41 protein-coding genes and 1 pseudogene (2 of these 42 cut by a window edge) are annotated in these 57,671 nt (G+C 72.7%); 34 read left to right on the top strand and 8 right to left on the bottom strand.

Going from position 1 to position 57,671, the window contains the following annotated elements; genetic code table 11:
- Positions 1 to 876: the 3' portion of a cytochrome P450 gene (locus AB0O67_RS00840; RefSeq protein WP_365443903.1), read on the top strand. It extends 309 nt beyond the left edge of the window; the window shows 876 of its 1,185 coding nt (coding positions 310-1,185); its start codon lies off the left edge, out of view; it ends in the stop codon at positions 874 to 876.
- Between the two features lie 24 nt (positions 877 to 900).
- Here AB0O67_RS00840 and AB0O67_RS00845 read toward each other — a convergent pair whose 3' ends face one another.
- Positions 901 to 1,923, bottom strand: a complete 1,023-nt coding sequence (locus tag AB0O67_RS00845) for a Gfo/Idh/MocA family oxidoreductase (RefSeq protein WP_365443906.1) — start codon at positions 1,921 to 1,923, stop codon at positions 901 to 903.
- A 130-nt stretch (positions 1,924 to 2,053) separates the two neighbouring features.
- Here AB0O67_RS00845 and AB0O67_RS00850 point away from each other — a divergent pair, with 130 nt between their 5' ends.
- From AB0O67_RS00850 to AB0O67_RS00930, 17 genes are all read left to right on the top strand, one after another.
- Positions 2,054 to 2,791: a GntR family transcriptional regulator gene (locus tag AB0O67_RS00850; RefSeq protein ID WP_365444078.1), complete on the top strand. Its 738-nt coding sequence runs from the start codon at positions 2,054 to 2,056 to the stop codon at positions 2,789 to 2,791.
- A gap of 213 nt (positions 2,792 to 3,004) precedes the next feature.
- Complete coding sequence (locus AB0O67_RS00855) at positions 3,005 to 3,976, top strand: sugar ABC transporter substrate-binding protein (RefSeq protein WP_365443909.1); 972 nt, start codon at positions 3,005 to 3,007, stop codon at positions 3,974 to 3,976.
- On the top strand, positions 3,973 to 5,001 hold the full coding sequence (locus AB0O67_RS00860; protein WP_365443912.1) for an ABC transporter permease: 1,029 nt from the start codon (positions 3,973 to 3,975) through the stop codon (positions 4,999 to 5,001). Before AB0O67_RS00855 ends, AB0O67_RS00860 begins: the two co-directional genes overlap by 4 nt.
- A complete protein-coding gene (locus AB0O67_RS00865) occupies positions 4,998 to 5,789 on the top strand; it encodes an ATP-binding cassette domain-containing protein (protein ID WP_365443915.1) in 792 nt (263 codons plus the stop codon). The genes AB0O67_RS00860 and AB0O67_RS00865 overlap by 4 nt, the downstream gene beginning before the upstream one ends.
- A 113-nt stretch (positions 5,790 to 5,902) precedes the next feature.
- Positions 5,903 to 7,087, top strand: a complete 1,185-nt coding sequence (locus tag AB0O67_RS00870; RefSeq protein ID WP_365443918.1) for an ROK family glucokinase — start codon at positions 5,903 to 5,905, stop codon at positions 7,085 to 7,087.
- Positions 7,084 to 7,677: a sugar kinase gene (locus AB0O67_RS00875; RefSeq protein WP_365443922.1), complete on the top strand. Its 594-nt coding sequence runs from the start codon at positions 7,084 to 7,086 to the stop codon at positions 7,675 to 7,677. The genes AB0O67_RS00870 and AB0O67_RS00875 overlap by 4 nt, the downstream gene beginning before the upstream one ends.
- Positions 7,678 to 7,830: 153 nt before the next feature.
- Positions 7,831 to 10,650 carry an SNF2-related protein gene (locus AB0O67_RS00880; RefSeq protein ID WP_365443925.1) on the top strand — a complete coding sequence of 940 codons (2,820 nt, stop codon included), beginning with the start codon at positions 7,831 to 7,833 and terminating at the stop codon, positions 10,648 to 10,650.
- Between the two features lie 149 nt (positions 10,651 to 10,799).
- Entirely contained in the window at positions 10,800 to 12,998 is a 2,199-nt protein-coding gene (locus AB0O67_RS00885) for an SWIM zinc finger family protein (protein ID WP_365444080.1), read from the top strand.
- A 425-nt stretch (positions 12,999 to 13,423) separates the two neighbouring features.
- Positions 13,424 to 14,902 (top strand): glucose-6-phosphate dehydrogenase, encoded by a 1,479-nt coding sequence (gene zwf / locus AB0O67_RS00890; RefSeq protein ID WP_365443928.1) that lies wholly within the window; start codon positions 13,424 to 13,426, stop codon positions 14,900 to 14,902.
- A gap of 3 nt (positions 14,903 to 14,905) precedes the next feature.
- A complete protein-coding gene (locus tag AB0O67_RS00895; protein WP_365443931.1) occupies positions 14,906 to 15,652 on the top strand; it encodes a beta-phosphoglucomutase family hydrolase in 747 nt (248 codons plus the stop codon).
- Positions 15,649 to 18,042, top strand: coding sequence for a glycosyl hydrolase family 65 protein (locus tag AB0O67_RS00900; protein ID WP_365443934.1), 2,394 nt, complete (start codon positions 15,649 to 15,651; stop codon positions 18,040 to 18,042). The genes AB0O67_RS00895 and AB0O67_RS00900 overlap by 4 nt, the downstream gene beginning before the upstream one ends.
- Positions 18,043 to 18,161: 119 nt before the next feature.
- The gene (locus AB0O67_RS00905; RefSeq protein ID WP_365443937.1) at positions 18,162 to 19,019 is read left to right on the top strand and encodes a hypothetical protein; all 858 of its coding nucleotides are present in this window, start codon (positions 18,162 to 18,164) and stop codon (positions 19,017 to 19,019) included.
- The gene (locus AB0O67_RS00910) at positions 19,016 to 21,226 is read left to right on the top strand and encodes a bifunctional serine/threonine-protein kinase/ABC transporter substrate-binding protein (protein ID WP_365443940.1); all 2,211 of its coding nucleotides are present in this window, start codon (positions 19,016 to 19,018) and stop codon (positions 21,224 to 21,226) included. Before AB0O67_RS00905 ends, AB0O67_RS00910 begins: the two co-directional genes overlap by 4 nt.
- A gap of 44 nt (positions 21,227 to 21,270) precedes the next feature.
- Positions 21,271 to 23,376 carry a bifunctional serine/threonine-protein kinase/ABC transporter substrate-binding protein gene (locus AB0O67_RS00915; RefSeq protein WP_365443943.1) on the top strand — a complete coding sequence of 702 codons (2,106 nt, stop codon included), beginning with the start codon at positions 21,271 to 21,273 and terminating at the stop codon, positions 23,374 to 23,376.
- A 126-nt stretch (positions 23,377 to 23,502) separates the two neighbouring features.
- Entirely contained in the window at positions 23,503 to 24,801 is a 1,299-nt protein-coding gene (gene pcaC / locus AB0O67_RS00920) for a 4-carboxymuconolactone decarboxylase (RefSeq protein WP_365443946.1), read from the top strand.
- Positions 24,802 to 24,878: 77 nt separating this feature from the next.
- Positions 24,879 to 25,511 (top strand): MBL fold metallo-hydrolase, encoded by a 633-nt coding sequence (locus AB0O67_RS00925; protein ID WP_365443949.1) that lies wholly within the window; start codon positions 24,879 to 24,881, stop codon positions 25,509 to 25,511.
- Positions 25,512 to 25,561: 50 nt separating this feature from the next.
- Positions 25,562 to 26,341 (top strand): exodeoxyribonuclease III, encoded by a 780-nt coding sequence (locus AB0O67_RS00930; protein ID WP_365443952.1) that lies wholly within the window; start codon positions 25,562 to 25,564, stop codon positions 26,339 to 26,341.
- A 28-nt stretch (positions 26,342 to 26,369) separates the two neighbouring features.
- Here the strand turns inward: AB0O67_RS00930 and AB0O67_RS00935 are convergent, their stop codons facing one another.
- Positions 26,370 to 28,136 (bottom strand): SGNH/GDSL hydrolase family protein, encoded by a 1,767-nt coding sequence (locus AB0O67_RS00935; protein ID WP_365443955.1) that lies wholly within the window; start codon positions 28,134 to 28,136, stop codon positions 26,370 to 26,372.
- A gap of 181 nt (positions 28,137 to 28,317) precedes the next feature.
- On the opposite strand from AB0O67_RS00935, the gene AB0O67_RS00940 reads away from it, so the two are divergent.
- Positions 28,318 to 28,725, top strand: coding sequence for a DUF6278 family protein (locus AB0O67_RS00940; RefSeq protein WP_365443958.1), 408 nt, complete (start codon positions 28,318 to 28,320; stop codon positions 28,723 to 28,725).
- A gap of 418 nt (positions 28,726 to 29,143) precedes the next feature.
- Here AB0O67_RS00940 and AB0O67_RS00945 read toward each other — a convergent pair.
- A pseudogene (locus AB0O67_RS00945) lies at positions 29,144 to 30,711 on the bottom strand (CocE/NonD family hydrolase).
- A 115-nt stretch (positions 30,712 to 30,826) separates the two neighbouring features.
- Positions 30,827 to 31,585: a hypothetical protein gene (locus AB0O67_RS00950; protein WP_365443961.1), complete on the bottom strand. Its 759-nt coding sequence runs from the start codon at positions 31,583 to 31,585 to the stop codon at positions 30,827 to 30,829.
- Positions 31,586 to 31,712: 127 nt separating this feature from the next.
- Here AB0O67_RS00950 and ggt point away from each other — a divergent pair, with 127 nt between their 5' ends.
- Positions 31,713 to 33,518, top strand: coding sequence for a gamma-glutamyltransferase (ggt, locus tag AB0O67_RS00955; RefSeq protein WP_365443964.1), 1,806 nt, complete (start codon positions 31,713 to 31,715; stop codon positions 33,516 to 33,518).
- Positions 33,519 to 33,522: 4 nt separating this feature from the next.
- Here ggt and AB0O67_RS00960 read toward each other — a convergent pair whose 3' ends face one another.
- Positions 33,523 to 36,057: an ATP-dependent Clp protease ATP-binding subunit gene (locus AB0O67_RS00960; protein WP_365443967.1), complete on the bottom strand. Its 2,535-nt coding sequence runs from the start codon at positions 36,055 to 36,057 to the stop codon at positions 33,523 to 33,525.
- A gap of 196 nt (positions 36,058 to 36,253) precedes the next feature.
- Positions 36,254 to 37,030: a type I methionyl aminopeptidase gene (gene map, locus AB0O67_RS00965; RefSeq protein WP_365443970.1), complete on the bottom strand. Its 777-nt coding sequence runs from the start codon at positions 37,028 to 37,030 to the stop codon at positions 36,254 to 36,256.
- Positions 37,031 to 37,062: 32 nt separating this feature from the next.
- Here map and AB0O67_RS00970 point away from each other — a divergent pair, with 32 nt between their 5' ends.
- The 9 genes from AB0O67_RS00970 to AB0O67_RS01010 all read left to right on the top strand — a co-directional run bounded on the left by AB0O67_RS00970 (position 37,063) and on the right by AB0O67_RS01010 (position 47,924).
- Positions 37,063 to 37,314, top strand: coding sequence for a helix-turn-helix transcriptional regulator (locus tag AB0O67_RS00970; RefSeq protein WP_365443973.1), 252 nt, complete (start codon positions 37,063 to 37,065; stop codon positions 37,312 to 37,314).
- A 127-nt stretch (positions 37,315 to 37,441) separates the two neighbouring features.
- On the top strand, positions 37,442 to 38,785 hold the full coding sequence (locus AB0O67_RS00975; RefSeq protein ID WP_365443976.1) for a hypothetical protein: 1,344 nt from the start codon (positions 37,442 to 37,444) through the stop codon (positions 38,783 to 38,785).
- A gap of 158 nt (positions 38,786 to 38,943) precedes the next feature.
- On the top strand, positions 38,944 to 39,786 hold the full coding sequence (locus tag AB0O67_RS00980; RefSeq protein WP_365443979.1) for a nitrilase-related carbon-nitrogen hydrolase: 843 nt from the start codon (positions 38,944 to 38,946) through the stop codon (positions 39,784 to 39,786).
- Positions 39,783 to 41,069: an aspartate aminotransferase family protein gene (locus AB0O67_RS00985; protein WP_365443982.1), complete on the top strand. Its 1,287-nt coding sequence runs from the start codon at positions 39,783 to 39,785 to the stop codon at positions 41,067 to 41,069. Before AB0O67_RS00980 ends, AB0O67_RS00985 begins: the two co-directional genes overlap by 4 nt.
- 27 nt (positions 41,070 to 41,096) lie before the next feature.
- On the top strand, positions 41,097 to 42,668 hold the full coding sequence (locus AB0O67_RS00990; RefSeq protein ID WP_365443985.1) for a PucR family transcriptional regulator: 1,572 nt from the start codon (positions 41,097 to 41,099) through the stop codon (positions 42,666 to 42,668).
- A gap of 164 nt (positions 42,669 to 42,832) precedes the next feature.
- Complete coding sequence (locus AB0O67_RS00995) at positions 42,833 to 43,675, top strand: nitrilase-related carbon-nitrogen hydrolase (protein ID WP_365443988.1); 843 nt, start codon at positions 42,833 to 42,835, stop codon at positions 43,673 to 43,675.
- A 106-nt stretch (positions 43,676 to 43,781) separates the two neighbouring features.
- Entirely contained in the window at positions 43,782 to 45,224 is a 1,443-nt protein-coding gene (gene hydA, locus AB0O67_RS01000; RefSeq protein WP_365443992.1) for a dihydropyrimidinase, read from the top strand.
- Between the two features lie 11 nt (positions 45,225 to 45,235).
- Complete coding sequence (locus AB0O67_RS01005; RefSeq protein WP_365443995.1) at positions 45,236 to 46,255, top strand: TIGR03842 family LLM class F420-dependent oxidoreductase; 1,020 nt, start codon at positions 45,236 to 45,238, stop codon at positions 46,253 to 46,255.
- 118 nt (positions 46,256 to 46,373) lie between these two features.
- Entirely contained in the window at positions 46,374 to 47,924 is a 1,551-nt protein-coding gene (locus AB0O67_RS01010; RefSeq protein WP_365443998.1) for an NCS1 family nucleobase:cation symporter-1, read from the top strand.
- A 4-nt stretch (positions 47,925 to 47,928) separates the two neighbouring features.
- Here AB0O67_RS01010 and AB0O67_RS01015 read toward each other — a convergent pair whose 3' ends face one another.
- Together AB0O67_RS01015 and AB0O67_RS01020 are read right to left on the bottom strand one after the other, a co-directional pair.
- Positions 47,929 to 48,612: a hypothetical protein gene (locus AB0O67_RS01015; protein WP_365444001.1), complete on the bottom strand. Its 684-nt coding sequence runs from the start codon at positions 48,610 to 48,612 to the stop codon at positions 47,929 to 47,931.
- 359 nt (positions 48,613 to 48,971) lie between these two features.
- Entirely contained in the window at positions 48,972 to 50,867 is a 1,896-nt protein-coding gene (locus AB0O67_RS01020) for a Na+/H+ antiporter NhaA (protein ID WP_365444004.1), read from the bottom strand.
- Between the two features lie 339 nt (positions 50,868 to 51,206).
- Between AB0O67_RS01020 and AB0O67_RS01025 the strand changes: the two genes are divergently transcribed.
- From AB0O67_RS01025 to AB0O67_RS01045, 5 genes are all read left to right on the top strand, one after another.
- The gene (locus AB0O67_RS01025; RefSeq protein ID WP_365444007.1) at positions 51,207 to 53,033 is read left to right on the top strand and encodes a gamma-glutamyltransferase; all 1,827 of its coding nucleotides are present in this window, start codon (positions 51,207 to 51,209) and stop codon (positions 53,031 to 53,033) included.
- Positions 53,034 to 53,158: 125 nt separating this feature from the next.
- Positions 53,159 to 54,004 carry an inositol monophosphatase family protein gene (locus tag AB0O67_RS01030; RefSeq protein WP_365444010.1) on the top strand — a complete coding sequence of 282 codons (846 nt, stop codon included), beginning with the start codon at positions 53,159 to 53,161 and terminating at the stop codon, positions 54,002 to 54,004.
- A 108-nt stretch (positions 54,005 to 54,112) separates the two neighbouring features.
- On the top strand, positions 54,113 to 55,522 hold the full coding sequence (locus AB0O67_RS01035; RefSeq protein WP_365444013.1) for an NAD(P)/FAD-dependent oxidoreductase: 1,410 nt from the start codon (positions 54,113 to 54,115) through the stop codon (positions 55,520 to 55,522).
- Positions 55,519 to 56,031: an O-acetyl-ADP-ribose deacetylase gene (locus AB0O67_RS01040; protein ID WP_365444015.1), complete on the top strand. Its 513-nt coding sequence runs from the start codon at positions 55,519 to 55,521 to the stop codon at positions 56,029 to 56,031. The genes AB0O67_RS01035 and AB0O67_RS01040 overlap by 4 nt, the downstream gene beginning before the upstream one ends.
- Positions 56,032 to 56,246: 215 nt before the next feature.
- A protein-coding gene (locus AB0O67_RS01045) for a glycoside hydrolase family 2 TIM barrel-domain containing protein (RefSeq protein ID WP_365444018.1) crosses the window boundary here: on the top strand, positions 56,247 to 57,671 show its start. The gene runs 2,460 nt beyond the window's last position; 1,425 of the gene's 3,885 nt are visible here — the first part of the coding sequence; the start codon lies at positions 56,247 to 56,249; its stop codon lies beyond the right edge, outside the window.

Consider the following 57,671-nt stretch of genomic DNA (forward strand, 5'->3'; position numbering starts at 1 on the left):
ACCGCCCGCCGGGTGGAGGCGCTGCGGCCCAGGATCCAGCAGATCGCCGACGACCTGCTGGACGCGATGCTCCCGCACGGCCGCGCCGACCTGGTGGACGCGTTCGCGTACCCGCTGCCGATCACGGTCATCTGCGAGCTGCTGGGCGTGCCCGAGCTGGACCGGGCCGCGTTCCGGGCGATGTCGACGGAGGTGGTCGCCCCCACCGACGGCGACCGCGAGTACGAGGCCGTACGGCGCCTCGGGGAGTACCTCACCGAGCTGATCGAGGACAAGCGCTGCGCCGGACCCGCCGACGACCTGCTCAGCGACCTGATCCGCACCACCGCCGAGGACGGCGACCGGCTCTCCCCGACGGAGCTGCGCGGCATGGCGTACATCCTGCTCGTCGCCGGCCACGAGACGACCGTCAACCTCCTGACCAACGGCGTGTACGCCCTGCTCACCCACCCCGGCCAGCTCGCCGCCCTGCGTGCCGACATGGGCCTGCTCGACGGCGCGATCGAGGAGATGCTGCGCTACGAGGGGCCGGTGGAGACGGCGACGTACCGGTTCGCCGCCGAGCCGATGGAGATCGCGGGTACGACCGTCGGGAAGGGCGAGGCGGTGCTGATCGGCCTCACCGCGGCCGGCCACGACGACGCCCGGTTTCCGGACCCGCACCGCTTCGACATACACCGAGACCCCCGCACCCACCTCGCCTTCGGCCACGGCATCCACTACTGCCTGGGCGCACCCCTCGCCCGCCTGGAAGCCCGCACGGCACTGCGCGCCCTCCTGGAGCGCGCCCCCGGCCTCGCGCTGGACGGCCCGCCCGGCCCTTACCTGCCGGGGATGCTGATGCGCGGGGTGCGAAGCCTGCCCGTGCGCTGGTGACGCCGGGCCCCGTGCGCCCCGCTCCTAGCGCAGCACCGGCTCCCGCCCCCCTGGCACCTCGCCGAGCCGGACGGGTCTGTGCTCCCTGCGGGACATTTCGCAGGCCTCGGCGATGCGCAGCGCCTGCAACGCCTCGCGGCCGTCGCACGGGTTGGCGCGCTCGCCCCGGACCACCTCGATGAAGGCGTTCAGCTCGGCCTCGTAGGCGGGCCCGAAGCGCTCCAGGAAGGTGGTCCACGGCTTGCTCGCGGCCGGCGGCCCGGTCGGCTCGGTGGACGCGATCGGCGTACGGTCGTCCAGCCCCACCACGATCTGGTCCAGCTCCCCGGCCAGCTCCATGCGCACGTCGTAGCCGGCGCCGTTCAGCCGCGTCGCGGTCGCCGTCGCCAGGGTGGCGTCGTCGAGGACGAGGACCACCGCCGCGGTGTCGACGTCCCCGGCCTCGCGGAACATCGTGGGACCGGCGTCCGACCCGGCGGCGTACACCTCCGTCACCTCGTGCCCGGTCACCCAGCGCAGGACGTCGAAGTCGTGGATGAGGGTGTCCCGGTACAGCCCACCGGACAGCGGCAGATACGCGGCCGACGGCGGCGCCTGGTCGGAGGTGGTCGCGCGCACGGTGTGCAGCCGGCCGAGCCGACCGGAGCGCACGGCCTCACGGGCGCCGCTGTAGCCCGCGTCGAAGCGGCGCTGGAAGCCCATCTGCAGGATGGTTCCGGCCGTCTCGACCTCGGCGATCGCGTGCAGCGAGCCGGGCAGGTCGAGCGCGATCGGCTTCTCGCAGAAGACCGGCAGCCCCGAGCGCGCGGCCCGGCCGATCAGATCGGCGTGGGCCGCGGTCGCCGTCGTGATCACCACCGCGTCCACGCCCCACCGGAAGATCTCGTCCATACCGGGCGCGGCGGTTTCCCCGAGCCGGTGCGCCAGCTCCTGCGCCCGCGTGGGATCCGCGTCCGTGAGGATCAGGGAGCCCACGTCACGGTGGCGGCTGAGCGTGTTCGCATGGATGGTGCCGATGCGGCCCGTCCCGATGACCCCGATGCGCATGAAGACAAAGTGGAGCCGGACCCACCGCACTGTCAATGTTTATGTCCGGACAATCGGACTACACAACTTCCCGTCAAAACGTCACGGAGCTACGCTCAGGCCCGTGCCGAAACCAGACGTGGACCCGAACGTGCAGCTCGATCTGAGTGTGGACCGCAGCTCGCCCGTGCCGTTGTACTTCCAGCTGTCCCAGCAGCTGGAGGCCGCGATCGAGAAGGGCGCGCTCACTCCCGGCAGCCTGCTGGGCAACGAGATCGAGCTCGCCGCGCGCCTCGGGCTGTCCCGGCCCACGGTCCGCCAGGCCATCCAGTCCCTGGTCGACAAGGGCCTGCTGGTGCGCCGCCGGGGCGTCGGCACGCAGGTGGTGCACAGCCAGGTCAAGCGCCCGCTGGAGCTGAGCAGTCTCTACGACGACCTGGAGGCGGCCGGGCAGCGTCCGGCCACGAAGGTCCTGGTCAACACCGTCGTCCCGGCGTCCGCCGAGGTGGCGGCCGCACTCGGCGTCGCGGAGGGCACCGATGTGCACCGCGTTGAGCGGCTGCGGCTGGCGCACGGGGAGCCGATGGCGTACCTGTGCAACTACCTGCCCAGCGGCCTGATCGAACCGGACACCGGGCAGCTGGAGGCGACCGGCCTCTACCGGCTGATGCGGTCCGCCGGGATCACGCTGCACAGCGCCCGCCAGTCCATCGGCGCCCGGGCCGCCACCGCCACCGAGGCGGAGCGGCTCCGCGAGAGCGAGGGCGCCCCGCTGCTGACCATGCAGCGCACGACGTTCGACGACACCGGCCGGGCGGTCGAGTACGGCACGCACACCTACCGCCCGAGCCGCTACTCCTTCGAGTTCCAGCTGCTCGTACGGCCCTGAGAGGCGCGCCCTCGAGGGCGTGATTCGTCGCAATGTCCGGACAATGCGACGGAGTCGCGCTCCCCGGCCGCGGGCCGCATCATCCCTGTGTTCGATACTGGGGCGTTTGGGGTCGGTGGGATGACCGGCCCTGGCTACCGAAGAACACAGCAAGAAGGGCACGGCCTCGTGGCACGGTTTCGGACCGGGTTTCGCACCTGGGTAGGCATCGCGGTGGCAGGAGCGCTCTGCGCGTCCCTCGCGGGATGCAGCAGCACGGGCGGCAAGCGCGCCGAGGACGCCCGCAAGGCCGCGGCCGCGCAGGGGAAGGCCGCGGTGAACACGCCCCGATGGACCTTCGCCATGATCACCCACTCGGGCGACGGCGACACCTTCTGGGACATCGTCCAAAGCGGCGCCGAGCAGGCCGCCGTCAAGGACAACATCAAGTTCCTGTACTCCCACGACGACGAGGCCCAGCAGCAGGCGCAGCTGGTGGACGCGGCCGTCGACAAGAAGGTCGACGGCATCATCGTCACCCTCGCCAAGCCGGACGCGATGAAGGCCGCCGTCGCCCGCGCGGTCAAGGCGGGCATTCCCGTGGTCACCGTGAACTCGGGCTCGGCGGAGTCGAAGGAGTTCGGCGCGCTCACACACATCGGCCAGGACGAGACCATCGCCGGCCAGGCGGTCGGCGAGGAGCTGAACGAGCGTGGCCGTGAGAAGGCGCTCTGCATCCTGCACGAACAGGGCAACGTCGGTCACGAGCAGCGCTGCGCCGGTCTGAGGGAGACCTTCGACGGTACCGTGCAGAACCTCTACGTCACCGGCACCAGCATGCCCGACGTGCAGTCCGCCATCGAGGCCAAGCTCCAGTCCGACAGCTCGGTCGACGCCGTCGTGACCCTGGGAGCCCCGTACGCCGACACCGCCGTGAAGGCCAAGCAGGGCGCGGGCAGCGACGCCGAGATCGACACCTTCGACCTGAACGCCAAGGTCGCCGCCGGTCTGAAGGACGGCACCCTCGGCTTCGCCGTCGACCAGCAGCCCTACCTCCAGGGCTACGAGGCCGTCGACCTGCTGTGGCTGTACAGGTACAACGCCGACGTCCTCGGCGGCGGCAAGCCGGTGCTCACCGGCCCGCAGATCATCACCAAGGACCAGGCGGGCGCCCTCGCCGAGTACACCGAGCGGGGCACCCGATGACGGCGCTCGCTGACGAAAGGATTCTGCACAGCTCGCCGCTGCGGAAGCTGCTCGGCCGTCCGGAACTGGGCTCCGTCGTCGGGGCCGCCGCCGTCTTCCTCTTCTTCGCCCTGGCCGCCGACAGCTTCCTGAAGGCGTCGAGCCTGAGCACGGTCCTCTACGCCTCCTCGACGATCGGCATCATGGCGGTCCCGGTCGCGCTGCTGATGATCGGCGGCGAGTTCGACCTGTCCGCGGGCGTCATGGTGACCTCGTCCGCCCTGGTCTCCTCGATGTTCAGCTTCCAGATGACGGCGAACGTCTGGGTCGGCGTCGGCGTCTCCCTGTTCGTCACCCTCGCCATCGGCGCCTTCAACGGCTTCATGCTCACCCGCACCAAACTGCCGAGCTTCATCATCACGCTGGGCACCTTCCTGATGCTGACCGGCATGAACCTCGGCTTCACCAAGCTGATCTCCGGCACGGTCTCCACCAAGACCATCGCCGACATGGAGGGCTTCCCCAGCGCGCACGACGTCTTCGCCTCCACGCTCACCGTCGGCGGGGTCAACTTCAAGATCACGATTCTGTGGTGGTTCGCGCTGGTCGCCCTCGCCAGCTGGATCCTGCTGCGCACCCGCGCCGGCAACTGGATCTTCGCGGTCGGCGGGAACCAGGACGCGGCCCGCGCGGTCGGCGTCCCGGTGGCCCGGACCAAGATCGGCCTCTACATGGGGGTGGCGCTCGGCGCCTGGATCTCCGGCCAGCACCTGCTCTTCTCGTACGACGTCGTCCAGTCCGGCGAGGGCGTCGGCAACGAGCTGATCTACATCATCGCCGCCGTCATCGGCGGCTGCCTGATCACCGGTGGCTACGGCAGCGCGGTCGGCTCGGCGGTCGGCGCGTTCATCTTCGGCATGACCAGCAAGGGCATCGTCTTCGCCGAGTGGAACCCCGACTGGTTCAAGTTCTTCCTCGGAGCGATGCTGCTCCTCGCGACCCTGCTCAACGCCTGGGTCCGCAAGCGCGCGGAGGCGACCAAGTGACGCAAGCGGCGGAACGCAGGGCACTCGTGGAGCTGTCCGGCGTCAGCAAGCACTACGGCAACGTCCGCGCCCTCGAAGGTGTCTCCCTGGAGGTGCACGCCGGGGAGATCACCTGCGTGCTGGGCGACAACGGCGCCGGCAAGTCCACCCTCATCAAGATCATCGCCGGACTGCACCAGCACGACGGCGGCACCCTGCGCATCGACGGCGAGGAGACCCGTCTCGGCTCCCCGCGCGACGCACTGGACCGTGGGATCGCGACCGTCTACCAGGACCTGGCCGTCGTCCCGCTGATGCCGGTCTGGCGCAACTTCTTCCTCGGCTCCGAGCCCCGCAAGGGCGCCGGTCCCCTCAAGCGCATGGACGTCGACCTCATGCGCCGCACCACCCACTCCGAACTCCTGCGCATGGGCATCGACCTGCGCGACGTCGACCAGCCCATCGGCACCCTCTCCGGCGGCGAGCGCCAGTGCGTGGCGATCGCACGGGCCGTCCACTTCGGCGCCAAGGTGCTCGTCCTGGACGAGCCCACGGCGGCGCTCGGCGTGAAGCAGTCCGGGGTCGTTCTGAAGTATGTGGCGGCGGCACGGGATCAGGGTCTGGGTGTTGTTTTGATCACCCACAATCCGCATCACGCGTACCTGGTCGGCGACCGTTTCGTGCTGCTGAAGCGCGGCACCATGGCGGGCAGCCACACCAGTGACTCGATCACGCTCGACGAGCTGACACGGCAGATGGCAGGCGGAAACGAGCTCGACGATCTCCGCCACGAGCTCCGGCGCGGCTAGCGGCACGAGGGCTGCGGGAAGGGTGACGACGAGCCGCACCCGGCGGGCGACCCGGGGCTCCCGGCCCATCCCCTTACCGCACCCAGAGTCACGGTGAGGCAGAATCGGGCCCGATGAGCACCTACCGCGACCTCGCCTTCCCCAAGGCCCTGAGCAACGCCCGGGTGACCGGCGGCGCCCCCATCGGCTCACGGCGCGCGACTGCGCTGCGCACCGTGGGCACCCGGGAGCGCCGTTCCCACCTGACCGCACCCCGCGTGCCCACCGTCGGCATCGACATCGGCGGCACCAAGGTGATGGCGGGTGTCGTGGACGCCGACGGCAACATCCTCGAGAAGCTCCGCACGGAGACCCCGGACAAGTCCAAGAGCCCCCGGGTCGTCGAGGACACCATCGTCGAGCTGGTCCTGGACCTGTCCGACCGCCACGACGTGCACGCGGTCGGCATCGGCGCGGCCGGCTGGGTCGACGCCGAGCGCAACCGCGTCCTGTTCGCCCCGCACCTGTCCTGGCGCAACGAGCCGCTGCGCGACCGTCTCGCCAGCCGCCTCTCCGTCCCGGTCCTGGTCGACAACGACGCCAACACCGCCGCCTGGGCCGAGTGGCGCTTCGGCGCCGGACGCGGCGAGGACCACCTGGTCATGATCACGCTGGGGACCGGCATCGGCGGCGCGATCCTGGAGGACGGCCAGGTCAAGCGCGGCAAGTTCGGTGTGGCCGGTGAGTTCGGTCATATGCAGGTCGTGCCCGGCGGCCACCGCTGCCCGTGCGGCAACCGCGGCTGCTGGGAGCAGTACAGCTCCGGCAACGCGCTGGTCCGCGAGGCGCGCGAACTGGCCGCGGCCGACTCCCCGGTGGCGTACGGGCTCATCGAGCACGTCAAGGGCAGCATCGGTGACATCACCGGCCCGATCATCACCGAGCTGGCCCGCGAGGGCGACGCGATGTGCATCGAACTGCTCCAGGACATCGGCCAGTGGCTCGGCGTCGGCATCGCCAACCTGGCCGCCGCCCTCGACCCGTCGTGCTTCGTGATCGGCGGCGGGGTCTCGGCCGCCGACGACCTCCTCATCGGCCCCGCCCGGGATGCCTTCAAGCGCCACCTCACCGGCCGCGGCTACCGCCCCGAGGCCCGCATCGTCCGCGCCCAGCTCGGCCCCGAAGCCGGCATGGTCGGCGCCGCCGACCTCGCCCGTCTGGTGGCCCGCCGCTTCCGGCGCGCCAAACGCCGCAGGGTCGAGCGGTACGAACGCTACGAGCGCTACGCGGAGGCCCGCCGCGGCCAGGAGTCCCTGTGACGAGCGCGCTGCCGCAGCAGGCCGGCCTCACCGGCGACACACAGGCCCCGGCGGAGGACCGCCGCCATGTGATCCGCCGCAGGGCGCTCACCCTGCTCATCATCGTGCTGCTCATCGGCGTCCCCGCCGGCTATCTGGTGATCTCCGCCAACCAGAGCCGCGCCAGCGGCAAGGACAAGGAGGAGAAGTACTCGGCGCGGGGGCTGACCGTGGGCTGGCCGTCGAAGGTGCAGCGGAGGCTGTACCAGGTGCCGATACCGCATCCGGCCAACAAGGTCGCCTGGTACGAGACGAACAACTGGAAGACCAGCCGGCTGTACGTGCAGTTCCAGACCACTCAGGCCGGGCTGGACGCCTTCCTCAAGAAGGTGGGCGTCGAGCGGAGCGAGCTGATCAAGAGCGACATCACCATCGGCGCGCGCGACCGGCACGTCACGGGCTGGAAGTTCTCCGGCGCGGGCGCCCGGCCCGGCGCGAACTGGGGCCTGGTTCACCAGCAGAAGAACCCGAGGCCGACGCATGACATCGTGGTGAACACGGGCAATCCGACGTACCCGATGGTCTACGTGGTCTCGCGGCTGATCCCCTGACCGGTCCGCTCCGCCCGTCCTCCCACGAGGTCGTCGCCTTCACCCTGGTCATCGTTCATCCGGCCCTGTCCCTTCCGCAGGGCCGATTGTCGGACCCCGCCCGTAGAGTCGAAGACGAGTGATCCGATGTGCGGGCGGGAGGTGACAGGACGTATGGGCGAAGCCGTGTCCGTGCCCGCTCGGCTGGCCGCCGTCTTCCTTCCCGCGCCCGTGCCCCGTGAGGGACGCGTGGCCTTCTGGGACCCGGACGACGGGGGCACGGCGCCCGTGCCCGGCCTCACCTCCACCCCGCTGACAGTCGTACGACCCCATGGGGCCGGGGTCCGCCGCAAGGAGACGCCGGCGCTGACCCTGCCGGTGGGCGAGGCACTCCCGTCGCTCGTCCGCGCCCGGCACGATCCGGCCGCCCACCCCGCCACGGCCTGCTGGGGTGCCGCCGCCCTGCACGCCCTGCGGCTCGTTGCCCGCGGGCGCCTGCTGCCCGGCCTGACACCCACCGGGCACGACGCCTGGCGCGCCGGCCCCCTCGACCCGGACGACATCGCCCACCTGCGCGCGGTGGCCGCCGCACTGCCCTACGAAGGGCATGCCGTGCCGCTGCCCGGTCCGGGCCCGCTGCGGCTGCCCGGGCCGGAGGCGCTGGTGCGGGCGTTCCTGGACGCGGTCGCGGACACCCTGCCGCGCACCCCCGCCGCCGCTGCCGCCTGCGGCAGGCCCTTCGCGGCCCTCCCGCCGCAGCGCCTGCCCGCCGCCCACGAGTGGGCCGCGGAGGTCGCCGCCGGGATGGACGCGGGCGTGCGGATCTCGTTGCGCCTGGACCTGGCGGCGCACGACCTGTTCGAGACCGGGGACGACGGCGACCGGATGCGCCGGGCGGGCGCCGCGATCGTCCAGGTCCACAGCCTCGCCGACCCGACGCTCGTCGTGGACGTGGCAGCGCTGTGGGCGGGGGACGCCGGCGCCGACTTCGGTCCCCGCGCGCGGGTGGACGCCGCTCTCGCGGTCCGGCGCGCGGCGCGCGTCTGGGCGCCGCTGGCCCGGCTCGCCGAGCAGGACGTGCCCGACGTGCTCGCCCTGTCCGAGCCCGAGCTCGGTGACCTGCTGGGCGTGGCGGCCTCGCGGCTGGCCGCGGCGGGCGTCGCCGTGCACTGGCCCCGCGACCTCGCCCGCGACCTGACGGCGGCCGCGGTGGTACGGCCCGCACCGGGCTCGGCGACCGACGGCACCGGCTTCTTCGAGAGCGAGGAACTGCTCCAGTTCCGCTGGCAGCTGGCGCTCGGCGGGGAGCCGCTCAGCGAGGCCGAGATGGACGCGCTCGCCGAGGCCCACCGTCCCGTCGTACGGCTGCGGGACCAGTGGGTCCTGGTCGACCCCGCACTCGTCCGCAAGGCCCGCAAGCGCGAACTGGGCCTGCTCGACCCGGTGGACGCCCTGTCCGTCGCCCTCACCGGCACCACGGAGGTCGACGGCGAGCAGGTCGAGGCGGTGCCGGTCGGCGCGCTGGCCGCCCTGCGGGACCGTCTCACCGCCGGGGTCCGGCCCGCCGAGGCGCCCGCCGGGCTCCGTGCCACCCTTCGCGACTACCAGCTGCGGGGCCTGGCCTGGCTCGACCTGATGACGTCCCTCGGCCTCGGCGGCTGCCTCGCCGACGACATGGGACTCGGCAAGACGGTCACCGTCATCGCCCTTCACCTCAAGCGGGCCCGCACCGAACCCACCTTGGTGGTCTGCCCGGCCTCCCTGCTGGGCAACTGGCAGCGGGAGATCGAGCGTTTCGCCCCGGGTGTACCCGTCCGCCGCCACCACGGCACCGAACGCACCCTGTCCAGCCTCGACGGCGGCTTCGTCCTCACCACGTACGGCACCATGCGGTCGGCGGCGGCGACGCTGGCCCAGCAGAAGTGGGGCATGGTCGTCGCCGACGAGGCGCAGCACGTCAAGAACCCGTACTCGGCGACGGCGAAGGCCCTGCGCACGATCCCGACGCCCGCCCGCGTCGCCCTGACCGGCACCCCCGTCGAGAACAACCTCTCCGAGCTCTGGGCGCTGCTGGACTGGACGACGCCCGGTCTGCTCGGTCCGCTGAAGTCCTTCCGCGCCCGGCACGCCCGCGCCGTGGAGAACGGCGAGGACGAGGAGGCAGTGGCCCGGCTCGCCCGCCTCGTCCGCCCGTTCCTGCTGCGCCGCAAGAAGTCCGACCCCGGCATCGTCCCCGAACTGCCGCCCAAGACGGAGACCGACCACCCGGTGCCGCTCACCCGGGAACAGGGCGCGCTGTACGAGGCGGTGGTGCGCGAGTCGCTGCTGGCCATCGAGACGGCGGAGGGCATCGCGCGCCGCGGCCTGGTGCTCAAGCTGCTGACCTCGCTGAAGCAGATCTGCGACCACCCGGCGCTGTACCTGAAGGAGGAGCACGGCCCGTACGGCGGTGACCGGCTCGCCGCCCGCTCCGGCAAACTCGCCCTGCTGGACGAGTTGCTGGACACGCTGCTCGCGGAGGACGGTTCGGCGCTGGTCTTCACGCAGTACGTCGGTATGGCCCGCCTGATCACCGCTCACCTCGCCGCCCGGGCCGTCCCGGTGGACCTCTTGCACGGCGGCACGCCCGTGCCGGAACGCGAGCGCATGGTGGACCGCTTCCAGGACGGTGCCACCCCGGTGCTGGTCCTGTCCCTCAAGGCCGCCGGCACCGGACTGAACCTCACGCGCGCGGGCCATGTCGTCCACTTCGACCGCTGGTGGAACCCGGCGGTGGAGGAACAGGCCACCGACCGCGCCTACCGCATCGGCCAGACCCAGCCCGTGCAGGTCCACCGCCTCATCACCGAGGGCACGGTGGAGGACCGCATCGCCGAGATGCTGGAGGCCAAGCGCGCCCTGGCCGACGCGATCCTCGGCTCCGGAGAGGCGGCCCTCACGGAGCTGACGGACCGTGAGCTGTCCGACCTCGTGTCACTGCGGAGGGCATCGTGACGGGGGAACGAGGGCGGTTCGGTGCGCGGGGTGACGGCGGGGTGCCCGACGAGGGCCGGATACCGGGCGAGGAGGAGGCCGGGGCGGCCGAAGGCCCGGACGACCGGGGCGAGCCGGTTCAGGAGACGGGGCGGGCGGGGCCCGCAGATGTGGCGCGGCGGGCTCTGTGGGCTGCCCGGGGGCAGGGGAGCGGGGCGCAGGAGGCCGGTGAGACGGGGGAGCCGAGCGACGCGGGGGAGGGGCGGAGCCTGTCCGGTGGGCAGCGTCCGGACGCCGCCGCCACGGACGCCCCCGGACCGGACGAGCCCTCAAGCCCCGCTGGCGGCCATGAGCCTCGGCCGGGTGACGCCGCCCGGGCGGCGCTGCGACGGGCGGTGTCGGCCCGGCGGGCGGTTGCCGGGGAGACCGGGGAGGGTGAGGCATCGGGGGGTGGGGCGGACCGTGGACCCGGCGGGTCGTCGGAGACCGGCGCCTTGGGTGGGCCTTCGGAGGGCGGTGCCTTCGGGGCGGTGGCGGAGGCCGGTGCCTTGGGTGGGCCTTCGGAGGGCGGTGCCTTCGGGGCGGTGGCGGAGGCCGGTGCCTTCGGTGAGATCCCGGACGCCGGTGCCTTCGGCGAGGTCCCGGGCTCCAGTGCCCCCCGTGAGGTCCCGGATTCCAGTACTCGCAGTGAAGTCCGGGGCGCCGACACCTCGGCGACGGCCCCGTCGTCCACCCGGCCCGCCGACGTCGCGCGGGACGCGTTGCGGGCGGCCCGGAGCCAGCGGGAGGCGCAGCAGGCGCGGGAGGACGTCGGGACCACGGGCGTCGAGCCGGTGCGCCCGAGCACGCCACGCCGTCCGGCGGATCGGTCACGACGACCGCGTGCGTTGGGGGAATTGGCCGCCGACGCCTTCAAGGGGCCGGCTCCGACGGACGCGTCCCACGAGCGGCACACCACCGATGACGGCCCCGGGCCGACGACTTCGTCCGCGCAACCCTCCGACATGCGCCCGGAGCACGACGGTCCCACCGCCCCGGCACTCCCCGGCACGCCCTCGGATCACGCCGCTCCGGTTGCCGCGTCCGCACGCGCCCCCCGCTCCATGGCCTCCCCGCATCGTGACGGCGACCTGCGTCGCACCTTCCCGGCCTTCCCGCCCCGCCTCCCGGGCGACGACGCGTCCTTCGCCGAGACCTGGTGGGGCAACGCCTGGATCAGCGCGCTGGAGCGGGGCGCGCTGGACGTCGAGCGGCTGGCGCGCGGACGTGGTTACGCCCAACAGGGCCGTGTGGACGCCATCACGGTGACCCCCGGCCTCGTCCTGGCCTACGTCCGCGGCAGCCGCCCCCGGCCGTACCGGGTGCAGGTACGGCTGCGGACGCTTCAGGACGCGGACTGGGAGCGGTTCCTGGACGCCGCCGCCGACCGGCCGGGCCACATCGCCGCGTTGCTGGACAAGGAGATGCCCCAGTCGCTGGCGGACGGCGACGTCCCGCTGCTTCCCGTCGCCGGTGACCTCGACCCGCGGTGCAGTTGCCCCGACCGCGGCCACCCCTGCAAGCACGCCGCCGCTCTCTGCTACCAGACGGCACGTCTGCTCGACGCCGACCCCTTCGTGCTGCTTCTGCTGCGCGGGCGGGGCGAACGGGAAGTGCTCGACGCCCTCTCCCGCCGCAACGCCACCCGGGCGGCCCGCGCCGCCCAGGAGAAGGAACCGGCCCCGCTGCCGGGCATCCGGGCGACCGACGCGCTGGCCCGACGCGAACTCCCGCCGCCACCAGGCCCATTGCCCGCCCCGCCGCACCCCGAGCAGCCCCCGGTGTACCCCGGGGCCCCGGGCGGCCCGGATCCCTTCGCGCTGGACCAGCTGGCCACGGACGCCGCGGCCCGCGCCCACGCGCTGCTCGTCACCGGCCGCGATCCGGTGGCGGAGCTGACGTTGTGGCAGGACGCGGTACGGCTCGCGGCGGCCCGTCCCGGCTCCGGCCTCACCGCCGGCACCCGCGCCCTGTACTCCTCGCTCGCCTTCGCCGTGGGCCGTACGCCGGCGGAGCTGGCGCGTGCGGTCGCCGCCTGGCGGCAGGGCGGCCTCGACGGTCTCGCCGTCCTCGAAGAGCCCTGGGATCCACCGGCCGGCCGCTTCGACCGTGCTCGCCCCCTGCTCCTCGCCGCCGACCTGCCGGCCTTCCGCCCCTGGCGCAACCGCCTCACCCACCCGAACGGCCACGTCCAGCTCCGCCTGGGCCACGACGGACTCTGGTACGCCTACGAGTCCGAACCGGGCCAGGACGACTGGTGGCCCCGAGGCACGCCCGATCCCGATCCGGTCGGCGCCCTCACGGGCCTCGGCGGCGCGGACGACCTCTGACCTACGTCCCCAGAGGGGGAAGTGCACCGGACGTCCACCACCGAGCTCGGCAAGCCCTGAAGGCACCCGCCGGTCGCCTCGGCGCTCACCGGCCGGTGGGTGCCGGTTCCCTGGTCACACCTCCGAAGTCCGCCCTCGAAGTGCTGCGAGACCAGCGAGGCGTCCCGCGCCCCGCCGTCGACTTCGGCGGTCCGGACCTGCGCGACAGAGGGCGTACCCGCCGCCAAGCCCACGGGCGGCCGCCGGCTGATCCGCATGCAGGGGGCCGGGTACCACCCCCGTCCGCGTGTATGGGGGCCGGGGCCTCCGGCTCCCGGCCCACCCCTGCCGGCCCCCACCTGGAGCATCCCCGCTCAGCCGACTCCGCCCATCGCCGTTAGCGTGCTGTGGAGGATGTTGCGTCGGCGAGGACGGGGAAGCACACGATGGCCACTGACGAAGGGCACGACGTCACCCACCCCCTCGCCCCGGCCGGCCGGGTCCCCGACGACCACGTGATCGTCATCTGCGGGGCGACCGGCGACCTGGCGCGGCGCAAGCTGCTGCCGGGTCTGTTCCATCTGGCCAAGGCGGGCCTGCTGCCCGCGCGGTACCGCGTCGTCGGCACGGCACCCGCCGCCGACTCCCTCGGGGACGCGGAGTTCCGCGAGCACGCCCGGCAGGCCGTCGCCCAGTTCAGCCGGGCGGCACCCGGGGGGCCCGAGTGGCAGGCCTTCGAGGACACGCTCTCCTTCGGGGCCGCCGACCCCGGCGACACGACCCCCCTGCAGTCCGCCGTACGGGAGGCCGAGCGGGCCATCGGCGGCAGCCCTCGGCGGCTGTTCCATCTCGCCGTGCCGCCGGTCGCGTTCGGCTCCGTCGTCACGATGCTCGGCGCGTCCGGGCTGGCCGAGGACGCCCGGGTGATCGTGGAGAAGCCCTTCGGCACGGACCTCGCGTCGGCCCGCGCCCTCAACGACACCCTGCACGCCGTCTTCGCCGAGTCCCGCGTCTTCCGCATCGACCACTTCCTCGGCAAGGAGTCCGTCGACAACATCCTCGCCCTGCGCTTCGCCAACGGGCTGTTCGAGCCGATCTGGAACCGCGAGCACATCAGCCATGTCCAGATCGACGTGCCGGAGAGCATCGACATCCAGGGCCGCGCCCGGTTCTTCGAGGGCACCGGCACTTTCCGGGACATGATCGTCACCCACCTCTTCCAGCTCCTCGGCTTCGTGGCGATGGAACCGCCGGCGGCACTCGACGCGCGCTCCCTGCGGGAGGAGAAGGACAAGGTCTTCCGCACACTGCGGCCCCTGGACCCGGCGCATGTGGTGCGCGGCCAGTACGAGGGCTACCGCGGCGAGCAGGGAGTGGCCCCCGCCTCCGACACCGAGACCTTCGCCGCGCTCCGCGTCGAGATCGACAACTGGCGCTGGGCCGGGGTGCCCTTCTACCTCCGCTCGGGCAAGGCGCTGGCCGAGGGACGGCACATGGTCACCCTCACCTTCCGGCAGCCGCCCCTGCGGATGTTCCCGGCCGACGTCCACGACGACGGCACGGCCCGTGGTTGCAACTCGCTCGCGATCGACTTCGACGACCCCGGCAGCATCACCACGCGCTTCCTGGCCAAGGAGCCCGGCCCCGAGATGCGGCTGGGACAGACCGAGATGGTCTTCGACTACGCCGGCTCCTTCGTGCAGGACCACGCCCTGGAGGCCTACGAGCACCTGATCCTGGAGGCCATGCTGGGCGACCAGTCCCTGTTCACCAGCGCGGAGGGCATCGACCGCCTGTGGGAGGTCGCCGAACCCCTGCTGAAGGACCCGCCGCCCGTGGAACCGTACGCCAGAGGCTCCTGGGGGCCGGAGGGCATCCACCGGCTCGTACGGCCCCACCAGTGGTATCTGCCGGACGGACGGTGAGTCATGCTGGGCCTTCCCGATCACATCCGAGCCTGTCTGTTCGACCTCGACGGTGTGCTGACGCAGACCGCGAAGGTCCACGCCGCCGCCTGGAAGGAGACGTTCGACGCCTTCCTGCGCCGGCGCGCCGACCGGGAGGGCGGCACCTACGTGCCCTTCGACGCCGGCAAGGACTACGACGACCACGTGGACGGCCGGCCCCGCGAGGACGGCGTACGCGCCTTCCTCGCGTCGCGCGGCATCGAACTTCCCGAGGGCGCACCCGACGACGGGCCCGACCGCGACACCGTGCAGGGCGTGGGCAACCGCAAGAACGAGCTGGTGCTCCGCCTGATCCGCGAGCAGGGCGTGGAGCCCTACGAGGGCTCGGTGGCCTATCTGCGGGCGGCCCGGGACGCAGGTCTGCGGCGCGCCGTCGTCTCCTCCAGCGCCAACTGCCACGACGTGCTGGTCGCGGCCGGTATCGAGGACCTCCTCGAAGAACGCGTGGACGGCATCACCCGGCGCGAGCAGGGCCTGCGCGGCAAGCCCGCCCCCGACACCTATCTCGCCGGTGCCCGGCTCCTCGGCGTCGACCCCGCCGCGGCGGCGGTGTTCGAGGACGCCCTCGCCGGTGTGGAGGCGGGGCACGCCGGGCACTTCGGCGTCGTCGTCGGCGTCGACCGGGTCGGGCAGTCGGCAAAACTTCGCCGGCACGGGGCGGACCTCGTCGTGACCGACCTGGCCCAACTCCTGGAGGAGCAGAGGTGATCAGCCACCCGTCGTTCGCCTGCGAGCCCTGGCTGCTGCGCGAGACCGAGCTGAGTCTTGAGGTCCTCGCCCAGAGCGAGTCCGTCTTCGCCCTGGCCAACGGGCACATCGGCTGGCGCGGCAACCTCGACGAGGGCGAACCGCACGGACTGCCCGGCGCGTACCTGAACGGCGTCCACGAGGTGCACCCGCTGCCGTACGGCGAGTCCGGCTACGGCTACCCGGAGTCCGGCGAGACGGCCGTCAACGTCACGGACGGCAAGATCGTCCGGCTGCTCGTCGACGACGAGCCGTTCGACCTGCGCTACGGCGAACTAGTCGCCCACGAGCGTGTGCTGGACTTCCGCACCGGTGTGCTGAGCCGGACCGTCGACTGGATCAGCCCGGCGGGGACGGGGGCCCGCGTGGTCTCCCGGCGCCTGGTCTCCTTCGCCCAGCGGTCGATCGCCGCCGTGGAGTACGTGGTGGAGCCGCTCGACACCGCCATCACCGTGGCCGTCCAGTCGGAGCTGGTCGCCAACGAACAGCTCCCGCGCACCTCCGGCGACCCCCGGGTCTCCGCCGTGATCGACACACCGCTGCGCGCGGAGGAGGACTTCGCCCAGGACACCCGGCTGCGCCTGCTGCACTGCACCGGCCACAGCGACCAGCGGGTGGGGGTCGCGGCCGACCATCTCGTGCAGGGGCCCGAGGGCACGTCCTGGTCGGCCGAGAGCGAGCCCGACGTCAGCCGCTTCACCGTCACCGCCACCCTGGCACCCGGACAGCGGCTGCGGCTCGTGAAGTTCGTGGCGTACGGCTGGTCGGCCCAGCGGTCACTGCCCGCCGTACGGGACCAGGTGGAGGGCGCGGTCGCCGCCGCCCGCAGCTCCGGGTGGGAGGGCCTGCTCGCCGAACAGCGGGAGTACCTGGACGACTTCTGGTCCCGGGCGGACGTCGAGGTGGACGGTGACCAGAAGATCCAGCAGGCCGTCCGCTTCGCTCTGTTCCACGTGCTCCAGGCGGCGGCGCGTGCCGAGCGTCGCGCCGTACCGGCCAAGGGCCTGACCGGCACCGGCTACGACGGGCACGCGTTCTGGGACACGGAGTCGTTCGTGCTGCCCGTGCTCAGCTACACCGCTCCGGGGGCCGTCGCCGCGGCACTGCGCTGGCGGCACGAGATGCTGCCCGAGGCCCTGGAGCGGGCCCGCCAGCTCGGCCTGGCCGGCGCGGCGTTCCCCTGGCGGACCATCAGTGGGGCGGAGTGCTCCGCCTACTGGCCCGCCGGCACGGCCGCGTTCCACGTCGACGCGGACATCGCCGACGCGGTGGTGCGGTACGTGGCCGCGACGGGCGACGAGGAGTTCGAGCGCGGGCCGGGGCTGGAACTCCTCGTGCACACCGCCCGGTTGTGGCACTCGCTGGGCCGTGCGGACGCCGAGGGTGTCTTCCACGTCGACGGGGTGACGGGGCCGGACGAGTACAGCGCCATCGCCCGCGACAACCTCTACACGAACCTGATGGCCCGCCGGAACCTGCGCGCCGCCGCGGCCTGCGCGCTCCGGTTCGCCGACGAGGCGGCGGAACTGGGAGCCACGGCCGAGGAGGCCGCCGCCTGGCAGGCCGCCGCGGACCGCATGGCCGTGCCGTACAACGAACAGCTCGGCGTCCACGAGCAGTCGGCGGGCTTCACCACCCTTGAGCGCTGGGACTTCGAGGCGACGGCGCCGGAGCAGTACCCCCTGCTGCTGCACTTCCCGTACTTCGACCTCTACCGCAAGCAGGTCGTCAAGCAGGCCGATCTCGTCCTGGCCATGATGACCTGCCCCGACGCGTTCACCAAGGAGGAGAAGGCCCGGAACTTCGCCTACTACGAGGCCCTCACCGTCCGGGACTCCTCCCTCTCCGCCTGCTGCCAGGCCGTCCTCGCCGCCGAGACCGGACATCTCCGGCTCGCCTGGGACTACCTGGGCGAGGCCGCCCTCATGGACCTCGAGGACCTGGAGCACAACACCCGTGACGGGCTGCACATCGCCTCCCTCGCGGGCACCTGGGTCGCGCTGGTCGTGGGCCTCGGAGGCATGCGCCAGTACGGCGGTGCGGGCGCCGGCGAGCCGCTGGTGGGCTTCGCGCCCCGCCTCCCCGCGGCGCTGACCCGGCTCGCCTTCACCGTGCTGATCCGGGGCCGCAGACTGCGCGTCGAGATCCGCGGTGACGAGGCACGCTATGTCCTCCTGGAGGGCGAGCCCCTGGACCTGCTGCACCACGGCGATCGGTTCACCGTCACCGCCGGCGAACCGATCGGTCACGCCGTGCCGCCCGCCCCCACCCATCCGGAGCCCCGCCAGCCCCGGGGACGGGAGCCCCTGCCGTGCGTGCCGGCCGGCCCGGGAGACGCCGCTCAGCCTTAAGTCGCCGCGAGATCAGGTCAGTTGCTATCCGATCAGTGCCCCCGTACGTCACACTGCCTTCGAGGGGAACACCGTTAGTAGGGGGCTGGGGCATGGGCATGTCCGGTTGGAGACCAGCCGTGGCCGCGGTGACCGGAACGCTGCTGCTGGCGGGGTGCACCAGTGGCGCGGACGACGCCTCCGATCCGACGGAGACGTCCGAACGGCCCGCGGCCGACGCGAGCACCGGCCCGTCGCCGTCCGCGTCGCCCTCGGACGAGCCGTACACCGTGGCGGACGACAGGGCGCCCAGGACACGGGCCGAGGCGGTCGCGTTCGTGCGCGGGCTCGCCGTACGGCCGGACTACTTCGGCGCCGGGTTCCGCAAGCGTGAGCCCCACGAGAGCGATCCGGCCGAGTGGGCCGTGCTGGGCGAGGACTGCCTGTGGCGTCGCGAGCCCCTGCCGGACGGCGTCCTGGCCAGCCTCACCAGGGCATTCGTGCTCCCGGAGGCGGACGGCAAGGAGCCGGTGCAGGTCTCGCTCACCGTCACGGTCCACGACGACGCCCTCGCCGCGCGCCGGGACATGGCCGGTTCCCTGGAGGACGCCCTGCGCTGTCCGGAGCAGCGGCTGAACGCCACGGTGCGGGTGCGCGGCCTGTTCTCCAGGGCCGACCCCTTCACCGAGCAGCGCAACGCCATCAGCGACGACGACCTCACCGAGTCCGGAACGTATGTGGTGGACGGCGAGAAGGGGGCCCACCCCTTCCACTGGTCGAAGTTCCGGCTCGGCCCGGTGACCGTCGGCGCCACCGCCCGCATCGGTGCCGGCCGCACGGAGGAGGAGGAGTCCACCGTCTCCGCGGACATCGCCAAGGGGGTGGGTTTCGTCGCCGCCGACATCGACCGGGAGGCGGCCTCCGACGAGGCGGCCGGCAAGTCCGGCGACAGGACGCCAGGAGCCGGCACCGCCGGTGGGACGGAGACCGCGCGATGAGTGAGCCGCTGCTGCCGTCCGACCCGTCGCGCATCGCAGCGTTCCGCCTGTTGCGCAGGCTGGGCGCGGGCGGCATGGGCGTGGTCTACCTGGGGCGCACCGACGCGGGGAAGCTCGCCGCGGTCAAGGTGATCCAGACCGACGGCGCGGGCGACGACGACTTCAGGACCCGCTTCGCACGCGAGGTGGACCTGGCCCGGCGGGTCGAGAGCCCCTGGGTCGTGCCGGTCCTCGACGCGGACGCCGAGGCGCGCGAGCCGTGGCTGGCCACGGAGTTCGTCCCCGGCCCCGCCCTCGCCGAGGCGGTGGCCGCGCACGGACCGCTGCCCGCGCGCGCCGCCCGCGTGCTCGGCGGACGACTGGCCGAGGCGTTGACGAGCGTGCACGCGGCCGGACTGGTCCACCGGGACGTGAAACCGGGCAACGTCCTGCTGGCCCTGGACGGACCGCGGCTGATCGACTTCGGTGTCGCGCGGGCCCTGGACGACACGGCGCTCACCGCGTCGGGCGTCGTCGTCGGCACCCCCGGCTTCCTCGCCCCGGAACAGGCGCGGGGGGAGGACGCCACGGCCGCGAGCGACGTCTTCGCGCTGGGCTGCGTCCTGGCGTACGCGATGACGGGCCGCCCGCCCTTCGGTACCGGGGAGCCGCACGCGCTGCTGTACCGCACCGTCCACGACGAACCCGAACTCGACCGGATGGACGCCGGATCGCGTTCCCTCGTCGCCCGCTGCCTGGCCAAGGACCCCCAGGCGCGTCCCACGGCCGAGGAGGTGCGCGCCGGGCTCACCGAGGACCTGCCCGACGGCGCCGACTGGCTCCCCGACCCGGTGGCCCGGATGGTGGCCCTGCGGTCCAGCGAGAGCCTGGCCCTGCCCGGCATCGAGCCGACGGCCGTGGACGCGGGCTCCGAGCACGCGGACGGCGACAAGGGCGCGCAGGACGCCCCGTCCTCGCGCCCGGCACGGCGCCGGCTGCTGCTGGCCGGCGGTGCCCTGCTGCTGGCCGCGGGCGGCGCGGCCACGGCCGCCGCCCTCACGGGCCGCGACGACGAACCGGAGGGCTCCGATGGCGGACGTCCCACCTACGTCCTCGGCGTCCACTCCACCACCGACCCGGCCACCGCCCCGCTCGCGCGGGCCTGCGAACGCGCGGCACACCTCGCCGTGGCGGAGCACAACGCCGCCCCGGGCCGCGCCTACGACCTCGCCGTACGGGTCCTGCGGGACCCCGGTACGGTCGCCGGCGGCCGGGACGTCGCCGGCACCTTCACCGCCGACCGCGACGTCGTCGCGGTCCTCGGACCGGTCACCGAGCTCGCGATGCGCACCGCGGCGAACATCTACGGCGATGCCGGGCTCACCCATGTGTCCAGCACCACGGGCCAGCAGGACTACTTCGTCCTGTCGCGCAGGTCGTCGTTCCAGAGCGGCACGCCACACTCCGCGCTCGGTAGCTGGATCGTCCTCCACGCCATCATGACCAAACAGACGGGCCGCCTCGGAGCGGTGCTCGACCGCTCGGGTGGCACGGCGATCCAGGAACAGGGGTCCCTGGTCGTCAGCCAGTGGCGCCAGACGCTCGGCGGCGAGGTGGTGCCCCGCGTCGTCGCCGAGGAGACCGACGACGGACCGGCGGCGGTTCGCGCGCTGCTCGCCGCCGGCATCGACGCCTTCGCCTATCTCGGCCCCCTGGACGCCACCGTGCGCGCCGCCCAGGAACTGGCCGAAGCCGGTTTCGCCGGGCCCCGTTGGATGCAGCACCAGCTGTACGGATCGCAGTTCCCGAGCCGCGCGGGCGCCGCGGGCGAGGGGTGGTACGCCGTCACCTCGGCCGTGGACGCCGCCGCGTTGACGACGAAGAGGGCCAGGGACTTCACGGCGGCATGGCGCCGCCGCTACCGCGCGGCACCGGAGCCGCACGCCGCCGAGGCGTACGACTCGGCGCGGATGCTGCTCACCGAGTTCGCCCGCACGGTGCCGGCCGGGGCGCGCCGCCGCCCGGTACGGGGCGCGCTCGGCGAGCGGATGGCGAAGGTCTCTTACCAGGGCATCGCCCGGGGCTACGCCTTCGGCAACTTCCACGAGTACACCAGCAGCGGCCGTGGCTGGTCGGACGGCACCTTCGTCCACGAGGTCCGCGACGGGCGGTTCCGGCAACTGGGGTCGCTGTCCGACCTGGAGCGCGCCCCGAAGACCACGGGGTAGCGACGGGACGCCGCCCGTGCACGGCGGCGAGGAAGGCGATCGGCATGGAACGGCTGCGCCCCTCCGACCCCTCGGAGATCGGCGGCCACCGGCTCGCGGCACGGCTCGGCGCCGGTGGCATGGGAGTCGTGTACCTGGCGCGTTCCCAGCACGCCGCCTGGTGCGCGGTGAAGGTGATCCGCGCCGAGCACGCCGACGATCCCGGATTCCGCGCCCGCTTCCGCCGGGAGGTGGACCTCGCGTCCCGCCTGACCGGGCGCTGGACGGTGCCGGTCGTCGCGGCAGACGCCGAAAGCCGCTCGCCGTGGCTGGCCACCGCCTATGTGCCGGGGCCGTCCCTCGCGGAGGCCGTCGTCCGGCACGGTCCCTGGCCCGAGGAGCAGCTCAGGGCCCTGGGCGCCGCGCTGGCCGAGGCGCTGGACGACGTGCACACGGCCGGGCTGGTCCACCGCGACGTCAAACCGGCCAACGTGCTGCTCGCCGCCGACGGGCCGCGCCTGATCGACTTCGGGATCGCGCGCAGCGTCGGGGCGACCGCGCTGACCGCGGACGGCGTCGTCGTCGGCTCACCCGGCTACCTCTCGCCGGAGCAGGCCCGCGGCCTGTCCGTGGGGGCGCCGAGCGACGTCTTCTCGCTCGGCTGCGTCCTCGCCCACGCGGCCACGGGCCGCGCCGTGTTCGGCACCGGCGGGGCCGCTGGCGTGCTCTACCGCACCGTGCACGAGGAGCCGGACCTGGACGGCGTACCGCCCGGCCTGGAGCAACTCGTACGACGGTGCCTGGCCAAGGATCCGACGGCCCGCCCCACGGTGCCCGAACTGCGGGCGGCCCTCGGCGTGTTCGTCGCGGCGGGCTGGCTGCCCGAGGGCCTGCCCCCGCTGGTCGCGGCACGCGCCTCCCGCGTCCTCGACCTGCCGGTCCCCGAACCCACCGCCGTGGACACCGCCCCGGCCGCGCCCGCCCCCGCTGCCTCGCCCACCCGGCGGCGCCTGCTCACCGCCGCTTCGGTGCTGGGCGTCACCTCCGCCGGGGCCGGCGCCTGGTGGTGGTCCCGCTCCGGCGCGTCCCCCGGCCAGGGCGCCGCGAGCCGTCCCCGGCGGGTGATCGGTCTGCTCGGTGACAGGAACGACGCCGTCCTCACCGCCCACGAACGCGGCGCCCGTCTCGCGGTCGAGCAGCACAACCGGGACGACCGTCGCACCTTCGACCTCGCCCTGCGCACCGCCGACGACGACGGCACCGCCGAGGGCTCCGGCCGCGCCGCCGCCCGGCTGGGCGCGGACCCCGAGGTGGCCGTGGTCCTCGGCGCCGGGACCAACGCCACCGTGGTCCCGGTGGTGGCGGCGTGCGAGCAGGCGCGCGTCCCGCTGCTCGTCACCCGCGCGGACACCGACCGGCTCGACAGCCCCAACCTCACCACCGCGTTGGTGCTCCGCTTCACCAGGACCGCCGGCCCGCCGGCGGTCCTGCGTCACCTCAACCGCGTGGTGAAGCCCACCAGGACGGTGGTCGTGCACGACCTCACCGACGCCGCGGAGACCCTGCAGACGGTGCGGATCGTCACCGTCTACGACAAGCTCGACGGCGAGACCGCGGTGGAGGAGATCGCCGCGGACGAGGACTTCACCGGGGTCGCCCGGCGCATCGCCACCCGGCCGGACGACGCGGTCCTGTTCGTGGGGACACGTCCGGCCCGCGCCGCCTCCTGCGCCCGCGCCCTGCGCGACGCCGGCCACCGGGGGACCTGCGTCACCGGCGAGTACGTGATCGGCCCCCCGTTCCTCGCGGAGGCGGAGGGCTGGATGGTCGGCACCGCGTACACCGACGCCGCCACCGATCCGCGTACCAAGGCGTTCGCCGCCGCCCACCGCGACCGCCACGGCACCCCGCCGGCGCCCTGGGCGGCCGAGGCCTACGACGCGGTCCGCTTCGCCGTGTACGGCCTGAGAGCCGCCGGCGCCGACGGCCGCTCCGTCCTGCGCGCCGAACTCCTGCGCCGCCCCTGGCAGGGCATCACGCGCAGGGTCTCCTTCAACGCGGGCGGCCAGTTCTTCGACACACCCGAGGACGGCGGCGCGTTCCTGTACCGCGTGAGGGACGGCAAGCTCCGCTTCGTCGCCCGCGCCGACGACATCGGCCAGGCGACATGACGCCAGCGGGCCGCGCGTCAAGCCGGGCGGGGAGGTTCTTCGCCCAGCCCTCACAAGGTGGGACGGCTTGCGCGGGCTTGCGACCCAAGCGCGTGAGAAATCGTGAGATGTGAGAGCGTGCAGGGCGTGAGTGAGACACCGACGAACACCCTGCAATACCGCTTTGACGGGAGAGAAGACGCCCCAGTCCTGATCTTGGGTCCCTCACTGGGCACGACCTGGCACATGTGGGACCGGCAGGTCCCGGAGCTGATCAAGCAGTGGCGCGTCTTCCGGTTCGACCTGCCCGGCCACGGCGGCGCCCCCGCCTACCCCTCGGGCTCCGTGGGCGACCTCACCGCCCGGCTGCTGGCCACCCTCGACAGCCTCGGCGTGCACCGCTTCGGCTACGCGGGCTGCGCCCTCGGCGGCGCGGTCGGCGCCGAACTGGCCCTGCGCCACCCGGAGCGGGTCGCCTCGCTCGCGCTGATCGCCACCTCCCCCCGCTTCGGCACCGCCGACGAGTTCCGTCAGCGCGGCGTGATCGTGCGGTCGAACGGCCTCGACCCGATCGCCCGCAGCGCGCCGGACCGCTGGTTCACCGGCGGGTTCGCCGCCGCCCAGCCCGCGATCACCGAGTGGGCCGTGCAGATGGTGCGCACCACGGACCCCGGCTGCTACATCGCCCACTGCGAGGCGCTCGCCACCTTCGACGTACGGCGCGAACTCGGCAGGATCGGCGTGCCCACGCTGGTCCTGGTCGGCTCGGAGGACCAGGTCACCGGCCCCGCCGAGGCCCGCACGCTGGTCGCCGGCATACCGGACGCCCGCCTCGCCGTCGTACCCGGCGCCTCCCACCTGGTACCCGTCGAGCAGCCCGCCGCCGTCACGGACCTGCTGGTCACGCACTTCTCCACGGCCTGGCAGCCCGCGTTCGACGCCACCGGCCAGATGGCCATCCAGGCGGCCCCGGTCAAGCCGGTCCTCGCCGCCCCGCCGCCCCAGCAGGTCGTCCCCGTCGCCGAGATCGCCCCGCCCCTCGTGGACCCGCACGCGAACGGGCGGCCGGACCCCTACGACGCCGGGATCAAGGTGCGGCGCGAGGTGCTCGGCGACGCGCACGTGGACCGGGCGCTGGCGCAGGCCGACGAGTTCTCCGGCGACTTCCAGGAGTTCGTCACCCGCTACGCCTGGGGCGAGGTCTGGAACCGGCCGGGCCTGGACCGCCGTACCCGCAGCTGCATCACCCTGACCGCCATGGTCGCGGGCGGCCACCTGGACGAGCTCGCCTTCCACACCCGCGCCGCCCTGCGCAACGGCCTCACCCCGGCCGAGATCAAGGAGGTGCTGCTCCAGGCGGCCGTCTACTGCGGCGTGCCGGCGGCGAACAGCGCGTTCAAGGTCGCACAGCAGGTCATCAGGGAGGAGACCACACCCCACGAGTGAGCTCCCGTCACGAGCCGCCCCCACCAGCCCTCGCCCCCCACGCGCACCCGCCGCACGCCCCGGGCAGGATGGATTCCATGAAGCTCACGAAGAAGACGCATGCCTGCGTCCGTCTGGAGAAGGACGGCCGGACGCTCGTCATCGACCCGGGCGGGTTCAGCGAGACGGACGCCGCGGCCGGCGCCGAGGCGATCCTCGTCACGCACGAGCACGCCGACCACTTCGACGAGGAGCGCCTGCGCACCGCCCTGGAGGCCGACGCGGCCGCCGAGATCTGGACGTTGAAGTCCGTCGCCGACAAGATCTCGGCGGCGTTCCCGGGCCGGGTGCACACCGTCGGACACGGCGACACCTTCACCGCGGCCGGCTTCGACGTCCAGGTGCACGGCGAGCTGCACGCCGTGATCCATCCGGACATCCCGCGCATCACCAACGTCGGCTACCTGATCGACGGCGGCGTCTTCCACCCCGGCGACGCGCTCACCGTCCCCGACCAGCCGGTTCAGACCCTGATGCTGCCGGTCATGGCGCCCTGGAACAAGATCTCCGAGGTCATCGACTACGTCCGCGAGCTCCGGCCGCAGCGGGCCTTCGACGTCCACGACGCCCTCCTCACCGACCTCGCCCGCCCGATCTACGACAACCAGATCGGCGCCCTGGGCGGCTCCGAGCACCTGCGGCTGACGCCCGGGGAGTCCGCGCAGCTGTGACGCAGACGGGCGGGAACGCGTTGTCGGACCCGCCGGGTAGGTTGTGAAGCATGCGCATCGCGACCTGGAACGTGAACTCGATCACCGCCCGTCTGCCCCGCCTGCTGGCCTGGCTGGAGAGCAGCGGCACGGACGTGCTGTGCCTCCAGGAGGCCAAGGTCGCAGAGGAGCAGTTCCCCTTCGACCAGCTGCGTGAGCTGGGCTACGAGGCCGCGGTGCACGCCACCGGCCGGTGGAACGGCGTGGCGGTGCTCTCCCGGCTCGGCATCGCGGACGTGGTCAAGGGCCTGCCCGGCGACACGGGCTACGACGGCGCGACGGAGCCCCGCGCCATCGCCGCGACCTGCGGCCCGGTCCGCGTCTGGTCGGTCTACGTGCCGAACGGACGTGAGGTCGACCACGCCCACTACGCCTACAAGCTCCAGTGGCTCGAGGCACTGAAGGCGACGGTCGCCGGCGACGCGGGCGGCACCCGCCCGTTCGCGGTGCTGGGCGACTTCAACGTGGCACCGACGGACGACGACGTCTACGACGTGGCCGCGTTCGAGGGCCTGACGCACGTCACCCCCGCCGAGCGCGCCGCGCTGGCGTCGCTGCGCGAGACGGGCCTGTCGGACGTGGTCCCGCGCCCCCTGAAGTACGACCAGCCCTTCACGTACTGGGACTACCGCCAGCTCTGCTTCCCCAAGAACCGCGGCATGCGGATCGACCTGGTCTACGGCAACAAGCCGTTCGCGAACGCGGTCAAGGACGCGTACGTGGACCGGGAGGAGCGCAAGGGCAAGGGCGCGTCGGACCACGCGCCGGTCGTGGTGGACCTGGAGGTCTGAGACCCGCGGGGGCGGTTGCCCCTGGCCGTCACAGCAGCGTCAGGTCCACCGCGTCGCCCATCGCCGCCAGGCCCGCGTCGCCCGGGTGCAGATGGTCGCCGCTGTCGTACGCCGGCAGTATCCGCGAGGGCTGCGCCGGGTCCCGTACGGCCGCGTCGAAGTCGAGCACCCCGTCGAAGGCGTCGTTCTGCCGGATCCAGGCGTTGGCGGCGGTCCGCTCGGTCTCGAGGGCGGCCGTGCAGCGTGGTTCGCCGCCGCACGGCACCAGGGTCGCCACCAGCACCCGCAGCCCGCGCTCGTGCGCCCGGTCCGCGATCTCCTGAAGCCCCGCGGTCAGCTGCTCCGCGCTACGGCCTGCCAGCAGGTCGTTGATGCCCTCCAGGACGATCGCCGTGCGCACCGAGGTCTGGGCGTGCACGTCCCGGTCCAGCCGGTGCAGGGCGCTCACCCCGGCCGAGTCCGTGGAGACCCCGTCGCCGGGATAGCGGTCGGCGATCACGCTGTTGCCCGCGATGCCCTGGTTGAGCACCCCGTACCGCGGCACCGCGCTCTGCGCCCGCAGCCGCCCGGCCAGCACGTCCGGCCAGCGCCGGTTGGCGTCCACGGTGGACTTGTCCCCGTCGGTGATCGAGTCACCGATCGCTACCACCGACCCGGGCCCGCCGGCCACGTCCACCCCGGTCAGCAGCGGCCAGTTCGTCAGGCCGCCGGTGTACGCCGTGGCCGTGCTCTCGGCGGTGTGGTCGCCCGGTTCGCTCAGGTACGAACGCTGCTGCGCGAGCCGGTGCACGGGCGCCGCCGCGACCGGGCCCGGCAGATGGAAGCTGACCAGCAGATCGGCGCCGGCGGGCACGTCGAAGGCGAGCTGATCGCTGTACGCCTGCGCCCCCGCCGGGATCTCGGCACCGCGCGCCCCGTCGAACGTCAAGGGCACCGGCGTCGCCCTGGCCGCCGCGCCCGTGTCCCGCACGGCCACCGTCGCGGCGCCGATCCGTACCGGCGCCGCCGCGAACGTGTTGTCGAAGCGCAGTCGCACCCGGGGCCCGCCCGCCGAGGTGTGCACCACCAGCCGCAGCGTCCGGTCGGTCCACGGGCCCACGGCCGGATACCCGGAGGTCGCCGTGGCCCAGCTGCCCGTCCAGCCGGTCGTGGCCGCGCGCACGGACAGGGCGAAGACATGCAGGTCGGGGGCGAGGGGCAGCCGCACCGAGGCGACGGACCGCCCCGCGTCGAGCGGCACCGTCACGACGTACAGCCGCGCCTTCTCGGCGAGTTGCCCGTCGGCCGTGTTGACGTGTGGCAGCGCCACCGCCTTGGTGGCGAGCGGCCCGCGCCGCCAGTCGGGCGCGGCGAGGACGTACGGGGAGAGGGTGCCGTCGGCGTACGAGACCGTGCCGGAGGCGGTGAGGTCGGCGCCTGAGGTGCTCGCCACCAGAAAGGCGAGCGCGTCGCCCTGGCCGGGCAGCGCCACGCTCTGGCCGTCGGCCCGCACGTTGTCCGGTCCGCCCCCGACCTGGTCCGGCCAGGTAAGCGCGGCGCCCTGGACGGTGAGCGCCCGGCCGGGCGTCCAGCCGGCACCGTCGAGGTCCTGGGCGGACAGGGAGGCCCCCGCGCCGTCGAAGTCGGCCGCGGCGGGGTCGGCGTCGTCGCTGACGGCGGTGTTGTCGAAGAGCTGCTCCAGTGGCAGCGGCGCCGCCCGGTCGTCGTCCTGCTCGGCCTGCGCCGAGGCCGTGGGCAGCACGGACGCGATCAGGACGAGGACGACCGCGGCCCCTCGGACACCTCGGCGTACCAAGCGACCCTCCAGCTCTTCGGTGCGACGGGACAGTGATGCAGCGATGATCGCGAAGCTAGGGAGATGCCGGCGGCGGGTCAACGAACCATGCGCGAACACGGCGTGAAACCGCCCGGACGACCGGATACGACCGTCCGCGCGCCTGTGGTGCGCACGCGGGTGCGAATGACAGGCTGGAGGTATGAACATCCCTTTCCTGGGCCACCGACGCCAGAGGCCCGGGGTCTTCGACCCCGAGGGCATCGCCGAGCTCCTGGCCGAGTGCGAGCTGCTCCGTTCGCAGGCGGGCCGGGTGGGCGTCCAACTCGACGACACCGTGGAGTCGTTGGAGGCGCTCGACCAGCTGCTGCCGCGCTGGCGGGACGACGAGGAGATCCTGCCCTGGCTGGGCAACGACGCCGGCCTGTATCTGGGCACGGTGATCGTGCGCACGGTGCCAGGCGCGGCCTGGGAGATCTGGCCGGACGGCCAGCCGGTGGTGCGGCTGGAGTCCGGCCGTGAGTTCGACGTCGTGACCGCCGGCCAGGAGTGGGCCGCCAGCGGGGCGCCCGAGCTCTCCCAGCTGTACGCGGAGGTCGCCGAATCCTAGGCATCGAGGCGATTGCGGTAAATACGGCTTATATCCGAAAAGTGCGTGTCGGGCATCAACTCCTCGCCCGCCTGGATAGTTTGCGGCAGCCACGGAACGGCCGACAGTGACGGGGGGAGAGCGTGGCCGCCGATCCACTGATCGAGTGTGCGGCCGGTGTCGCGCCCTCGCCGACCGCGTGCGCATCCCGTCGAACGCGGCTCCCAGGAGGCCCCCTTCGCGCCCGGCGCCGGTGCGAGGCGGCCCACGCGGTACGCCCTCGCGCCCCGGGCCGTACGGACAACGGCCGAAAGACCTGTCGCGTCCCGACCTCGACTAGGATGTGTCGTTCAGCCCCGTGATGGGTGCTCCCCCCACGGCCGTTCGGCCGCAGGGGCAGCGGTACCCCGAGCCAGGCCCGTCCGGCAGCGGCCGGAGATCACTGCTCGCGCAGCGGAATCGACACGTACGACGGGTCGTTCGCCGGCGAGGAGAAGGTCAGCCGCGCGCCGGACGGGTTGTGCTCGATGTAGAGCGGGTCGACCGTGTCGACGACCAGGGCGAGCCGATGCCCCTTCGGCACGTCGTAGGCCGTGGAGAACAGCTCCAGGTCCACACCGAACGGCTGTCCGGGCGTGCGGCCGTGAAGGTGTGGGGCGCGTTGCTGACCAGCTTTCCGATGCCGAGCGGACCCACGTCGTAGAGGTACGCCACGAGGGTTCCGCTCTCCGCGGTCGGGGTGAGGGTCGTGTGCAGCTTCGCCGTGCCACGCACCTGCTGGGTCGTGGCGTACCGCTCCGACTGCCATACGGCGGCCCAGCGGCGCGGCAGCAGGGGGATCGAGGCCGTCGGGGGCAACTGGGCGATCTGGTCGAGGATGCTGGACAGCAGGAGGACGCCGCCGTCCGCCCCCGAGTTGACGTTCGTGCGGATCGTGGTCGAGCCGGCGAGGTCGATCTTCCGGCTGGTCGCGGCGACGGACTTCCAGTCGGCGTAGCCCTCGTAGCCGCCTCCCGTACGGGACTTGAGGCGGACCGGCTGTTCGCGGTCGATGCCGTTGTCCTCGCCCCTGAGGTGGTGGTCGAACCAGCGCTCGGTGTCGGTCCACACGTCGTTGGGAAGGCCGAGCAGGCCGGTCGCCTCCGCGGTCGCGTGGTCGCCGGGGCGCAGTTCGAGTCTCTTCGGGACCGTGAGCTTCTCGTAGAAGTCGGCGTACTGGTTGGGCGGGAAGATCGTGTCGCCCCAGGCGTTGGCCAGCATGATCGCGGCGCCGTTGTCGTTGATCCGGTCGAGCCAGGCCGCGGGGGAACGTTTCTTCCCCCAGGCGATCAGCTCCGGCTCCTTCTCCAGGTTGGCGGCGAGGAAGTCGTCGAACACCTGCTGGAGTTCGGCGCTGGGCCGCCCGGTGATCTGTCCCGCGCCCTGGAGCAGGATGGCGGCCTGGCTGTGCTGGGTGCGGCCGGAGTAGATCGAGTCGATCAGGTCGGTCCAGCCGCTGAGCGCGGCGACGGCCCGGACGCGCTTGTCGTGCGCGGCCGCGAGCAGGCTGATGCCGGCGCCGTACGAGACGCCCGCCATGCCGACAAGCCCCGCGTCGGACGGGGTGTTGGCGAGCGCCCAGTCGATGACCTTGGAGGCGTCGGCCACGTCGGGTGGCCCGGCGACCTCGATGTGGCCGCCGGACTGCCAGAAGCCGCGTGTGTTGTAGGGGACCACGACGAAGCCCGAGTCGGCGAGCTTCTGGGCCTGTGCGAGGTACTCGATCTGCGGTGTGGCCCAGCTGGTGGGGAGCACGAGGAGCGGGTGGCGGCGGTCGGCGTCGGCGCCCGCGGGCGTGACGACGTTCGCCGTGAGGATCGTGCCGCCGTCGCCGGTGATGTCGACGAACCTGATCGAGTCGGGGGCCGCCTGGGCGACAGGGGCGAGCCCGAGGGCGCTACCGGCGACCAGGGTCGCGGAGACGGCGCCCACGGCAGTCGTACGCAGGGCCGTGCGAGGGAGTCCCACGGGTCACTCCTCACTCGTGCAAGTGCAAAGTGACCCGACGTAACCTCGGTGCCTTACCGCTGATAACCCGCCGGTAAGTCACGTGAAAGTAACAATCATTGAGAGGCGCAGAACCCTAGGACGCCCGGTGAGAGGTGCGGGGAGCGGTGGCCGTGGGGGACGGTGCCTGGGCCGCCCGGGTCACGTCCGCGACCAGCTCGACCACGTCCGGGCCGTAGGCCTGCGAGTTCACCACCTTCAGCAGCAGTACGAAGGTGCTGTTGCCGTGCTTGCGGGTCAGCCGCTCGTGGTTGCGGGCGAGGTAGCGGGTGGCGGCCTGGTTGGTGATGGCGGTCTGGCCGCAGAAGAGGAAGACGGGGCGGGTGCCCGGGCCCTGGTCCACGGTCAGCCGGGCGAGGAGGACGTACTCCTCTATGCCGGGCTCCACGCGGTACCGCTCCGAGCCGATCTGGAAGGCGCCGCGGTCCGGGCCAGGCTCGGCGTCGACGTTCACCCGCACACCGGGCAGCAGGGAGGCCAGGTGCGCCGTCATGCGGCGGTTGGACGCCGGGCCGCCGACGCAGAACTCGGTGCGCTCGCCGAACCCCTGACGTGCCGCGTCGTGCGGGACGATCTGGGCGTAGGCGTTGCAGTCCTTGATCAGGGCCGCGAGTTCGAGGAGCGCGAACACGTCGAAGCGCATCACCGACAGCTCGGGGCCGCCCGCACCACGGTTCACGACCAGCAGCGACTCGGAGTTGTCGGGCAGTCCGAAGAAGGTCTGCTTGCGGCGGAGCCGCCGCTTCCACAGGTAGGTGCGGGCGAGCCAGCCGATCGCGGCGCTGAGGCCGGCGGCGATCACGCCGAGGACGATGTTGCGCACGTCGTCAGTCATGGGCGCGCATGGTAGCGGGCGCGGGGAAACCGTGTTCGAGTGGTGAGTGAGGGGTGCGCGTGCGCGCTCCTGACGCGGGCATGCCCATGGATTAGGCTGCGCGAACGGTCCCTGACTGGAGGTGCGGATGCGTCGCCCTGTCGTGCGGAAACTGACGGTTCTGACGGTGTCGGCCGCCGTGGTGTCGGTGGGGGCCGCGGGGCCCCCGGCCCCCCGGACGGCGCCGGTGGAGAAGGTCCCGGTCGCCGTGGGGTACGGCGGCGCGGTGTCGAGCGTCGACGCGGACGCCTCCGCCGCCGGTGTCGAGGTGCTCAGGAAGGGCGGCAACGCCGTCGACGCGGCCGTGGCCACCGCCGCCGCGCTGGGCGTCACCGAGCCGTACTCCGCCGGTGTCGGAGGCGGCGGTTACTTCGTCCTCTACGACGCCAAGTCCCGTACCGTGCACACGATCGACGGCCGGGAGACGGCGCCGCTGAGCGCCGACGAGAACCTCTTCGTGGAGAACGGCAAGCCGGTTCCCTTCGCCGAGGCCGTCAGCAGCGGACTGAGCGTCGGCACCCCCGGCACCCCCGCGACCTGGCAGACGGCGCTCAGCAACTGGGGCAGCAGACCGCTGCGCACCCTCCTGAAGCCCGCCGAACGGCTGGCCCGCGAAGGTTTCACCGTCGACGCCACCTTCCGCGCGCAGACCGCGGCCAACGAGGCCCGGTTCCGCAACTTCCCGGACACCGTGAAGCTCTTCCTGCCCGGCGGTGAACTGCCGGTCGTCGGCTCCACCCTGACCAACGGCGATCTGGCCGCCACCTACGAGGAACTGGGCCGCAAGGGCGTCGACGCGCTGTACCGGGGCGAGCTGGCCAAGGACATCGTCGACACCGTCAACGAGCCCCCGGTGGACGCCGCCTCCGGCTACCGCGCCCGCCCCGGCGACCTGTCGCTGCGGGACCTGGCCGCCTACCGCACCAAGAAGCAGGCACCCTCCCGGACCTCGTACCGCGGCTTCGGGGTCTACTCGATGGCGCCCTCCTCCTCGGGCGGCACCACGGTCGGCGAGGCCCTCAACATGCTGGAGCGGAGCGACCTCTCGAAGAAGCGGACGAGCGAGGAGCGGTACCTGCACCGCTTCATCGAGGCGAGCCGCATCGCGTTCGCCGACCGGGGGCGCTGGGTCGGCGACCCCGCCTTCGAGGACGTACCGACGAAGGAACTGCTCTCCCAGCGGTACGCCGACTCGCGCGCCTGCCTGATCAAGGACGACGCGGTGCTGACCAGCCCGGTCGCGCCGGGTGACCCGCGCGACCCGGCGGCGTGCGCCACGGGCGGCACGCCGGCCCCCACGACGTACGAGGGCGACAGCACCACCCACCTCACCACGGCCGACCGGTGGGGCAACGTGGTCTCCTACACGCTCACCATCGAGCAGACCGGCGGCAGCGGCATCACCGTCCCGGGCCGCGGCTTCCTCCTCAACAACGAGCTGACCGACTTCTCCTTCACCCCGGCGAACCCGGCCGTGCCCGACCCGAACCTGCCGGGCCCGGGCAAGCGCCCGCGCTCGTCGATGTCGCCGACGATCGTGCTCGACGGACACGGCAGGCCGGTGGTGGCCCTCGGCTCGCCCGGCGGCGCCACCATCATCACCACCGTGCTGCAGACGCTGACCGGTTTCCTGGACCGGGGGCTGCCACTGGTCGACGCGATCGCCGCGCCCCGGGCCAGTCAGCGCAACGCCGCACAGACCGAGCTGGAGCCCGGGCTGTACGACAGCGCACTGCGCGAGCGGCTGGAGGGCATCGGCCACTCCTTCCGCCCGAACCCCGAGATCGGCGCGACCACCGGCGTGCAGCGGCTGCCGAACGGCAAGTGGCTGGCCGCCGCCGAGACGACCCGGCGCGGGGGCGGATCCGCGATGGTGGTGTGGCCGGCGCGGTGACGCCCTAGGCCGCCGCGCCGTCGGTACGGAACGTGAGCCTGCCGTCCTCCTCCTCGACCCGCACCCGGTCGCCGTCCTTGACCCGGCCGTCCAGGAGGAGGCGGGAGAGCTGGTTGTCGACCTCGCGCTGGATGGTGCGGCGCAGCGGGCGGGCGCCGTACTCCGGCTCGTAGCCCTGCCGGGCCAGCAGGTCGACGGCGGAGTCGGAGAACTCGACCGCGATGCCCTGGGCGTGCATCAGGCGCCGGGTGCGTTCCAGCAGCAGGTTGGTGATGCGGTGCAGCTGGTCCGGCGTGAGCTGGCGGAAGAAGACGATCTCGTCGATCCGGTTCAGGAACTCGGGCCGGAAGTGCTCGCGCAGCGGCCGCAGGATCTGCTCGCGGCGCGCCGCCTCGTCCGCGTCGGTGCCGCCCGCGCCGAACCCGATGCCCGCCCCGCGCCGGGTGATCGCCTCCGAACCGAGGTTGCTGGTCATCACGATCACCGTGTTGGTGAAGTCGACCGTGCGGCCCTGGGAGTCGGTGAGGCGGCCGTCGTCGAGGACCTGGAGAAGGATGTTGAAGACGTCCGGGTGCGCCTTCTCCACCTCGTCGAGCAGCAGCAGTGAGTACGGGTGCCGGCGCACGACCTCGGTGAGCTGCCCGGCCTCCTCGTGGCCGACGTATCCGGGGGGTGCGCCCACCAGCCGGCTGACGGTGTGCCGTTCCTGGTACTCGCTCATGTCGAGGCGGACCATCCGCTCCTCGCTGCCGAACAGCGCCTCGGCGAGCGCGCGGGCCAGCTCGGTCTTGCCGACGCCGGTCGGGCCGAGGAACAGGAAGCTGCCGATCGGCCGGTCGGGGCTGGCGAGCCCGGCGCGGGAGCGCATGACCGCCTCGGAGACCACCCGGACCGCCTCGTCCTGGCCGACGACCCGCTCGTGCAGGTGGTCCTCCAGGCCGAGCAGCCGTTCCTTCTCCTCCTCGGTCAGCCTGCTCACCGGGATGCCGGTCTGCCGGGACACCACCTCGGCGATGGCCTCGGTGGTCACCTCCAGGTTCTGCCCCTCGTCGGCCTGGTCGTCGCCGGAGGCCTGCGAGATCCGCTGCTTCAGCTCCGTGATCCGGTCCCGCAACTGGGTGGCCTGTTCGTACTGCTCGGCGGCGACCGCCTGGTCCTTGTCCCGGGCCAGCTGTTCGGCCTCCCGCTCCATGGCCCGGACGTCCGTGCCCTTGGTGCGGGCGCGCAGCCGCACCCGCGCGCCGGCCTGGTCGATCAGGTCGATGGCCTTGTCGGGCAGGCGCCGGTCGGTGAGGTAGCGGTCGGACAGCTCGACGGCGGCGACCAGCGCCTCGTCCGTGTAGCGGACCTGGTGGTGGGCCTCGTAGCGGTCGCGCAGACCGCGCAGGATCTCGATCGCGTCCGCGGGCGTCGGCTCGGGCACCAGGATCGGCTGGAAGCGGCGGGCCAGCGCCGCGTCCTTCTCGATCCGGCGGTACTCCTCCAGCGTGGTGGCGCCGACGACGTGCAGCTCGCCACGGGCCAGGGCGGGCTTGAGGATGTTGCCGGCGTCCATCGAGCCGCCCTCACCGCCGCCGCCCGCGCCCACGACCGTGTGCAGCTCGTCGATGAAGATGATCAGGCGGTCGGAGTTGGCGCGGATCTCGCCCACGATGTTGTTGAGCCGCTCCTCGAAATCGCCCCGGTAGCGCGTCCCCGCGACCACGCCGGGCAGGTCCAGTGCGACCACCCGCCGCCCGATCAGCACGTCGGGCACGTCGCCGTCGATGATCCGCTGCGCCAGCCCCTCCACGATGGCCGTCTTGCCGACGCCCGCGTCACCGATGAGCACGGGGTTGTTCTTGCCGCGACGGGAGAGCACCTCGATGGTCTGCTCGATCTCCTCGTCCCGCCCGATCACCGGGTCGATACGGCCCTGCCCGGCAAGCTCGGTGAGATCACGGCCGTACTTGTCGACGGTCGGCGTGGCCGTGGGGCGGGCCTGCTCGGTGCGGGCCTGCGTGGCGTCCGGGGACTCGGACGGCATGCCGCCGGGCGCGAACCGGGCCGCGTTGAGGATGTGCCCCGCGGCGGAGTCCGGGTTGGCGGCGAGGGCGCTGAGCACGTGTTCGGGGCTGATGTAGCCGGTGCCGCTGGCTCGCGCCAGGTCGTGCGCGTCCAGCAGGGCGCGCTTGACGGCCGGGGTGAGCGAGAGCGAGGTGGGGGGCGGCGCCTCGTTCTGCGGGTGCTGGACCGGGCCCGAGCGCTCGTCGATCTCCGACGCCAGGCTGTCGGGGTCTGCGCCGGCACGGCTGAGCAGGCTGCGGGTCGGTTCGCTGGAGAGGGCGGCGCGCAGCAGGTGCTGGGTGTCGAGATCCCGGCTGCCGTGCTCGGCGGCGTACTGGGCCGCGCCGCGCACCATCTCCCGGGCCGGCTGACTGAGCAGCCGGCCGATGTCGATCTGGCGGGGACCCGGACGAGGTCCGCCGAAGAAGCGGGCCAGGAATTCTCCGAACGGGTCCGAGTTCATGCCCTCCGGGCCGGGGAAGCCGCTGGTCATCACAGTTCCGTTTCGCTGGTCGGCGTACCGGTCTGCACGAGTGCGCCAGCGCCGCGCGGCTAAACGTGGGGCACGCTCTTGGACACCTGTGCCTCTAACACCTTGGCACGATCGGGGGTGGGCGGCATGTGGGCGCCTGCCGTCCGGGGTCAGCCCGCGAGAGGCCGGGGGTCGCTTCCCCGGTTCCGCGCGTCCCTCAGGGGGCCTGCCTGGCCGTGAGGATGCGCGGGCCCTCGTCCGTGATGGCAACCGTGTGCTCCGCGTGGGCCGCCCGGGAGCCGTCGTTCGTGCGGAGGGTCCAGCCGTCGGGGGCCGCGTGGTAGTCGTCCCCGCCGCCCGCGGTGAGCATGGGCTCGATGGCGAGGACCATGCCCTTGCGCAGACGAAGGCCCCGTCCCGGGCGGCCCTCGTTCGGGACGGAGGGGTCCTCGTGCATACGGCGCCCGATGCCGTGGCCGCCGAAGCCGTCCGGGATGCCGTAGCCGGCGGAGCGGCAGACCGTCCCGATGGCGTGGGCGATGTCGCCGATGCGGTTGCCCACGACCGCCGCCTCGATGCCGGCCGCGAGGGCGCGCTCGGCGGTCTCGACCAGGCGCAGGTCGGCCGCGCGGGGGCGGCCGACGACGAAGCTCAGCGCCGAGTCGCCCACCCAGCCGCCCAGCTCGGCGCCGCAGTCGAGGGAGACCAGGTCGCCGTCGCGCAGCCGGTAGGCGGTCGGGACGCCGTGCACGATCGCGTCGTTCACCGAGGTGCACAGGACGGCCGGGAAGGGGGTGGGCGCGAACGACGGGCGGTACCCCAGGAAGGGCGACTTCGCGCCGGCCTCGCGCAGCACCGCGTGGGCCACCTCGTCCAGCTCCAGCAGGGAGACGCCCACGGTGGCGGCCTCCCGTGCGGCCGTGAGGGCGCGGCCGACGACCTGGCCCGCCTCGTACATTGCGTCGATCGATGTGTCTGTCTTGAGCTCCACCATGCCAATTACTATACCGGTATTAGAATGGTGCCATGGTGCGCACCCCCCTCACCCCCGAAGAGCGTGAACGCGGCGAGCGGCTCGGGCTGTTGCTGCGCGTGGCGCGCAGCGGCCGCAGCATGGCCGAGGTCGCGGCCGACGCCGGCATCTCCGCGGAGACCCTCCGCAAGATCGAGACCGGGCGCGCCCCGACGCCGGCCTTCTTCACGGTGGCCGCGCTCGCCCGCGCGCTCGGCCTGTCCATGGACGAACTGGCCGGAGCGTGCGCGCCCGTGCCGGTCTGACGTCACCGGCGCGAAGCCGCCGATCGGAGACCTCCGCGTTCCGCCGGAAAACTCCCTGTAGCGGTCCCGTAACACGACTGGTGTTGTCTACGGCCCGGAATGCTTCGCTCCATACGGGGGTCGCGCGATGGCGGTGGGACAACTCCCGCTCCGGGTGCAGGAGTTCGCGAACTATCTGACGAGCCTGCATGCCGGCCTGGATCACGGCGCCGGGTGGTGCGCGGTGTTCTGGCAGCGCGACCCCGAGGGCATGCGGGCCTGCCTCGACGGGCGCGAGGTGCCGCCGTGGGACGTGGTCGAGGCGCTCCTGCAGGATCTCGCCGCCGAGTACGGCCCCGAGGCCGCCACCGCCGAGGAGGGCCGGGCCCGCCCCCTGCACGCCGCCGCGCTCCTCGCCTACGACACCCGGCCCGGCGGCCGGGACGCCCTCGGGGACCGGCTCGACGTCATGCTCCGCGAACAGCGGTACGCCACCGAACGGCTCACGGAGCTGCGGCGCTTACTGCCCACGGCCGCGAGCCGGGAGGCCGCCGACGCCATCCACCTGGACCTGGCGTGGGCCCAGGACGACCGCACCCGCGCAGCCGCGCGCTGCGCCGAAATCCGCCGGAGGATGGCGGAATTGGACCACCGGGCGCAGAGCGACGAGCCGACCCCCACCCCCACCGGCACCCCCGCTCCCGCGCACACCCCCACCCCCACGGGCACCCCCGCTCCCCCCTCTGCTCCCGCCCTCAAGCAGCGCAAGCGTCGTCGAGGGGGTGCCCGGTTCGCCGGGGCGGAGGAGGAGGCGGCCGAGCCCGCCGTCGTACCGCCGGGGGCCGTACCCGTGACGGCCGATCCGACCCCCGCCGCCGGTCCTACCCCGCGCGGAGCGCGTTTCGCGGGGGCGGGGGAGAAGCCGGGGCCGGCGCTGCGGCCGCAGGCCGAGGTCGTGGACGGGGCGGCGCGGCGGGAGGTCGCCGCGATGGTCGAGACGCTGGTGCGGCTGCGCGGTGAGGGGCGCACGGGGGAGGCACACGTCCTGCTGGTCGAGGCCGCGTACTGGCCCGCCGCCCGCTTCCCGCTGCTCGCCGCCGAAATGGACCGCGCCGGGCTCGGCGCCGACTGGGCGACGCTGCTGTGGGAGGCCGCCTCGCTGCCCGCCGGGCAGCTCGTCGCCGCGGCGGACGCGCTGGCCGCGGCGGGCCGGGACGCCGACGGGGAGCGGATCCTGCGGCAGGGCGTGGGCAGGCCGGCCGGCGAGATCGCCCTGGCCGTGCTCGGGCTGGCCCACGAGGGCCGCCAGCGCGAGGTGCGCGCACTGCTCGACGCCTACGTCCGCGTCCGCACCCCGGAGGAGGCCGCGCGCAGCGCCGGACCGGAACCGCAGACGCTCGTGCCGCTCCTGCTGGAGGCCGCGCGGGGCGTTTCCGCCGAGCGGCACTGGGACCTGGTCCACGCCCTGCGGGTCGCCGGGCTCACCGCCTAGGCGCCCTCGGGACGATCACCCACAGGAGTGCGAAACGGCGCCGGCCCCGCGGGTTGGCGACGATGGTCTTGGCAAGGCCTTCCCCTAGGCATACGTTCGTGCCTCTACGCCGTGCTCTACGGGCGTAGAGGCGCTGACGCCCGTCGAAGGAGCAGCTCATGGCGAACGTCGTCCGTGCCGCTCTGGTCCAGGCAACCTGGACCGGCGACACCGAGTCCATGGTGGCGAAACACGAGGAGCACGCCCGCGAGGCGGCCCGGCAGGGCGCCAAGGTCATCGGGTTCCAGGAAGTCTTCAACGCCCCCTACTTCTGCCAGGTCCAGGAGGCCGAGCATTACCGCTGGGCCGAGCCGGTGCCCGACGGACCGACCGTGCGCCGTATGCGGGACCTGGCGCGCGAGACCGGCATGGTGATCGTCGTCCCGGTGTTCGAGGTCGAGCAGTCCGGCTTCTACTACAACACCGCGGCCGTGATCGACGCCGACGGCTCCTACCTCGGCAAGTACCGCAAGCACCACATCCCGCAGGTGAAGGGCTTCTGGGAGAAGTACTACTTCAAACCCGGCAACCTCGGCTGGCCCGTCTTCGAGACCGCCGTCGGGAAGGTCGGCGTCTACATCTGCTACGACCGCCACTTCCCGGAGGGCTGGCGCCAACTCGGCCTGAACGGCGCCCAGCTGGTCTACAACCCGTCCGCCACCCACCGCGGCCTGTCCTCCTACCTGTGGCGGCTGGAGCAGCCCGCCGCCGCCGTCGCCAACGAGTACTTCGTCGCCGCCATCAACCGCGTCGGCGTCGAGGAGTACGGCGACAACGACTTCTACGGAACGAGCTACTTCGTCGACCCGCGTGGGCAGTTCGTGGGTGGGGTCGCCGACGACCGGGCCGAGGAACTCGTCGTGCGCGACCTCGACTTCGACGTCATCGAAGAGGTGCGGCAGCAGTGGGCGTTCTACCGCGACCGCCGCCCCGACGCCTACGAAGGGCTGGTGCAACCGTGACCAAGGACCTGCTGGGACGCCACCGGGCCGTGCTCCCCGACTGGCTCGCGCTCTACTACGACGAGCCGATCGAGATCACCCACGGCGAGGGCCGGCACGTCTGGGACGCCGCCGGGAACCGCTATCTCGACTTCTTCGGCGGCATCCTGACCACGATGACCGCGCACGCCCTGCCCGAGGTGACCAAGGCGGTGAGCGAGCAGGCCGGGCGGATCATCCACTCCTCCACCCTGTACCTCAACCGGCCGATGGTCGAACTCGCCGAGCGCATCGCCCAGTTGAGCGGCATCCCGGACGCGCGGGTCTTCTTCACCACCTCCGGCACGGAGGCCAACGACACGGCCCTGATGCTGGCCACGACGTATCGCCGCAGCAACACGATCCTGGCGATGCGCAACAGCTACCACGGCCGTTCCTTCAGCGCCGTCGGCATCACCGGCAACCGCGGCTGGTCACCCACCTCCCTCTCACCGCTCCAGACGCTGTACGTGCACGGCGGGGTCCGCAGCCGCGGCCCGTACGCCGATCTCCCCGACGGCGAGTTCATCGCGGCCTGCGTGGAGGACCTGACCGACCTGCTCGGGCACACCCGCCCGCCCGCCGCGCTGATCGCCGAACCCGTCCAGGGCGTCGGCGGCTTCACCGCTCCGCCGGACGGGCTCTACGCCGCCTTCCGCGACGTGCTCCAGGAACACGGGATCCTCTGGATCGCCGACGAGGTGCAGACCGGCTGGGGCCGCACCGGCGAGCACTTCTGGGGCTGGCAGGCCCACGGCCGCAGCGGTCCGCCGGACATGCTCACCTTCGCCAAGGGCATCGGCAACGGCATGTCCATCGGCGGGGTCGTCGCCCGCGCCGAGATCATGAACTGCCTCGACGCCAACAGCATCTCCACCTTCGGCGGCACCCAGATCACCATGGCCGCCGGCCTGGCCAACCTCACCTATCTGCTGGAGCACGACCTCCAGGGCAACGCACGGCGGGTCGGCGGGCTGCTGATCGAGCGGTTGCGGGCCGTCGCCGCGCAGGTGCCGGCCGTCCGGGAGGTGCGCGGACGCGGGCTGATGATCGGCATCGAGGTGACCCGGCCGGGCACCGACGAGGCCGATCCGCAGGCGGCGTCCGCCGTGCTGGAGGCCGCCCGCAGGGGCGGACTGCTCATCGGCAAGGGCGGCGGGCACAACACCAGCGCCCTGCGCGTCGCCCCGCCGCTGTCCCTGACCGTCGCGGAGGCCGAGGAGGGCGCCGCCGTCCTCGAACACGCTCTGAGGAGCATCAGCTAGCACCGAGCGAAGCAAGGGAACGCCGCCATGACCACCACCCCGGAGTCCTGGGAGCCCCTGCGACCGGCCCTGTCGGTCCGGCAGATCCTCACGCTGGAACGGGTGCTCGCCGGAGAGCCCGAAGTGGTGGCCGGCGCGAGCCGGCTGGACCGGCCGGTGCGCTGGGTGCACGTCGCCGAGGCCGCCGACGTCGGCGTGATGCTCAGCGGCGGCGAGATGGTCCTCACCACCGGCGTCCTGCTCGCCGGTGACCCGGACAAGCAGGCCGAGTACGTGCGCTCGCTGCACAAGGCGGAGGCGGCGGCCGTCGTGCTCGGGCTCGGCCGCGCCTTCCCCGCCGCGCCGGACGCGATGCGACGGGTCGCCGAGCGCTGCGGGCTGCCCCTGGTCGTCCTGCACCGCCCCTTCCCCTTCGCCCAGCTGACGGAGGAGGTCCAGTCCCGGCTGGTACGGCGGAGGTTCGCCGCGGTCAGCCTCTCCGAGGCGGTACGCACCGAACTCACCGCGCTGATCACCTCCGGCGCCCCGCTGCAACGACTGCTCGACGAGGTGGCCCGGCACAGCGCCTGCCCCGTCGTCCTGACCAACCTCGCCCACCGCGTCCTCGCCACGGCGGGGGAGCGGCCGGCCGTCGACGACGTGCTGCGGGACTGGGAGCGCATCGCCCGCCAGGCCGGAGGCAGCGAGGGCGACGGCTGGATCCGCGCCGAGCTGGGCGGCCGCGGCGAGCGGTGGGGGCGGATCGTGCTGTGCGGCTACCGGGGCGACACCGCCACCGGGCGGTTGCTCGCGGACCGGGCCGCCGAGGCCATCGTGCTGCACCGCATGCTCGGCGGCTCCTCGGGCAGCTGGGAGGAACAGTCGGCGCAGAGCCTGCTGACGGACCTGATCAGTGGCGTCGTACCGGCGCGTCAGCTGCTGCCCAGGGCACGGGCGGCCGGGCTGCCGGTCAACCGGCGCACCTTCGTCCCGCTGGTCGTGCGTGACCGGGAACCGGGCCGGCTCGACCGCGTGATGCGTCTGCTGGGGCTGCCCGGCATCGCCGCCGAACTCGCCGACGGAGCCACCGCCGTGCTGCTCAGCCTCGCCCGGGACCAGGACGCCGAGGCGCTCACCGCCCACTTCGCGGCCCGGCTGCGCGCCACGTCGCAGACCGTCGTGGCCGCCGCGGACCCGCGCGTCGTCTGGGACGACGTCCCCGCGGGCCTGCGCGAGGCACAGCACGTGGCCGACGCCGTCGCCGACTCCTCGGCCGTCCTCGACCCGCCGGCCGTCGTCCGTCTGAAGGACGTCCATCTGCGGGGCCTGATCCGGCTGCTGCGCGACGACCCGCAGGTGCAGTCCTTCGCCGAGCGGGAGCTGGACGGACTGCTGTGCGGGCGGGACGGGGAGGCGGGGGCCCTGCTCGCCGTGCTGCGCACCTACCTCGCCACCGGCCGCAACAAGTCCCGCACCGCCCAGCTCCACCATGTCTCCCGGCCCGCCCTCTACCGCCGCCTGGACGCGATACAGGTCCGCCTCGGCGTCGACCTCGACGACTTCGAGCAGGCCGCGTCGGTGCACATCGCGCTCCTCGCACACGACGCGCAACAAGGGTGAAACATGCGACGACCTGCGAATACGGCGGTGAAACATGGGCCTGCACAAGGGTGACACGGTGGCACGCCGCGCCCTCGCAGACGTGACACGGTGCCACTCAAAGACGACATCCGGACTTCCTAGGCTCACCGCACACCGAGCTACCGGAGCGACCGGAGGTCCCCATGAGCCGAGTGATCCGCGCCGCCGTCTTCCAGACGTCCTGGACCGGCGACAAGGAGTCGATGATCCAGGTGCACGAGCAGGCGGTGCGCGACGCCGCCGCGCAGGGCGCCCAGATCCTGTGTTTCCAGGAGCTGTTCTACGGACCGTACTTCTGCCAGGTGCAGGACCCGGCCTTCTACGAGTACGCCGAGCGGATCCCGGACGGCCCGATCGTGCAGCGGTTCCGCACGCTCGCCCGCGAGCTGGGCATCGTCCTCGTCCTGCCGATGTACGAGGAGGAGCAGCCCGGCGTCCTCTACAACACCGCCGCCGTGATCGACGCCGACGGCTCCTACCTCGGCAAGTACCGCAAGACGCACATCCCGCAGGTGCGGGGCTTCTGGGAGAAGTTCTACTTCCGGCCCGGCAACAGCGGCTGGCCGGTCTTCGACACGGCGGTCGGCAAGGTCGGCGTCTACATCTGCTACGACCGGCACTTCCCGGAGGGCTGGCGGGCGCTCGGCCTCGCGGGCGCCGAGATCGTCTTCAACCCGTCGGCGACCTCGCGCGGACTCTCCGGCTACCTGTGGCAGCTGGAGCAGCCGGCTGCGGCCGTCGCCAACGAGTACTTCGTCGGCGCCATCAACCGGGTCGGCGTCGAGGAGCACGGCGACAACGACTTCTACGGCACCTCGTACTTCGTGGACCCGGAGGCCCAGTTCGTGGGCGAGGTGGCGAGCGACAAGGAGAGCGAACTCGTCGTCCGGGACCTGGACATGGCCAAACTCCGCGACGTCCGGGACCGCTGGCAGTTCTACCGCGACCGCGAGCCGAACACGTACGGACCCCTGACGGCGCCCTAGGCATGCCGGGCGGCGTGGACGTCCCCACGGGACGCGGGGAACTGCGCGGGCAACCCCCCACCACCGTCACCTTCCCAACGGCATCGACACGGCAGAAGAGGGATCCATGAGCACCCGCACTGTCATCAAGGGCGGCCTCGTCATCACCGCCTCCGACGAACTGCACGCAGACGTCCTGATCGAGGACGGCCGGATCGCCGCCCTCGCGGCCTCGGGTACCCCGGCCGCCGAGGCCTGGACGGCCGAGCGAAGCGAGATGGGGGCAACCCCGCCCGGAGGGTGGGGGAGGGTGATCGACGCCACCGGGAAGTACGTCATCCCGGGTGGCGTCGACGCCCACACCCACATGGAGCTGCCGTTCGGCGGCACCTTCGCCTCCGACACGTTCGAGACCGGCACCCGGGCCGCCGCCTGGGGCGGCACCACGACGATCGTCGACTTCGCGGTGCAGAGCGTCGGCCACAGCCTGCGCGAGGGCCTGGACGCCTGGCACGCCAAGGCCGAGGGGAACTGCGCCGTCGACTACGGCTTCCACATGATCGTCTCCGATGTGCACGACGAGACGCTCAAGGAGATGGACCTGCTGGTGGAGGAAGGGGTGACGTCCTTCAAGCAGTTCATGGCCTATCCCGGCGTCTTCTACAGCGACGACGGCCAGATCCTGCGCGCCATGCAGCGCTCCGCCGACAACGGCGGGCTGATCATGATGCACGCGGAGAACGGCATCGCCATCGACGTCCTGGTCGAGCAGGCGCTGGCCCGCGGGGAGACCGATCCCCGCTACCACGGCGAGGTGCGCAAGGCGCTGCTGGAGGCCGAGGCCACCCACCGGGCCATCCGGCTCGCCCAGGTCGCCGGAGCGCCCCTGTACGTCGTGCACGTCTCGGCGACGGAGGCGGTCGCCGAGCTGGCCAAGGCGCGTGACCAGGGCCTCCCCGTGTTCGGCGAGACCTGCCCGCAGTATCTGTTCCTGTCGACCGACAACCTCGCCGAGCCCGACTTCCAGGGTGCGAAGTACGTCTGCTCGACGCCGCTGCGGCCCCGTGAACACCAGGCGGAACTGTGGAAGGGGCTGCGCACCGACGACCTCCAGGTCGTCTCCACCGATCACTGCCCCTTCTGCTTCGTCGGGCAGAAGGAGCTCGGCCGCGGAGACTTCTCCAAGATCCCCAACGGGCTGCCGGGCGTGGAGAACCGGATGGACCTGCTCCACCAGGCCGTCGTCGACGGGCACATCTCGCGCCGCCGCTGGATCGAGATCGCCTGCGCGGCCCCGGCCCGGATGTTCGGCATGTACCCGAAGAAGGGCACCATCGCGCCGGGCGCCGACGCCGACGTCGTGATCTACGACCCGCATGCCGAGCAGGTGATGTCCGCCGAGACGCACCACATGAACGTCGACTACTCGGCGTACGAGGGCAAGCGCGTCACCGGCCGCGTCGAGACCGTGCTCTCCCGCGGCGTCCCCGTCATCACCGAGCGGGAGTACACCGGGCACGCCGGGCACGGCGTCTTCACCCCCCGCTCCACCTGTCAGTACCTCAACTAGGAGCGGAGCCCATGGAATTCGGACTCGTGCTGCAGACCGACCCGCCGGCCTCGCGGGTGGTCTCCCTGATGAAGCGCGCCGAGCGCAACGGGTTCACCCACGGCTGGACCTTCGACTCGGCCGTGCTCTGGCAGGAACCGTTCGTGATCTACAGCCAGATCCTGGCCAACACCACGAAACTGACGGTCGGCCCGATGGTCACCAACCCGGGCACCCGCACCTGGGAGGTCACCGCCTCCACCTTCGCCACCCTCAACGACATGTTCGGCAACCGCACGGTGTGCGGCATCGGGCGCGGCGACTCGGCGATGCGGGTGGCCGGCCGCAAGCCCAACACGCTCGCCCGGATCAGCGAGGCGATGAAGGTCATCCGGGAGCTGGGCAGCGGCCGGCAGGCCGACCTGGGCGGCACGGTGATCCGGTTCCCGTGGATCAAGCCGGGCGCCCGGCTCCCCGTCTGGATGGCCGCGTACGGGCCCAAGGCACTGAAGATGACCGGCGAGGAGGCCGACGGCTTCATCCTCCAGCTCGCCGACCTGTATCTCACCGAATACATGGTCAAGGCGGTCAAGGACGCGGCCGTCGCCGCCGGGCGTGATCCCGACGAGGTGACCGTCTGCGTGGCCGCCCCCGCCTACGTCACCGAGGACGACTCGCCCGAGGCGCTCGCGCACGCGCGCGACCAGTGCCGCTGGTTCGGTGGGATGGTCGGCAACCACGTCGCCGACCTGGTCGCCAAGTACGGCGAGCACTCCGCCGCCGTCCCCGACGAACTCACCGACTACATCAAGGCCCGCGAGGGCTACGACTACTCCCACCACGGACGCAGCGGGAACCCCGACACCCGGTTCGTGCCCGACGAGATCGTCGACCGGTTCTGCCTCGTCGGGCCGGTCGAGTGGCACATCGAGAAACTCAACGCGCTGCGCGCACTGGGTGTCGACCAGTTCGCGGTGTACGACATGCACGACGCGCAGGAAGCGGTGATCGACGCGTACGGCGCGCAGGTCATCCCCGCGGTCCGCTCCTGACCGCCCACCGGCCGACCACCCCGACCCCCCACACCTTGCCTCCCTCCCCGCCGTCTCGGGGAGGGGGCCCAAGGCCCCCGCACGGCCTCTCCCGTCCCACCTTGTCGATTGGCCTGCCATGACCGATACAGTCCCCACGGGGTCACCCACCGCTCAGCGTGCCGACTCCGACGGCCGGATAGAACTGGCCCCCGAGGCCTTCCCCACCGACAGTCCCTTCGCCAACGAGGATCTGCGTCCCGTCCCGGTCGCCGAGCGCAAGTGGACGACGTACAACTTCGCGGCGCTGTGGATCTCCATGGCGCACTGCATCCCCAGCTGGACCCTGGCCTCCGGCCTGGTCGCGCTCGGCATGGACTGGAAGCAGGCGGTCTTCACGATCGCCCTGGCCAACGTCATCGTGTTGCTGCCGATGCTGGCCACCGGTCACGCCGGCCCCAAGTACGGCATCCCCTTCCCGGTGCTCGCCCGCGCCTCGTTCGGGCTGCGCGGCGCGAACGTCCCGGCGCTGATCCGGGCGGCGGTGGCCTGCGGCTGGTTCGGGATCCAGACCTGGATCGGCGGCAGTGGCATCTTCGCGCTCGGCTCCAAGCTCACCGGCGGTGAGTGGGAGAAGGCCGGGCAGATCGCCGGCAACCCCTGGCCGCTGTGGCTGTGCTTCCTGCTGTTCTGGGCCGTGCAGATCGCGATCATCTATCGCGGCATGGACTTCCTGCGGCACTTCGAGAACTGGGCCGCGCCCTTCGTGATCGTCGGCGCCTTCGTGCTGCTGGTCTGGATCGCGGTGAAGGCGGACGGCTTCGGCGAGTTGCTGTCGCAGCCCTCGACGCTCGGCTGGGGCGCGGACTTCTGGCCGGTCTTCTTCCCGTCCCTCATGGGCATGATCGGATTCTGGGCGACCCTGTCGCTCAACATCCCCGACTTCACCCGCTTCGGCTCCAGCCAGCGCGCCCAGACCCGCGGCCAGACGCTGGGCCTGCCCACCACGATGACCCTGTTCGCGATCCTCGCCGTGCTGGTCACCTCCGGCTCCCAGGCGGTCTACGGCGAGGCGATCTGGGACCCGGTAACCCTCGCCGCGAAGGCGGACAACGTCTTCGGACTGCTCTTCGCGCTGATCACCGTGCTGGTCGCCACCATCTCCGTGAACATCGCGGCGAACGTCGTCTCCCCGGCCTACGACCTGGCCAACCTGGCGCCGAAGCTCATCAACTTCCGTACCGGCGCGCTGATCACGGGCGTCGTGGGGATCCTGATCTTCCCGTGGAAGCTGATCTCGACCCCGGAGTTCTACATCTTCACCTGGCTCGGCGTGGTCGGCGGTCTGCTCGGCACGGTCGCGGGCATCCTGATCGCCGACTACTGGATCGTCCGGCGTACGGTCCTGCACCTGGCGGACCTGTACACACCGGGCGGGCGGTACTGGTACACCTCCGGTTGGAACTGGCGGGCCCTGGCGGCGTTCGCGGTCGGCGGCGTACTGGCCGTCGGCGGTTCGTACTCCACCGTGAACGCGGACGGGGTGAAGTCCGGTCCCTTCCCGGCGGACGGGCTGATCCCCTTCCTGAAACCCCTCGCGGACTACGGCTGGGCGGTGGGCCTCGCGGCCTCGCTGCTGCTGTACGTGGCGCTGATGCTGCCGCGGGAGCGGGCGCGCGCGGCGGGGTGAGGTGTCACGACGGGGGGCGACCGGTGCTACCGGCCGCCCCCAGCGCCGCCACCGCTTCCTTGGCGGCCTTGATCGCGCCCTTGTTCATCTCGTCCGAGCTGGGCGCCTCCTTCGACTCGAAGTCCGAGCCGTTGTAGGTGACGACCACCAGCGCGTTGGACGCGCGCACGACCACCATGGCCTCCCGCGTCTTCTGGTCGTCCTCGGTGGTGAGGTTGACGACCGAGTAGGCCGCGTCGCCCGTGCCGGGGACCGTGCCGCCGCCGCTCTTCTCCTTGACGCGTGACTCGTACTGCTTCTCCGCCTTCTCGTCCGACTCACTGACCTCGAAGGAGACGTCGAGCCAGCGGTAGTCGAAGCCCTTGAGGGCGTTCCAGGAGCAGGTGCGGCGCACCGATTTGTCCGTCGAGGAGATCTCCTTGCCGGCCGTCTTGGCGCCGGGCACGAGAGAGGTGATCGTCTTCTGGCCCACGGCGGTGCACGGCGCCGGTGCGGCGGTGTACGTCTTCGGCGCGGTCGACGTGGACGGCGCCGAGGCGGACTGGGTCCCGGTCCGGCCCGTCTTCTTGCTCTGGGCGGCGGGGGCACTGGACTCCGGACCGGAGCTGAGCGCCCAGCCCGCGCAGGCGAGCACGACGACCGGCGTCAGACGCGCGGTGAGAGCGAGCGGCAGAGGAAGAGAACGCACGGCGCACTTCTCGTGGGGGATGGTGCGGAGGGGGTCCGCACTGCGGACGGGACGCCAGTGTCACACGACTCACTGTGAGGCGGAAGTGCCAACTCGCTCCGTGCCTGAGCGGTAACTGAGCCTGACTGTCGACGCGTTGTGTGTCCTGTTATGTCCCCGCGACGCGGTATGAGGAGCCGCCCGAGCCTCCGCCCGCCCGGGAGGTCACCACGGTCGGCTGGTCACCACCTCGGACGGGGTGACCACCGCCGGGGCGGTCTTCGGGCGCTGGGCCCGGATCCACCCAGGTCGGCTACGAGCACCCTGCGGGGGCGGCGCCCCGGGGGATCCGGCTCGGCCCCCGCGTGGTGCGCGCGAAGTCAGGGCGATACGACGGCGGCGCGCTCTCGTGCGCTGCGGACCGCTTCGGTCAGCCCGGCGAGGTCGTAAGGTCCGCGGTGCAACCGGCCGTTGACGAAGAACGTCGGGGTGCCCGCCACGCCACTGAGGTCGGCCGACTCGACGTCCTCGGCCACCTGGGCGGCCGCCGCAGGCGAGCGCAAATCCCGTTCGAACCGCTCCGTGTCGAGCCCCAGTTGCTCGGCGTGGCGCAGCAGCTCCTGCGGGCGCAGCTCGCCCTGGTGGGCCAGCAGGACGTCGTGCATCTGCCAGAAGGCGTCCTGCCCGGCCGCCGCTTCCGACGCCTCCGCCGCGAGCTGGGCTCGGGGGTGCACGTCGTTGAGCGGAAGGTGCCGCCAGACGTACCTCACGTCCCCGACGCCGGCGAGCAGCTGACGGACCACCGGCTCCGCCTTGCCGCAGTAGGGGCATTCGAAGTCACCGTATTCGACCACGGTGACGGAGGCGGTGCGCGGGCCACGGACGTGGTCCTGGTCGGGATCCACCGGCACGGCGAGATCGATGATGCCCTCCGCCGTACCGAGCAGGGCCCGGCCTCGGGTGGGCTCGGGCAGCGCGTGCACCAGGGAGGTGATCGCCCAGGTGAGCGCCAAGGACAGGGGCACGGAGGCGAGGATGCCCACCTTGGCCTGCATGAGATCGTCGCCGTCGAGGGCGAGGGTGGCGATCAGCAGGGAGACCGTGAAGCCGACGCCTGCCGCGCTGCCGCCGGCGAGGACGGCACCCCAGCCGACCTGCGGGCGCAGGCGTCCGCGGCTCAGCCAGGTGGTCAGCAGCTCCGCGAGGGTGATGCCCAGGGGCTTGCCCAGCAGGAAGGCGACGAGGATGCCGAGGGTGATCGGCGAGGTGAGACTCTGGGCGAGACCGTTCCAGGTCACGTGGACACCGGCGTTGGCGAGAGCGAAGACGGGGACGATCAGGTAGCTGGTGAAGGGGTGGTAGAGCTGCTGGAGGCGGTCGTTGGGCGAGATCGCGGCCTGCAGCCCCTGGCGCAGGGAGCGCTCGAGTTCCGGCGTGGGCTGCTCCCGGAAGAGGCGGAACAGCCCGCTGGCGCGTTCCAGGTCCGTACGCGAGGCCGGGTAGGCGTAGGTGATCAGACCGAAGGCGAGCCCGGTGACGACCGGGTCGACGCCCGATCGCAGCAGAGCCCCCCACACACCGACGGCGAGAACGGTGTGGACGGCCACGTGACGCACTCCGAACCTGCCCAGGAGCAGCGCCACCAGCAAGAGTGCGACGGCGGCCAGCAGCGCCGCCCAGGACAGGCTGCCGCTGTGCACGACGGCGATGACCCCGAGAGCGACGAAGTCGTCGACGACGGACGCCGTCAGCAGAGAGGCGCGCAGGGCCTGGGGCAGCCGCCTCCCCAGGATCGCGAGGGTGCCCAGGGCGAACGCGGTGTCGGTCGACATCGCCGCCCCCCACCCCTGGTCGACGCCATGTCCGGCAGTGAACGCCAGGTAGATCGAGACGGGGACGACCATCCCCGTGAGCCCGGCGACGAGCGGAAGCGCCACACGGCGACGGTCACGCAGCTCGCCCATGTCGAACTCGCGGCGTGCCTCCAGCCCGATGACGAAGAAGAAGAGTGCCATCAGGCCGCTGTTGACCCACTCACGCAGCTCCAGACCGACACCGCCGGAGCCCGCACGGACCGACAGCACCGTCGTCCAGGTGTCCTCGTAGACGCCGGGGGCGAGGTTGGCCCACACCAAGGCGGCGAGCGCGGCGGCCCCCAGGACGAGTGCACTGCCCGTCTCGGTACGCAGAAAGTCCCGCAAGGGGGTCCGCGACGCGTCCGAGCGGACGCTTTGTCCGGTTCCTTGCGACGCGGCGCCAGGGATGTCGGTGCTCATGGTCTGCGCTCGCAGGCGGGTCCGGCACCAAGGGTTCGTCTCGGCCGCGCAGCACTCCCGACCGTCACGGGGAACGACGATCCGGTCGGCTGCCGGCGCGCCGCTGGGCAGCGCTCATGGTCCGACGTTACGCGGTGACCGCGCGCCGCGCCTCGCGAGACGGACCACGCCCGGTCGGCGCCGGAGGCGGGGGAGGAGGGGCGCGGGGCGATCGATAGCCTGCGGGGAGAGTGCGGGGGAGGCGGGCGCGGGCTCGCACTCCCCGGACGCTCCCCAGAGCCGACCGTGAAGGCCGCCCCGACCGGCCGATGCACGCAGACCAGCAAGGTGAAAGGCCACATGTTCACCACCCGCCCCACTCTCCAGGGCACCTTCGGCATGGTGTCGTCCACCCACTGGCTCGCCTCGCAGTGCGCGATGGCGGTGCTGGAGGACGGCGGCAACGCCTATGACGCGGCCGTCGCGGGCGCGTTCGTGCTGCACGTCGTCGAGCCGCACCTCAACGGGCCCGCCGGCGAGGTGCCCATCCTGCTCGCACCCGCGGGCGGGGAGGTGCGGGTGCTGTGCGGGCAGGGCGTGGCCCCCGCCGGGGCGAGCGTCGCCCGTTACCGGGCGCTCGGCCTCGACCTCGTTCCCGGCACCGGGCCCCTGGCCGCCGCCGTCCCGGGCGCCTTCGACGCCTGGATGCTGCTGCTGCGCGACCACGGCACGAAGCCGCTCGCCGACGTGCTGAAGTACGCCGTCGGGTACGCGGAGCACGGGCACGCGCCCGTGGAGCGCGTCGGCGAGACCGTGGAGACCGTGCGTGAGCTGTTCGAGACGGAGTGGCCTTCGTCGGCGGAGGTGTACCTGCCGGGCGGCAGGGCTCCGCGCCCCGGCGAGCTGCTGCGCAACCGCGCGCTCGCCGCCACCTGGAAGCGCCTGCTCGCCGAGGTCACCGGGGCGGGGGACAGGGAGGCGCAGATCGAGGCCGCGAGGGAGGTGTGGCGCACCGGATTCATCGCCGAGGCACTGGTACGGCAGGCCGGGCGCCCCACCCTGGACACCAGCGGCGAGCGCCACACCGGCACCCTCACGGCAGCCGACCTCGCCGGCTGGTCCGCCGGCTACGAGGCGCCCGCGACGTACGACTGGAACGGCTGGACCCTGTGCAAGGCCGGCCCCTGGAGCCAGGGCCCGGTGCTGCTCCAGCAGCTCGCGCTGCTGCCGCCCGAGCTGCCCGCCTACGGTTCCGCGGACTACGTCCACCTGCTGATCGAGGGTTCCAAGCTCGCCATGGCCGACCGCGAGGCCTGGTACGGCGACGCGCGCGAGGTGCCGCTCGACGACCTGCTGTCGGTGCCCTACAACGCGCTGCGGCGCGGCCTCGTCGGTGACCGGGCCTCGCACGAGCTGCTGCCCGGCAGCCCGGGCGGGCGCATGCCCCGGCTGTGCGCCCACGCGCGCGTGGTGGCCACCGAGGACCCCGGGTTCAGCCCGATGGGGGTGGGGGAGCCCACCGTCGCCAAGAGCCCGCTCTCCCCGGTCCCCGGCGAACCCGACGTCTCCCGCGACGGCGGCACCCGGGGCGACACCTGCCACCTGGACGTCGTCGACCGGTGGGGGAACATGGTCGCCGCCACGCCCAGCGGCGGCTGGCTCCAGTCCAACCCCGTCGTGCCCGAGCTGGGCTTCCCGCTGGGTACGCGCCTGCAGATGACCTGGCTGGAGGAGGGCCTGCCGAACTCGCTGACGCCGGGACGCCGGCCGCGGACCACGCTCACGCCGTCGATCGCACTGCGTGAGGGGGTGCCGGTGATGGCGTTCGGCACGCCCGGCGGGGACCAGCAGGACCAGTGGCAGCTGCACTTCTTCCTGGCGGTCGCCCTGCGCTCACCGGTCCGCGGCGGACTCGACCTCCAGGGTGCCATCGACGCCCCGAACTGGCACCACGACAGCTTCCCCGGCTCGTTCTACCCGCGCGGGATGCGCCCTGGGAGCGTGACGGTCGAGGGGCGGACGGCCCCGGAGGTGGTCGAGGAGCTGCGGCGGCGTGGGCACGACGTCACGGTGGGTGACGACTGGTCGGAGGGGCGGCTGTGCGCCGTGGCGCGGGACCCGGAGACGGGCGTGCTGTCGGCCGCGGCGAACCCGCGCGGGATGCAGGGGTACGCGGTCGGGCGCTGACCGGGGGCTCGGGCACCGGGTACCGGCCCCTTGGCGACCGGGCGGGCGTCGGGAATTCATCCCGATTCCACCCGGAGTGCACCGGCGGGGCGGGGATTGTCAGTGCCACGTGCTCTCATGGAGGCATGTTCGAAGACATGGAAACCATCGACGAGTTTCTCGCGCGTCACTCGGCCGACGTCGAGGAAGCGGTGCGCAAGGCCGCGGCCGCCGAGATCATGCCGCGCTTCCGGCAGCTGGCCGCGCACGAGATCGACCAGAAGAGCGGCCCGCACGACCTGGTGACGGACGCCGACCGGCTGGCCGAGCGGCACCTCACCGAGGCGCTCGGCGTGCTGCTGCCCGGCTCCGTGGTGGTCGGCGAGGAGGCGGTGCACGCCAACCCCGCGTCGTACGAGGCGATCCGCGGCGAGGCCCCGGTCTGGATCATCGACCCGGTGGACGGCACCCGGCAGTTCGTGCACGGCGACGAGGGCTTCTGCACGCTGGTCGCGCTCGCGCACCACGGCGTCGTGCTGGCCTCGTGGACGTACGCGGCCGCCCGTGACCAGCTGGCCACGGCGGTGCGCGGCCAGGGTGCCTTCCTCGACGGCGAGCGGCTGTTCGCGGGCCCGCCCACGCCGGGCCGTGACCTGCGGATCGCCACCTCCCACCCGGACTACACGAGCGACGAGGAGAAGCGCGCGCTGCTCGGCCTGTGGACGGACGGCGTCGCCCCGCGCGAGTGCGGCTCGGCCGGCCTGGAGTATCTCGCCGTCGCACGCGGCGAGTCCGACGCGACGGCGTTCTCGTGGGAGGCCGCGTGGGACCACGCCGCGGGCCTGCTGCTGGTCGAGGAGGCCGGCGGCGCCCACCTGACCCGCACCGGCGAGCCGTTCCGCATCACGGGCGGGAACACCCTGCCCTTCACCGCGGCCCGCGACGCGGCCACGGCCCGCCGGGTGGTGGGACTGCTGGCCTCGGCGGTCTGAGCGCCCGCCGCAGCGCGGCGGGCCCCCGTCGCGGAGGAGTGTCAGTCCCCCGGCATATCCTGATCCTGAGTGGCCATCGGCTGACGAAGGAGTCCGAAGGTGCCGTCGATGCTCGATGCGGTCGTGGTGGGTGCGGGACCGAACGGACTGACCGCCGCCGTGGAGCTGGCCCGCCGCGGCTTCTCCGTGGCGGTGTTCGAGGCGCGGGACACGATCGGCGGGGGTGCCCGCACCGAGGAGCTCACGCTTCCAGGCTTCCGGCACGACCCGTGCTCGGCCGCCCATCCCCTCGGGATCAACTCGCCGGCGTTCCGTGCGCTCCCCCTGGACCGCTACGGCCTGGAGTGGCTGCACGCCCCGCTGCCCATGGCGCACCCCTTTCCCGACGGCACCGCGGCGGTCCTGTCCCGGTCGGTCGGTGAGACGGCCGCCTCCCTGGGGCCGCGGGACGCGGGGGCGTACCGCAGGCTGGTGGGGCCCTTCCTGCCCCACTGGGACACGCTGGCCCGCGACTTCATGTCCCTGCCGCTGACCGCGCTGCCCCGCGACCCGCTGACCCTCGCCCGCTTCGGCCTGGCCGGCCTGCCCCCGTCCACCTGGCTGACCCGCCGTTTCCGCGACGAACCCGCCAAGACCCTGTTCGCCGGACTCGTCGCCCATGTGATGGCCCCCCTCACCGGCTTCGCCACCGGCGCGGTCGGCCTGGTCTTCGCCCTCGCCGCGCACGCCCGGGGCTGGCCCGTGGCCCGGGGTGGCTCCCAGGCCATCTCGGACGCGCTGGCGGCCTACCTGAAGGACCTCGGCGGCGCCATCCACACCGACTACGAGGTCAAGCGCCTGGACGACCTGCCGCCCGCCCGCGCGTACGTCTTCGACACCTCACCCACGGCCCTGGCCCGCATCGCGGGTTTCGGCCGCTACTACGAGGGGTACCGGTACGGCCCGGGCGTCTTCAAGATCGACTACGCGCTGGACGGCCCGGTCCCGTGGACCGCCGAGGAGCCCCGCAGGGCCGGGACCGTGCAGATCGGCGAAAGCAGCGCCGAGATCGCCACCGCGCTGCGCGAGGCGTCCCGTTTCGGCCGGGCGCCCGACGCGCCGTTCCTCATCACCGTGCAGCCGAGCGTCGCCGACCCCACCCGGGCCCCCGAGGGCAAGCAGGTCTTCTGGGCGTACGGCCATGTGCCCAGTGGCTGGACCGGAGACCTCACCGATGCCATCGAGCGCCAACTGGAGCGCTACGCCCCGGGTTTCCGCGACCGCGTCCTGGCCCGCGCGAGCGCCGGACCGCCCGAACTCGCCGCCCGCAACGCCAACTACGTCGGCGGCGACATCGCCTCGGGCGCGGTCAGCGGGCTCCAGACCGTGCTGCGGCCCAAACTGTCCCTGTTCCCGTACAGCACCCCGCACCCGGCCGTGTACCTCTGCTCGTCGGCCACCCCGCCGGGGCCGGGCGTGCACGGCATGTCGGGGCACAACGCGGCGAAGGCCGTGTGGAGGAGGCTGAGGCAGACATGACCCCTCACATCACGCTCGTCCAGGGCGACATCACCGAGCAGAGCGCCGACGCCATCGTCAACGCCGCCAACTCCTCGCTGCTGGGCGGCGGCGGTGTGGACGGCGCGATCCACCGGCGCGGCGGCCCCGCGATCCTGGAGGACTGCCGCGAGCTGCGCGCCGCCCGCTACGGCGAGGGCCTGCCGACGGGACAGGCGGTCGCCACCACGGCGGGCGACCTGGACGCCCGGTGGGTGATCCACACCGTGGGCCCGGTCCACTCCGCGCAGGAGGACCGCTCCGGGCTGCTGGCCTCGTGCTACCGGGAATCCCTGCGCGTCGCCGACGAGTTGGGCGCGCGCACCCTCGCGTTCCCGGCCGTCTCCGCCGGCGTCTTCGGCTGGCCGATGGACGACGCCGCGCGGATCGCGGTCGAGACCGTCCGGGCCGCGGGGACGTCGGTCGAGGAGGTCAGGTTCGTGCTCTTCGACGAGCGGGCGTACGAGGCGTTCGCGGGGCAGGTGGGCTGACACGGGCCGCCATGCCGGGCTCTCTCAGGAACGAACAAAGTCCGACGGGGCAATTGCTCGGTCGTGTTCGAAGTCCTAGGGTGAGCCGGGCGCAGCAGCCCACACCGTCCTCGCGAGCCGCGTCCCACCACGACGGCAACGGCTGCCCCGTCACCGTGAGGTGACCCACCCTCAGTTCGTGCAGCGCACTGTTCGTCCCGAGGAAGGACACGGTCATGCCGCACCCGTACCCCTCTCCCTTCGGCCGGCCCTTCGTCAGCCGCCGCCGGCTTCTGGAGTCGGGCGCCGCCGTGCTCGGCGCGCTCGCCCTGTCCTCGTCGCCCGCCGCCGCGTACGCCACCCCGCGCGGCGCGACGCAGGACGCCCCGCCCGAGTGGAACGGCGACATCGGCCTGTTCCGGCTGGGCACCGAGCCCCCGCACACCACGCTCACGCCGTACGCGGACGTACGGCAGGCCCTGGCCGCCGACCGCACCCGCTCGCCGTACCGGCTGAGCCTCGACGGCAGCTGGAAGTTCGCCTACGCCGACCGCCCCGACGACCGGGACCCGGACTTCCACCGCACCGACGTCGACGACTCCACCTGGGACACCGTCCCCGTCCCCTCCTGCTGGCAACTGCACGGCTACGACGCCCCGATCTACATCAACATCACCTACCCCTGGTGGGGTCCCAACGGCCGGGGCGAGGAGGCACAGCCCCCGGCCGCCCCCACCCGCCACAACCCCGTCGGCCAGTACAGGCGCACCTTCACCGTGCCCCGCTCCTGGGAGGGACGGCGGACCTTCCTGCACTTCGAGGGCGTCAAGTCGGCCCACTACGTGTGGATCAACGGGGAACTGGTGGGCTACCACGAGGACTCCTACACGCCCGCCGAGTACGACATCACCGCGCACCTGAGGCCCGGCACCAACCAGATCGCGGTGGAGGTCTACCGCTACTCCGACGGCGACTGGCTGGAGGACCAGGACATGATCCGGCTGAGCGGCATCTTCCGCTCGGTCCACCTGTACTCCACCCCGGCCGTGCACCTGCGCGACTTCCGTCTCGACACCCCGCTCGGCGACGACTTCACCACCGCCGAACTGACGGTCACCGCGCACGTACGCGACTACGGCGACGGCGGCGGGCGCCACACCGTGGAGACCCAGCTGTACGACGCGCGCGGGCACGCCGTCTGGCCCCGGCCGCTCCGCCAGGAGGCCGACGTACCGGCCGGCGAGGAGACGACCGTGCGCGCCGCGCGAGCCGTGCCCGCGCCGCGGCTGTGGTCGGCCGAGCACCCGTACCTGTACACGGCCGTCCTGCAACTGCGCGACCCGGCGGGCGAGGTCGTCGAGACGCTGTCGCACCGGGTGGGCCTGCGCGAGTTCGCGCTCAAGGGCGGCCTGATGCGCATCAACGGCAAGCCGGTGTCCCTGCGCGGCACCAACCGGCACGAGATGCATCCCGACCGCGGCATGGCGCTCACCCGCGCCGACCTCGTCGAGGACATCCGGATCATCAAGCGGCTGAACATCAACACGGTCCGCACCTCGCACTACCCCAACAACCCGCTGTGGCTGGAGCTCGCCGACGAGTACGGCCTGTACCTCGTGGACGAGACCAACCTGGAGACCCACGGCATACGCGACGAGTAC

This window comes from Streptomyces sp. NPDC086077 (assembly GCF_040686175.1).
GTDB lineage: Bacteria > Actinomycetota > Actinomycetes > Streptomycetales > Streptomycetaceae > Streptomyces.

Coding starts and splice junctions, on each gene's coding strand:
- AB0O67_RS01025 (WP_365444007.1), top strand. CDS start 51,207: ATGTTCACCACCCGCCCCACTCTCCAGGGCACCTTCGGCATGGTGTCG.
- AB0O67_RS01010 (WP_365443998.1), top strand. CDS start 46,374: ATGACCGATACAGTCCCCACGGGGTCACCCACCGCTCAGCGTGCCGAC.
- AB0O67_RS00975 (WP_365443976.1), top strand. CDS start 37,442: ATGGCGGTGGGACAACTCCCGCTCCGGGTGCAGGAGTTCGCGAACTAT.
- AB0O67_RS00940 (WP_365443958.1), top strand. CDS start 28,318: ATGAACATCCCTTTCCTGGGCCACCGACGCCAGAGGCCCGGGGTCTTC.
- AB0O67_RS00990 (WP_365443985.1), top strand. CDS start 41,097: ATGACCACCACCCCGGAGTCCTGGGAGCCCCTGCGACCGGCCCTGTCG.
- AB0O67_RS00870 (WP_365443918.1), top strand. CDS start 5,903: ATGAGCACCTACCGCGACCTCGCCTTCCCCAAGGCCCTGAGCAACGCC.
- map (WP_365443970.1), bottom strand. CDS start 37,030: ATGGTGGAGCTCAAGACAGACACATCGATCGACGCAATGTACGAGGCG.
- AB0O67_RS00925 (WP_365443949.1), top strand. CDS start 24,879: ATGAAGCTCACGAAGAAGACGCATGCCTGCGTCCGTCTGGAGAAGGAC.
- AB0O67_RS00980 (WP_365443979.1), top strand. CDS start 38,944: ATGGCGAACGTCGTCCGTGCCGCTCTGGTCCAGGCAACCTGGACCGGC.
- AB0O67_RS00950 (WP_365443961.1), bottom strand. CDS start 31,585: ATGACTGACGACGTGCGCAACATCGTCCTCGGCGTGATCGCCGCCGGC.
- AB0O67_RS00860 (WP_365443912.1), top strand. CDS start 3,973: ATGACGGCGCTCGCTGACGAAAGGATTCTGCACAGCTCGCCGCTGCGG.
- AB0O67_RS01005 (WP_365443995.1), top strand. CDS start 45,236: ATGGAATTCGGACTCGTGCTGCAGACCGACCCGCCGGCCTCGCGGGTG.
- zwf (WP_365443928.1), top strand. CDS start 13,424: ATGGCCACTGACGAAGGGCACGACGTCACCCACCCCCTCGCCCCGGCC.
- ggt (WP_365443964.1), top strand. CDS start 31,713: ATGCGTCGCCCTGTCGTGCGGAAACTGACGGTTCTGACGGTGTCGGCC.
- AB0O67_RS00960 (WP_365443967.1), bottom strand. CDS start 36,057: ATGACCAGCGGCTTCCCCGGCCCGGAGGGCATGAACTCGGACCCGTTC.
- AB0O67_RS00845 (WP_365443906.1), bottom strand. CDS start 1,923: ATGCGCATCGGGGTCATCGGGACGGGCCGCATCGGCACCATCCATGCG.
- hydA (WP_365443992.1), top strand. CDS start 43,782: ATGAGCACCCGCACTGTCATCAAGGGCGGCCTCGTCATCACCGCCTCC.
- AB0O67_RS00995 (WP_365443988.1), top strand. CDS start 42,833: ATGAGCCGAGTGATCCGCGCCGCCGTCTTCCAGACGTCCTGGACCGGC.
- AB0O67_RS01035 (WP_365444013.1), top strand. CDS start 54,113: ATGCTCGATGCGGTCGTGGTGGGTGCGGGACCGAACGGACTGACCGCC.
- AB0O67_RS00880 (WP_365443925.1), top strand. CDS start 7,831: ATGGGCGAAGCCGTGTCCGTGCCCGCTCGGCTGGCCGCCGTCTTCCTT.
- AB0O67_RS00895 (WP_365443931.1), top strand. CDS start 14,906: ATGCTGGGCCTTCCCGATCACATCCGAGCCTGTCTGTTCGACCTCGAC.
- AB0O67_RS01030 (WP_365444010.1), top strand. CDS start 53,159: ATGTTCGAAGACATGGAAACCATCGACGAGTTTCTCGCGCGTCACTCG.
- AB0O67_RS00970 (WP_365443973.1), top strand. CDS start 37,063: ATGGTGCGCACCCCCCTCACCCCCGAAGAGCGTGAACGCGGCGAGCGG.
- AB0O67_RS01020 (WP_365444004.1), bottom strand. CDS start 50,867: ATGAGCACCGACATCCCTGGCGCCGCGTCGCAAGGAACCGGACAAAGC.
- AB0O67_RS00910 (WP_365443940.1), top strand. CDS start 19,016: ATGAGTGAGCCGCTGCTGCCGTCCGACCCGTCGCGCATCGCAGCGTTC.
- AB0O67_RS01040 (WP_365444015.1), top strand. CDS start 55,519: ATGACCCCTCACATCACGCTCGTCCAGGGCGACATCACCGAGCAGAGC.
- AB0O67_RS00930 (WP_365443952.1), top strand. CDS start 25,562: ATGCGCATCGCGACCTGGAACGTGAACTCGATCACCGCCCGTCTGCCC.
- AB0O67_RS00915 (WP_365443943.1), top strand. CDS start 21,271: ATGGAACGGCTGCGCCCCTCCGACCCCTCGGAGATCGGCGGCCACCGG.